The sequence below is a fragment of the Treponema sp. R80B11-R83G3 genome (assembly GCF_054786115.1).
Map to the genome: position 1 here is coordinate 1 of NZ_BDHF01000007.1, position 46,856 is coordinate 46,856.

The 46,856-nt window shown below is 43.0% G+C and carries 38 protein-coding genes, 2 tRNA genes and 1 pseudogene; 15 read left to right on the top strand and 26 right to left on the bottom strand.

Going from position 1 to position 46,856, the window contains the following annotated elements:
• The 3 genes and pseudogenes from ACYVRH_RS01875 to ACYVRH_RS01885 all read left to right on the top strand — a co-directional run.
• Positions 1-287: pseudogene (locus ACYVRH_RS01875) on the top strand (hypothetical protein); the annotation flags it as partial.
• A 279-nt stretch (positions 288-566) separates the two neighbouring features.
• Positions 567-1,427: an Rpn family recombination-promoting nuclease/putative transposase gene (locus ACYVRH_RS01880; protein WP_461255233.1), complete on the top strand. Its 861-nt coding sequence runs from the start codon at positions 567-569 to the stop codon at positions 1,425-1,427.
• A 363-nt stretch (positions 1,428-1,790) separates the two neighbouring features.
• Positions 1,791-2,375: a hypothetical protein gene (locus tag ACYVRH_RS01885; protein ID WP_461255234.1), complete on the top strand. Its 585-nt coding sequence runs from the start codon at positions 1,791-1,793 to the stop codon at positions 2,373-2,375.
• 326 nt (positions 2,376-2,701) lie between these two features.
• On the opposite strand, the gene ACYVRH_RS01890 is transcribed toward ACYVRH_RS01885, so the two are convergent.
• Complete coding sequence (locus ACYVRH_RS01890) at positions 2,702-3,154, bottom strand: hypothetical protein (protein WP_461255235.1); 453 nt, start codon at positions 3,152-3,154, stop codon at positions 2,702-2,704.
• A gap of 266 nt (positions 3,155-3,420) precedes the next feature.
• Positions 3,421-3,753 (bottom strand): hypothetical protein, encoded by a 333-nt coding sequence (locus ACYVRH_RS01895; RefSeq protein WP_461255236.1) that lies wholly within the window; start codon positions 3,751-3,753, stop codon positions 3,421-3,423.
• Between the two features lie 494 nt (positions 3,754-4,247).
• On the opposite strand from ACYVRH_RS01895, the gene ACYVRH_RS01900 reads away from it, so the two are divergent.
• The 3 genes from ACYVRH_RS01900 (at position 4,248) to ACYVRH_RS01910 (ending at position 7,431) form a co-directional block, all read left to right on the top strand.
• A complete protein-coding gene (locus ACYVRH_RS01900; protein WP_461255237.1) occupies positions 4,248-5,156 on the top strand; it encodes an Rpn family recombination-promoting nuclease/putative transposase in 909 nt (302 codons plus the stop codon).
• A gap of 242 nt (positions 5,157-5,398) precedes the next feature.
• Complete coding sequence (locus tag ACYVRH_RS01905) at positions 5,399-6,316, top strand: RpnC/YadD family protein (RefSeq protein WP_461255238.1); 918 nt, start codon at positions 5,399-5,401, stop codon at positions 6,314-6,316.
• Positions 6,317-6,561: 245 nt separating this feature from the next.
• Positions 6,562-7,431: a hypothetical protein gene (locus ACYVRH_RS01910; RefSeq protein WP_461255239.1), complete on the top strand. Its 870-nt coding sequence runs from the start codon at positions 6,562-6,564 to the stop codon at positions 7,429-7,431.
• Between the two features lie 34 nt (positions 7,432-7,465).
• On the opposite strand, the gene purF is transcribed toward ACYVRH_RS01910, so the two are convergent.
• The 9 genes from purF to ACYVRH_RS01955 all read right to left on the bottom strand — a co-directional run bounded on the left by purF (position 7,466) and on the right by ACYVRH_RS01955 (position 20,312).
• Positions 7,466-8,875 (bottom strand): amidophosphoribosyltransferase, encoded by a 1,410-nt coding sequence (gene purF / locus ACYVRH_RS01915; RefSeq protein ID WP_461255240.1) that lies wholly within the window; start codon positions 8,873-8,875, stop codon positions 7,466-7,468.
• On the bottom strand, positions 8,862-9,434 hold the full coding sequence (locus ACYVRH_RS01920) for an ANTAR domain-containing response regulator (RefSeq protein ID WP_461255241.1): 573 nt from the start codon (positions 9,432-9,434) through the stop codon (positions 8,862-8,864). The genes purF and ACYVRH_RS01920 overlap by 14 nt, the downstream gene beginning before the upstream one ends.
• 43 nt (positions 9,435-9,477) lie before the next feature.
• Entirely contained in the window at positions 9,478-11,286 is a 1,809-nt protein-coding gene (gene glmS / locus ACYVRH_RS01925; protein ID WP_461255269.1) for a glutamine--fructose-6-phosphate transaminase (isomerizing), read from the bottom strand.
• Positions 11,287-11,456: 170 nt separating this feature from the next.
• Positions 11,457-12,596, bottom strand: coding sequence for a SpoIIE family protein phosphatase (locus ACYVRH_RS01930; protein WP_461255242.1), 1,140 nt, complete (start codon positions 12,594-12,596; stop codon positions 11,457-11,459).
• Complete coding sequence (locus tag ACYVRH_RS01935) at positions 12,593-14,305, bottom strand: [Fe-Fe] hydrogenase large subunit C-terminal domain-containing protein (protein ID WP_461255243.1); 1,713 nt, start codon at positions 14,303-14,305, stop codon at positions 12,593-12,595. The genes ACYVRH_RS01930 and ACYVRH_RS01935 overlap by 4 nt, the downstream gene beginning before the upstream one ends.
• A gap of 9 nt (positions 14,306-14,314) precedes the next feature.
• Positions 14,315-16,300: a [FeFe] hydrogenase, group A gene (locus ACYVRH_RS01940; RefSeq protein WP_461255244.1), complete on the bottom strand. Its 1,986-nt coding sequence runs from the start codon at positions 16,298-16,300 to the stop codon at positions 14,315-14,317.
• 7 nt (positions 16,301-16,307) lie between these two features.
• Positions 16,308-18,197 carry an NADH-ubiquinone oxidoreductase-F iron-sulfur binding region domain-containing protein gene (locus ACYVRH_RS01945; protein WP_461255245.1) on the bottom strand — a complete coding sequence of 630 codons (1,890 nt, stop codon included), beginning with the start codon at positions 18,195-18,197 and terminating at the stop codon, positions 16,308-16,310.
• Positions 18,190-18,684, bottom strand: coding sequence for an NADH-quinone oxidoreductase subunit NuoE family protein (locus ACYVRH_RS01950; RefSeq protein ID WP_461255246.1), 495 nt, complete (start codon positions 18,682-18,684; stop codon positions 18,190-18,192). Before ACYVRH_RS01950 ends, ACYVRH_RS01945 begins: the two co-directional genes overlap by 8 nt.
• 248 nt (positions 18,685-18,932) lie before the next feature.
• Complete coding sequence (locus tag ACYVRH_RS01955; protein ID WP_461255247.1) at positions 18,933-20,312, bottom strand: TrpB-like pyridoxal phosphate-dependent enzyme; 1,380 nt, start codon at positions 20,310-20,312, stop codon at positions 18,933-18,935.
• 112 nt (positions 20,313-20,424) lie between these two features.
• Here ACYVRH_RS01955 and ACYVRH_RS01960 point away from each other — a divergent pair.
• Positions 20,425-20,507 (top strand) — tRNA-Leu (locus ACYVRH_RS01960).
• A 393-nt stretch (positions 20,508-20,900) separates the two neighbouring features.
• On the opposite strand, the gene ACYVRH_RS01965 is transcribed toward ACYVRH_RS01960, so the two are convergent.
• Both ACYVRH_RS01965 and ACYVRH_RS01970 read right to left on the bottom strand, forming a co-directional pair.
• Positions 20,901-22,115 carry a HipA domain-containing protein gene (locus ACYVRH_RS01965; protein ID WP_461255248.1) on the bottom strand — a complete coding sequence of 405 codons (1,215 nt, stop codon included), beginning with the start codon at positions 22,113-22,115 and terminating at the stop codon, positions 20,901-20,903.
• Complete coding sequence (locus ACYVRH_RS01970; RefSeq protein ID WP_461255249.1) at positions 22,112-22,336, bottom strand: helix-turn-helix domain-containing protein; 225 nt, start codon at positions 22,334-22,336, stop codon at positions 22,112-22,114. The genes ACYVRH_RS01965 and ACYVRH_RS01970 overlap by 4 nt, the downstream gene beginning before the upstream one ends.
• Before the next feature lie 504 nt (positions 22,337-22,840).
• Between ACYVRH_RS01970 and ACYVRH_RS01975 the strand changes: the two genes are divergently transcribed.
• Complete coding sequence (locus ACYVRH_RS01975; protein ID WP_461255250.1) at positions 22,841-23,539, top strand: M48 family metallopeptidase; 699 nt, start codon at positions 22,841-22,843, stop codon at positions 23,537-23,539.
• 66 nt (positions 23,540-23,605) lie between these two features.
• Here the strand turns inward: ACYVRH_RS01975 and ACYVRH_RS01980 are convergent, their stop codons facing one another.
• From ACYVRH_RS01980 to ACYVRH_RS01990, 3 genes are all read right to left on the bottom strand, one after another.
• Entirely contained in the window at positions 23,606-24,157 is a 552-nt protein-coding gene (locus tag ACYVRH_RS01980; protein ID WP_461255251.1) for a DUF2271 domain-containing protein, read from the bottom strand.
• 289 nt (positions 24,158-24,446) lie between these two features.
• Entirely contained in the window at positions 24,447-25,307 is an 861-nt protein-coding gene (locus ACYVRH_RS01985; RefSeq protein WP_461255252.1) for a flagellin N-terminal helical domain-containing protein, read from the bottom strand.
• Positions 25,308-25,349: 42 nt separating this feature from the next.
• On the bottom strand, positions 25,350-25,472 hold the full coding sequence (locus ACYVRH_RS01990; protein ID WP_461255253.1) for a hypothetical protein: 123 nt from the start codon (positions 25,470-25,472) through the stop codon (positions 25,350-25,352).
• A gap of 265 nt (positions 25,473-25,737) precedes the next feature.
• Between ACYVRH_RS01990 and argA the strand changes: the two genes are divergently transcribed.
• Positions 25,738-27,006, top strand: coding sequence for an amino-acid N-acetyltransferase (gene argA, locus ACYVRH_RS01995; RefSeq protein WP_461255254.1), 1,269 nt, complete (start codon positions 25,738-25,740; stop codon positions 27,004-27,006).
• Positions 27,007-27,115: 109 nt separating this feature from the next.
• On the opposite strand, the gene ACYVRH_RS02000 is transcribed toward argA, so the two are convergent.
• Positions 27,116-27,715 (bottom strand): hypothetical protein, encoded by a 600-nt coding sequence (locus ACYVRH_RS02000; RefSeq protein WP_461255255.1) that lies wholly within the window; start codon positions 27,713-27,715, stop codon positions 27,116-27,118.
• Positions 27,716-27,956: 241 nt separating this feature from the next.
• On the opposite strand from ACYVRH_RS02000, the gene ACYVRH_RS02005 reads away from it, so the two are divergent.
• Positions 27,957-28,646 (top strand): metallophosphoesterase, encoded by a 690-nt coding sequence (locus ACYVRH_RS02005; RefSeq protein ID WP_461255256.1) that lies wholly within the window; start codon positions 27,957-27,959, stop codon positions 28,644-28,646.
• Between the two features lie 598 nt (positions 28,647-29,244).
• On the opposite strand, the gene ACYVRH_RS02010 is transcribed toward ACYVRH_RS02005, so the two are convergent.
• Positions 29,245-31,236, bottom strand: coding sequence for a leucine-rich repeat domain-containing protein (locus ACYVRH_RS02010; RefSeq protein WP_461255257.1), 1,992 nt, complete (start codon positions 31,234-31,236; stop codon positions 29,245-29,247).
• A gap of 166 nt (positions 31,237-31,402) precedes the next feature.
• Between ACYVRH_RS02010 and ACYVRH_RS02015 the strand changes: the two genes are divergently transcribed.
• Entirely contained in the window at positions 31,403-31,744 is a 342-nt protein-coding gene (locus ACYVRH_RS02015; protein WP_461255258.1) for a helix-turn-helix domain-containing protein, read from the top strand.
• A 712-nt stretch (positions 31,745-32,456) separates the two neighbouring features.
• Here ACYVRH_RS02015 and ACYVRH_RS02020 read toward each other — a convergent pair.
• The 4 genes from ACYVRH_RS02020 to ACYVRH_RS02035 form a co-directional block, all read right to left on the bottom strand.
• Positions 32,457-32,530, bottom strand: a tRNA-Ala gene (locus tag ACYVRH_RS02020).
• A gap of 37 nt (positions 32,531-32,567) precedes the next feature.
• Complete coding sequence (gene mtaB, locus ACYVRH_RS02025; RefSeq protein WP_461255259.1) at positions 32,568-33,941, bottom strand: tRNA (N(6)-L-threonylcarbamoyladenosine(37)-C(2))-methylthiotransferase MtaB; 1,374 nt, start codon at positions 33,939-33,941, stop codon at positions 32,568-32,570.
• Positions 33,942-33,954: 13 nt separating this feature from the next.
• Complete coding sequence (locus ACYVRH_RS02030; RefSeq protein WP_461255260.1) at positions 33,955-34,587, bottom strand: tetratricopeptide repeat protein; 633 nt, start codon at positions 34,585-34,587, stop codon at positions 33,955-33,957.
• On the bottom strand, positions 34,584-34,946 hold the full coding sequence (locus ACYVRH_RS02035) for a bactofilin family protein (protein ID WP_461255261.1): 363 nt from the start codon (positions 34,944-34,946) through the stop codon (positions 34,584-34,586). The genes ACYVRH_RS02030 and ACYVRH_RS02035 overlap by 4 nt, the downstream gene beginning before the upstream one ends.
• 98 nt (positions 34,947-35,044) lie before the next feature.
• Between ACYVRH_RS02035 and pta the strand changes: the two genes are divergently transcribed.
• Both pta and ACYVRH_RS02045 read left to right on the top strand, forming a co-directional pair.
• Positions 35,045-36,043, top strand: a complete 999-nt coding sequence (gene pta, locus ACYVRH_RS02040) for a phosphate acetyltransferase (RefSeq protein ID WP_461255262.1) — start codon at positions 35,045-35,047, stop codon at positions 36,041-36,043.
• Between the two features lie 98 nt (positions 36,044-36,141).
• Positions 36,142-37,056: a hypothetical protein gene (locus ACYVRH_RS02045; RefSeq protein ID WP_461255263.1), complete on the top strand. Its 915-nt coding sequence runs from the start codon at positions 36,142-36,144 to the stop codon at positions 37,054-37,056.
• Positions 37,057-37,185: 129 nt separating this feature from the next.
• Here the strand turns inward: ACYVRH_RS02045 and ACYVRH_RS02050 are convergent, their stop codons facing one another.
• The 3 genes from ACYVRH_RS02050 to cfpA all read right to left on the bottom strand — a co-directional run bounded on the left by ACYVRH_RS02050 (position 37,186) and on the right by cfpA (position 43,002).
• Entirely contained in the window at positions 37,186-39,882 is a 2,697-nt protein-coding gene (locus ACYVRH_RS02050; RefSeq protein WP_461255270.1) for a putative PEP-binding protein, read from the bottom strand.
• A gap of 6 nt (positions 39,883-39,888) precedes the next feature.
• On the bottom strand, positions 39,889-40,908 hold the full coding sequence (locus tag ACYVRH_RS02055; RefSeq protein ID WP_461255264.1) for a hypothetical protein: 1,020 nt from the start codon (positions 40,906-40,908) through the stop codon (positions 39,889-39,891).
• A 90-nt stretch (positions 40,909-40,998) separates the two neighbouring features.
• Positions 40,999-43,002 (bottom strand): cytoplasmic filament protein CfpA, encoded by a 2,004-nt coding sequence (gene cfpA, locus ACYVRH_RS02060; protein WP_461255265.1) that lies wholly within the window; start codon positions 43,000-43,002, stop codon positions 40,999-41,001.
• A 142-nt stretch (positions 43,003-43,144) separates the two neighbouring features.
• Here cfpA and ACYVRH_RS02065 point away from each other — a divergent pair, with 142 nt between their 5' ends.
• Together ACYVRH_RS02065 and ACYVRH_RS02070 are read left to right on the top strand one after the other, a co-directional pair.
• Entirely contained in the window at positions 43,145-43,738 is a 594-nt protein-coding gene (locus ACYVRH_RS02065; protein WP_461255266.1) for a hypothetical protein, read from the top strand.
• Between the two features lie 48 nt (positions 43,739-43,786).
• A complete protein-coding gene (locus tag ACYVRH_RS02070; protein ID WP_461255267.1) occupies positions 43,787-45,259 on the top strand; it encodes a pallilysin-related adhesin in 1,473 nt (490 codons plus the stop codon).
• On the opposite strand, the gene gdhA is transcribed toward ACYVRH_RS02070, so the two are convergent.
• The gene (gene gdhA, locus ACYVRH_RS02075; protein WP_461255268.1) at positions 45,256-46,593 is read right to left on the bottom strand and encodes an NADP-specific glutamate dehydrogenase; all 1,338 of its coding nucleotides are present in this window, start codon (positions 46,591-46,593) and stop codon (positions 45,256-45,258) included. The genes ACYVRH_RS02070 and gdhA overlap by 4 nt on opposite strands.
• Between the last annotated feature and the right edge of the window lie 263 nt (positions 46,594-46,856).

Here is a 46,856-nt window from a genome sequence, read left to right on the forward strand (position 1 = left end):
ACGATGAAAAAAGGGCTAAAATAATTGATATAACCAACCGAGAGGAGGGCATAGCGATGGCAGTAAAAACCATGACAGGCTTCACGCAGAACGAGATAGAATACATACGCAAGATGGGTGAGTTAAAGGCTGAACTAGACTATCAAAACGGAATGGTATGCGCCAAACGTGAAGGCCAGAACAATGCAAATCTCGAAAGCGCCAAAAAAATGAAGGCTGATAATATGTCTGTGTCGCTGATCAGTAAGTATACTGGGCTCTCTGAGGAAATTATCGGGCAGATTTAATTAGTAGTGAGCAATTAACAATGAGCAATGAGCAGTGAGCAATTAGAAATTAGCAATGTTGTTGTTCGTTATCTGCGCGTGAAGTTTACGCATAGCCCTCGGACAAAAACCCCACTCCCTACTCCCTACTCCCTACTCCCCACTCCCAGTGTGAAAATTTTTTCGAAAAATTTCTAAAAACAGTCAAGCAAAATGCAGAGTCCGCACCCATATAGGGTATGTAGTTTTTAAAAACCGTCTTGCGGCGGTCAGCTACAAATCTTTTTATGGAGGACATTTATGGAAAATGCCAACGAAAAACACAAGGACACCGTTTTTACTTTTCTTTTCAGCAATCCTGCCCTATTGAGGGAACTGTATTCCGCTATAAAGGGAGTCACCCTTCCGCCGGACGTGCCTATCGACATTAACACGCTTCAAGACGTACTTTTTAGGAGGCAGAGAAACGACATTTCGTTTTTAATCGACAACCGGCTCATTGTTCTGATTGAACACCAGTCAACTATCAACGATAATATGCCGCTAAGGTGCCTGATGTACGTTGAAAAACTGTATGAAGTAATAACAGACACCGAAGACAAGTTTAAAAGGAGGCTCGAAAAAATCCCAAAACCGGAGTTTATCGTTCTGTACAACGGCGCAGACCCGTATCCAGATTACAAAGAGTTAAAGCTTTCAGACGCTTTTATGAAAACTGACACAATAAAGATTGATTCGCCTCTGGAGCTTGTAGTACAGGTTTACAACATCAACAAAGGGCGCAATCAGGGGATATTGGGCAAAAGCAGGACTCTTGAAAATTACAGTCAATTTATAGACAAGATACGCGAGTATCAGAAGGAGTATCAATGGAAGTATCCCGATAAGAAAAAATTACTTGATAAAGCGTTCAGATCTGCTATAAACTATTGTATAAAGAACAATATTTTAAAGGATTTTTTAAGAAAGCACGGTTCGGAGGTATTAAATATGTTGTACAGTGAATATGACCCGGAAGTAGAAATGAGAGTTGTCAGAGAAGAAACTCGAGATGAAGCCGAAGAGTATTTCATTGAATTGCTAGATCAAGATTTGACTAAAGAGGAAATTAAAAAGCGGCTTCAAGAGAAAAAAAGAATTCTTAATGAAGCGCTATTCTGAGATTAGCAATTAACAATTAGCAATGAGCAATGAGCAATTATCAATGTTGTTGTTCGTTATCTATGCGTGACTAAGAGAGGGAGTGGGGAGCAATTAGCAGTTAGCAGTTAGCAGTGAGCAATTAGCAATTAGCAGTGAGCAATGTTGTTGTTCGTTATTTGCGCGTGGGCTTCACGATAAGATTGCGGACAAAAATCCCCGCTCCCCCTTTGTGATCTTCTCTTCCTTAGTGTTCTTAGTGAGAAATTTTTTCGAAAAATTTTTAAAAACAGTCAAGCAAAACGGCAAGTCCAACTCATATATAGGTATGTAATTTTTAAACCTTTTTATGAAGGTTTTGAAAAAACTATCTGGTTTAGAGTAATGGAAGAAAAAGAACGGCAGGTTAAAAATAAGCATCTCAAAAAGTGGAATAAAATACCTTCAATTCAAACACGAGAAGAATTCCAAAATTTTATTAATCAATCTCTTGAGAATAGAGAGGGAATAAACAGAAAAGTAAAAATAGGAGAAATAACAGAAGATGCAAAATTACGCATTGATAAAATATATGGAAAAAGCATGTCAAGTATTGGCATTGATAACAACGGAATAATTCATGCTCACCAAAGAAAACATAATCTTGAACATGATGATTTACTTTATGCTGTAGATATTATTAATACAACATCGGATATATCACTATCAAATTCAAAACATCAAGATTGTGATGTTTTAGTATTTAAAAAAGATATTGATGGAAATATTAAAATTCTTACAGAGGTTCATAAATCTAAAGATTATTTAATGATTTTTGACGCTATGAGAAAAAACAAGGCACAGAGGCGCCCCGATGCTACAAAAATGTTCCCCGGAGCTAACGTCCAAGACGCTCCTCTTCTAGCCTTTTTAGATAATATACCACAAAATACCACCAATGTCAATGGCAAAAAATTAAAAAGTAAATGATGAATTGTTTTTTCGGTCAAACAAAATGAGAGAGCTAACGATTACGCTTTACACGTAGTTAAAGCTAACGCTAATCCCTCTTGTTCGTGTGGATTTTAATACGCAAGAATTTCACACGAAGAACACGAAGGTACAAAGATCACGAAGAGAGGGAGTGGGGAGTAATTAGCAGTTAGCAGTGAGAAATGAGCAATTAGCAGTGAGCAATGAGCAATTAGCAGTGAGCAATGTTGTTGTTCGTTATCTATGCGTGACCTTCACGATAAGATTGCGGACAAAAAAAATCTCCATGCGCTGGATTACAGGCATGGAGAATGAATACCTCATTAATCGTTGCTTATTTGTATGAATTGATTAAACGTAAAATTTGATATTGGATCTTGAATATTAAATTTAATAGATTGAGTAGTGCCTCCTGAATAAGCAAAATTGACATCATCAGTATCATCATTTGGTGTATTCATATTAAATATTAGTATAATAAAAGAACTACCTGTACCAGTGTATGGCTCACCATCTTTTATAGCTGATATCAATGGTATATTAACAGTTGTGGAAACATTTACCTCACTATAGGCTTTAAGGTTTGCTTTTCCTTTTTTGGAAACATCAGCAATACCTACTACGACCTTACCGGCATAAGTTGTTGGAATACCAGAAATCACAAGAGATTTTGGTATGCCGTCACTACCTTCATCTTCTAATGCACAAGCAGTCATTGAAAGTGCTATCATCGCTACTATGGCGATAATGGTTAGTAATTTGTATGTGTTTTTCATTTGAAAAACTCCTTTTGTGATGCCACCTCCTTCTTTTGGCGGTCAATCACTTAGATTGACTATCCATACGGACAGCCTATGAAAAGCCGAAAATATCGGCGTTTTCTTACTTTTAAAAACTTACTAAAAACCGGGTTAACACGGAATTGAGAATAATCTCACAGCTTCAGGCGCACCTCCTTTTCGTTGTACCATTAACTGCATATTCCGTATTAACCCGTATTTTCCCTAATTAAAAACCCAATTCTGTTATTCCTAACAGGTTTTTATTCAATTTTTACCTTTTGAGTTTGCCCAAATATCACGGTAACTGGTGCAGAAAAAAGTGGGGACGGAAATAAAGCGACAACCGTATAAAGTCCGTCTTCATCAAAATCAAATGTTTTTGTTTGTCCTTTAGTCATTGGTGTTCCTTTACCTGCTAGAAGATCAGTAGTTGCTTTTGCAATATCTACTCCTTTGACAATGATAACATAGTTACTAGCACCAAGAGGACCATCAGCATTGTTGGTTACCTCAATAGAGCCGCCTTTTTCGCATGAGATAAATAGGAATGTCATCGCCACGATTACCACAAATAATTTTATAAAGTTCTTCATAATAAGCCTCCAAAGCTATTATATTTTCCGCCCATACGGGCAAGATTTTAAATGCCGAAAAACGGCGTTTTTTAAGAAAAGGAAAATTTGTTCCCTTCTTAAACATCAATATAACACAATAAAAATATATTTTCAATAAATGACCAACAAAAAAATGTAGTATTTCTTATTCAAAATTGACAAAAAAGACTTTAATGTCAAATAAAGAAAGAAAAACTCACATAGCGAAAGAAACAATTAGCAATTAGCAATTAGCAATGAGCAATTAGCAGTGAGCAATTAACAATTAGAAATTAGCAATGTTGTTGTTCGTTATCTGCGCGTGAAGTTTACGCATAGCCCTCGGACAAAAACCCCACTCCCTACTCCCCACTCCCAGTGTGAAAATTTTCCAAAAAATTTTTAAAAACAGTCAAGCAAAACCGCGAGTCCGCGCCATATATAGGGAACCTTCTTTTTGAAGGTTCGGGAAAAAACTATTTATGGAGTTGATTATGGAAGCAAACAATCAAAATCCCGCTCAGTACGAGTGGGGCCCTTTCCCTTTCAGGGACGGGGAGCGTATCTTGGACATCCGCTATGACCAGGTGTTCAAAGCCGTATTCACTAAAGACACGTCAGCGTCAAGAGGAGCGCTATCAGCACTGATTTCTGCGCTTATCGGGCGCGTTGTCAAGGTGGAGACAATTATCGCCAATGAGCCGCCTGTTGACGATTTGCGGCAGCGGTATCTGCGCTTCGATGTCGCTTGCAGAACGGAGAAAAGCGAGCCTGTCAACGTCGAAATGTCGTTTAATCCTAATGCGGATGAACTTGTTCGACTTGAGTACTATGAGGCAAAGTTATTTATCGGACAAGACATTCACGGGGAAGAAAAAAATTATAGCGATTTAAAAGAGACGTATCAAATTGCTATTCTGGCAAAACATCAATTTTTTCCGGACGAAGAACTAATACACAATTTTCTTTACTATGATCCTAAAATCAGCGTCCCGCTTGGCGGAAAAACAAGAATAATCACTGTCGAACTGATAAAGACTAAACCGATAGCCGACAAACCCATTGAAGATATGACAACTGCGGAATTATGGGCGGTGTATTTTCAATATTTGACAGACGAGGGGAAACGAGCTAAAATTATTGATATAATTAATCGAGAGGAAGGTATAGCTATGGCGACAGAAACGTTATCGAAAATAACGCAAGATGAGATAGAATACGCTCGTATGACTACACTGTTAAAAAGCGAACTTGACTATCAAAGTGGAATGGTATGCGCCAAACGTGAAGGCCGCAAGGAAGCAAATCTCGAAAATGCACAAAAAATGAAAACAATGGGCTTTTTAACGGAACAAATACAAGCTGTTACTGGGCTCTCTGAGGAAATTATCGCGCAGATTTAATTAACAATGAGCAATTAGCAATGAACAATTAGCAGTGAGCAGTGTTGTTGTTCGTTATCTGTGCGTGAAGTTTACGCATAGCCCTCGGACAAAAACCCCACTCCCTACTCCCCACTCCCAGTGTGGAAATTTTCCAAAAAATTTTTAAAAACAGTCAAGCAAAACCGCGAGTCCACGCCATATATAGGTGCCTGATCACTTGCAAGTGGTCAGGCGGGAAAAAACCACTATGGAGGACATTTATGGAAAATGCCAACGAAAAACACAAGGACACTGTTTTTACTTTCCTTTTCAGCAACCCTGCCCTATTGAGGGAACTGTATTCCGCGATAAAGGGAGTCACCCTTCCGCCGGACGTGCCCATCGACATTAACACGCTTTCAGACGTACTTTTTAGGAGGCAGAGAAACGACATTTCGTTTTTAATCGACAACCGTCTTATCGTATTGATTGAACACCAGTCAACCATCAACGAAAACATGCCGCTCAGGTGCCTGATGTACGTTGAAAAATTGTATGAAGTGATAACAAATCCCGAAGACAAGTTCAAAAGGCGGCTCGAAAAAATCCCAAAACCGGAGTTTATCGTTCTGTACAACGGCGCAGACCCGTATCCCGACTACAAAGAGCTAAAGCTTTCAGACGCTTTTATGAAAACTGACAAGATGAAAATTGATTCGCCGTTGGAACTTGTTGTGCAGGTTTACAATATCAACAAGGGGCGCAATCAGGATATATTGGGCAAGAGCAGAACGCTTGACAATTACAGCCGGTTCATAGACAAAATACGGGAGTATCAGAAGGAGTATCAGCGGATGTATCCAGAAAAGGATGACAAAAAAAAATTACTTGATAAATCGTTCAGATCTGCTATAAACTATTGTATAAAGAACAACATTCTAAAGGATTTTTTGAAGAGGCATGGTTCGGAGGTATTGAATATGTTGTACGGTGAATATGACCCTGAAGTGGAAATGAGAGTTGTCAGAGAAGAAGCGCTTGAAGAAGGCGAAGAAATTGGCATAGAAAAAGGCATGGAAAAAGGCATGGAAAAAGAAAAATTAATTATCGCAAAAAATTTGCTTTCAAAAGGTTCAACGCTTGAATTTGTGCATGAAATCACAGGACTCTCCACAGAGAAAATAAAAGAAATATTATGAGCAGTGAGCAATTAGCAGTGAGCAGTGAACAATGAACAATGAACAATGAGCAATGAGCAATGAGCAATGAGCAGTGTTGTTGTTCGTTATCTGCGCGTGAAGCTCAAGCATAGTTCCCTACTCCCCACTCCCAGTGTGAAAATTTTTCGAAAAATTTTTTAAAAACAGTCAAGCAAAATGGCACTCTCGCACCCATATAGGGTATATCAACTTTTGATATAAAACCTTGTTTTCGGGAGTAAACTATGCCAACGGTAAAAAAGAAAATGAACATGGAAGAAAACATGGATTCAGAATCAGTACGCATCTCATGGCACCCCGCTTTTGTGGAGGCCTTGCAAATGGAGCTTCAGGAGTATCAGGACGTTCTGGAATTTCATCCCGAATACCAGCTCACTTCCGAACCTTTGCGGATAGACTGTGTTGTCATAAAAAAAACGAAAGAGGCGGTTATTAAAAAGAACATCGCCGTCATATTCAAGGAGTGGAATCTTATGGAATACAAAAGCCCGGAGGATTATGTGTCTGTAGCCGATTTCTACAAGGTCTACGGTTATGCCTGCCTTTACGCTTCGTTTAACAAAGTGCCCATAACCAGTTTGACGGTTTCTTTTGTAGAAAGCCGTTACCCTAAAAAACTGTTGAAGCATTTAAAATATGAGCGTGGTTATAATGTTGCGAAAACTAGTTTCGGGATATATACTGTAAGCGGGAACATATTGCCTATACAGGTAATTGACAGCAGTAAACTTTCTGCTGAAGAAAACCTGTGGCTAAAAAGTCTGAGCGACAAACTGGGGTATGAGGAGTTTTCGCGGGTAAGCGATGAAATAGAACGGCAAGGAAAAGCGGCGCGGTTAGGCGCGTATTTTTATGTAATATCCGGAGCAAATAAAAAGGCGATGAAGGAGGTAATAAAAAAAATGAAAAATACGTTTCATCAGGTGCTTGAAGAAACGGGCTTGAAAAGCTCATTGGAAGAACGAAAATCGTTTAGTATTGCGCAAAACATGGTTAAACTGGGGCTTCCTATTGAAATAGTTATATCGGCTACCCAGCTTGATCCTGAAAAGGTAAAAACATTGTATCAGGAAAAAGTGGTTAGTGGAAACTAATGGGAAAACACGCCGTGTGAACTCTTTCGGCTGACTACTCAAACACATTCTTTTTCGCGCGTTTCTCATTCCCATTCCCGGAAAAACAAGCAGTGCAAAAATCAAGAGCGCAGCCTCCGCAGGCTTTTTTTAAACCGTCAATATTGATGTATCCCAAACTGTCCGCGCCGATTTTATGGCAGATTTCGTCCAAACTCATTTTATTTGCAATCAGGTTTTCTTCGCTGTCTATGTCCGTTCCGTAGTGGCAGGAATATTTGAAAGGGGGCGAAGAAATCCTCATGTGCACTTCCTTCGCTCCCGCGTTTTTAAGGCTCTTTACAATTTTTTCGCTAGTTGTGCCGCGCACAATGGAATCATCAACAAGGACGATTCTTTTTCCTCGGATACCCGCCGAAAGCGGATTAAGTTTTAGCCTGACCGCGCTGTCGCGCTGCGTCTGAGTGGGGTAAATAAAACTCCGGCCAATGTATCTGTTTTTTACAAAACCCGTAATCAGCGGAATATCGCTTGCGGCGCTGTAGCCGTAAGCCGCATCAAGGCCGGAGTCGGGAACGCCGCAAACAACGTCGGCTTGTACGGGATACTCCTTCGCCAGTTCAAATCCCATGTTGTACCGCGCGTTATAAACGCTTAATCCGTCAATCACGGAATCAGGGCGCGCGAAATACACATACTCAAAAATGCAAAGCCCGTGATTATTTTCTTTTTCTTCAAGTTTTACGCCATGATGCGTTATCTTCCCATTTTCAATTATTACGACTTCTCCGGGCAGAACATCGCGGACAAATTCAAAACCGCATGCGTCAAGAGCGCAGGTCTCGGAAGCGACAACGCAGCCAATTTTGCTTTCACCAATGCAAAGGGGACGGAAGCCGTTTGTATCGCGGACTGCTATCAGCTTGTTTTTGCTTGTCGCTATGACGAGCGAAAACGCCCCCTTTAGAAGCCCTGCGGCTTTGGTGACTCCTTCAAATGAGCTTTTATTTTCTGTAATATAATATGCGATTAACGAAGAGACAACTTCACTGTCGCTGGTCGCGCCAAAATGGACGCCTAGGCTTGCCAGTTCTTTGCGCATTTCAGAAGCGTTTGTAATATTTCCGTTATGGGCGGTCGCGATTCTGCCCGTCAGATATTCCGTAACAAAAGGCCCTACGTTTTCCTTTGTATTGTGTCCTGTTGTCGAATAACGCGTATGGCCGACTGCCACGCCGCCCTTTGGCAATTTTTTCAGTTCTTCGCCGGAAAATACTTCGTTGACCAAACCTATGTCTTTATGACATAGGATACTTCGATTGTTGGAGACGGCAATGCCGGCTCCCTCTTGCCCCCGGTGTTGAAGCGCAAGCAAGCCGTTGTAAGTAATGCCCGCCGCTTCATCGTCTGTTAAACTGGCTCCAAAGACTGCGCACTCCTCATTCAGTTTCCTAAAAATTTTCATACCTTTTTAAAATCCCCTCCGCTACGCTCCTTCTTGATGATCGCATATCCATCGCCTGTTTTTCAATATACCTGTGAGACTCCTGCTCGCTCATTTTCATATATGAAATTAAAATGAATTTTGCGCGGTCAATAACGCGTATATCCTCAATCTTTTGCTTCAACTGCGCGTTTTCCGCCTGCATCTTCTTTATCCTGCCCTGAACCGATTTTACAATCGACAACGCCGACCAAAAAACCGCCTTGTCAACAGGTTTTGAAATTGTTAAAACTCCGTCTTCCTCACAGGCGGCGGAGACGGAATTGAAGGATTCGTTTTTTACAATGAGGACAACCTGCGATACGCCTTTAGAGGCTACAGAGCGCGAAAAACCTTCGCCTGATTCATCAGGAAGCGGAGAATTGACAATCACCAAATCAAAGTTCTGTTTTTGCAAAAGCTTGCGGGCGCTTTCAACTGACTTTTGGCAGATAATTTGACGGCAGGAAGCCGCGCTTAACATCACAGTAAAAAAGCCGGTGTCTTTTTCTATGTCTGAAACTATTAATGCGCTATCCATACATTAATAATATAGAATTAACGATTTTTGTAGAATACCACCCTTATTCAACGGTAACGCTTTTTGCGAGGTTTCTCGGCTTGTCAATATCCAGTCCCTTATTCGCGGCGACATAATAGGCGAAAAGCTGCAAAACAATAACCGACAAAGACGGGGAAAATAAATCCTGACTTTCCGGCAGAGCGATATGAAAGATTTTTTCGGCAGATTCAACTGCAGGGCAGTTGCCGATGAGCAGTACCTTCGCGCCCCGGCTGATAACCTGTTCCACATTGCTCATAATTTTTCCGTAGAGCGAGGCGCAGTTTGAGATAGCGACAACAAGCGTATCTTCCTCAATTAAGGAAATAGTTCCGTGCTTCAATTCGCCGCCGGCGTAAGCCTCGGAGTGAATGTAGGAAATTTCTTTCAGCTTGAGAGAACCTTCCAGCGTAATCGCGTAATCAATATTTCTGCCGATAAAAAAGATGCTCTTACAGCCAACGCAGCCGGCGGCGTATTTTTGAATCGCATCGATCTGCTTAAGTATGTTCTCAACCTTTTCCGGCAGGGCTGAAATTTGCGATAACAGTTCCCGCTCCTTTTCCTCCGGTATTTTTCCCAGTTTCACGGCGAACCATACGGCTAAAAAATACAACAGCACAAGCTGGGCGGAAAAAGCTTTTGTCGTCGCCACGGCAATTTCCGGCCCTGCAGAAGTGAACAGGCAAATGTCCGCTTCCTTCGCGATTGTACTGCCCACCACATTGACTATTGAAAGCGTAAAAGCGCCTTTGTTTTTTGCCTCGCGCAGCGCCGCGATTGTATCTGCGGTTTCGCCTGACTGGCTTATTAAAATGACAAGAGTTTTTTCGTTAATTACCGCGTCCCTGTACCTGAACTCGCTTGCAAGCTCAACTTCAATCGACTGAAATCTGCACAGCCGCTCGAACACGTATTTTGCGGTAACTCCCGTGTTGTACGCCGAACCGCAGGCGGTTATCACGATCTTTGTAAAGCGCGATACGTCAAGAGCGTCAATTACGCTCTTATAGTTATTTAACGCCGATTTTATCGTTTCGCGCAAAACTTTAGGCTGTTCCATAATTTCTTTGAGCATGAAATGCGGATAGCCGCCTTTTTCCGCGCTGTCAAGATTCCACGTTATCGTCTCCAAAGTTTTTTCAAGCGGTTCTTTGTCGATGTTAAAAAATTTGACGCTGTCTTTCCGAAGAACGGCAATTTCTTTATCGTTAAGATAGTAGATCTTGTTCGTATGTTTCAACACGGCTGGCACGTCAGAGGCGATAAAATTACCGTGTTCGGACACGCCGATAATAAGCGGGTTGTCTTTTTTTATGGCGATAAGAACGTCAGGCTCGTCAACGCAAATAACCCCCAGCGCGTAAGAGCCTTCCACCGCGTTTGCGGTATGAATCACAGTATCCAGCAAATCTCCGTTGTAATAATGCTCCGCAAACTGCGCGATTACTTCGCTGTCCGTTTGCGATGCAAAATTTACCCCCCAATGCTCAAGGCGTTCTTTTAAAAGCTTGTAATTTTCTATTATGCCATTATGTACAACGGCAATTTTATTTTTACTCCCCAAGTGCGGGTGGGAGTTTATGTCAGACGGCTCCCCGTGAGTAGCCCACCGCGTGTGGCCGATCCCCAAGTGCCCCGTAAGCGGACGCTCCGCCAGCCTCGCTTCCAACGCCGTAAGGCGCCCCTTTTGTTTTATCACGTCGAAGCCGTTTTGCCCGTAAACAGCGATACCGGATGAGTCGTATCCCCGGTATTCAAGTTTTTTAAGCCCCTCAACAATAACGGGAACAGCGTCTTCTTTCCCTACATAACCAATAATTCCGCAGATAGTCTTACCCTCCTGATATGCCAAACACTTGGTTTAATTTATAAAAATTTGAACTGATTGTCAAGGGAAAAAAGAAATTCTACCACGAACCACACGAACACCACGAACTTTTTGTCCCATATCTTGTCGTTGTTCGTGTTGGTTCGTGGTAAAAAAAATAAAAGAAAAATTTAATAGTACTGTTCTATCACTAGTTTGCCCATTTTTTTCAGGCTTGCGGCAATATTCTGGATTATGTGCTTGCGGAGGTGGACGCCTGTCTGCTTAAAGATCAGATCTTCGTGCGCGGAGTTTGCGGCATTTCCTACCATTAAATAAATAACGTCCGCTGCGTGCAGCATTAGGCAGATGCGTTCAGCCGCGGTGCTGGTGGACAGCCGTTCCACCGGCTCATCAAGAATATTATAGGCTTGATTCAACGTGATTGCGCCTTCTGTTACTAAATCAATTCCTTCAATGCGGTAATCCGGAAGCTGCCCGTAAGTTTTACTCATAGTAGTTTCTACTTTTAAGCCTAACTCCTCCGAAATAATATCCGTAGTCGTGGAACCGCTGAGTATCTTCTTGCCCGGCATATCCATAAACTTTAACGCGTAATTATGATTCATCGACCGGTTGGAAGGCGGCCCTGTCAGCAGAGTTAACTCATTCGCTTCTCTGCAGTTGAGCAGTACAAGGGTAGTGTCATCCTCGTGGTTTCCGCCCGATACGGTTTTGCACATCTCAACAATGCGTTTTGAAAGATTGGCAATACTATCATAAGGCTTATAGTTTAAGTTGATGTAAGATGAAACTCCGTCCGAGCCGATGCCCATTCCATGCCCGTGTCCTAGGCCGGCCTGGCTTACTCCGTCTGAAAACATTAAAATGGAATCTCCAATATTAAGGACGCCTGAAGACTCTCCAATCACTTCAAAGCCGGCAGTGTAAAAACGCGGGGTAAGAACTTTCGCGTGGTTGTTTTGCATTAAAATAGGGTTTGGCGACTCATAAGAATAAATGGTAAATTGGCCGTCGGGTGAAATTAAAACTGCCGAGAAGGCGGAAAACGGGATGTCTTCTTTACGGGCGCGATGCATGGACGCGGCGACCGTTTCACTTGTCATGCGGATGGACATTCCCCTACGAATCAGTTCCAGAATACGGTTGGCGCAGGTGATAGCCGAGATATTGGCGTAAATCCCCGAACCAACTCCGTCGCATACCACATAAACCGTACCAATCGCCGTCCGCTCATAAAGGCAGAAATCTCCGCAGACTTCATGTTTTTTTTTATTTTTTTGATAAAGAAAATCATCAAAGAATTTCATGCCGTTTCACCGCTGTCTTCTTCATACAGCCCGATCAGACGCTTTGCTATTTCTTCGCTTTGCGCGGTGCTTTTGCCAAGATAATGCGCCATCTCCTGCGCGAACCGCACTTGATGATCCAGAAACTCCCTCGCGTGCATTAAGGTTTGCGATTTTATCGTATCCAACTGCCCGGAATCAAATTTGAGTTTTGATATATCGGAATAAATTCCGACATACTGCTTTTCTTCCCTCAGCGCATAGAGAATTTCATGATACTTGATCCCGTATTTTACCTGTATTGATTCATATTTATCCACAGCGCCGGAATGTAAGCTTTCAAAACCGCTCGCGTTTACAAGATAAGATATGCGTCTTCCTAAAATGCCGTTGTTGCACGTAAACATCCTTTGAAAAGCGGGATTCATCTTAACTATGCACAACTCGCTGTCTAAAACCACGCAACCGTTTGGCGTTGTGTCAATAATTCTGTCTGTGCGCTGTTGGGCAAGACGGCGCATGTAAGGAATGCACATCTCAGGCTCCGCCATGCCACGCACTACCGCGATTGCGTTTTCAGTACAACTGTTATAACCGCACGCGCCGCAGTTGAGTTGCAGTTCGGGAGTTATTTTTCCAGTGAGTTCAAATATTTTATGGATTTGATTTTCCGTTACCTCTTGCTGTTTTTGTTCGTCCAAAACAAAATTTGTCTGATGAGAAATCTTTTGCTCAGGGAACGCCTTGTTATTTAAAGCCGCCGCCTGCGCGTAACGAATTACGCTTTCCCGCCTTGTAAACAGATTATGAGCGTAAGCCTCGGACTCTTCGTTTCCAAAACATGGCCCCCCGACACAGCCGCCTTTGCAAAACAGCGGCTCAATCAGTTTGCCGTCAAAATCTGAATTGTTGGAAAACAACTCTAAAATATCATCAGCCCCGCTTATGTGTAATACGTCCGTCTGCGTCCCGTCATTTTGAATGTTGCCGGTTTTCAACATCCCGCCCTGAATGGGGAACAGCCTCGCGTCTCCTGTCTCATAAAATTGATCAAAACTGCTTTCAGGACAGTTTTCCAGTTGAATGTTTTCAGATAAAAGCCACTGTGAAAGTTCATTAAAAGTTAAAACAACGTCCACCGCGTCAACATTTTCCGGCCTTAAAATCTCCTGTTTTTTTGCAGCGCAGGGACCGATAAAAATTACGGCGCAACCTTCGTGCTTATCTTTAATCATTCTGCCGTGGGCTATCATTGGGGAAACTACCGGTATTAAAGCGTCCAAATATTCAAAGTGGTACTTTTCAATAAAATTGACAACGGCAGGGCAGGCGGTGCAAATGCTTCCCTTCTGCGGCTTTGCGAAAGATTGAACCGTAATGTATTTTGCGCCCTCGGCAGTTTCACTGACAAATTTAAAACCCAATTGGCGTAACGCGGAAGGAAGGCGTCTGCTGAGAGGGCCGGGAAACATGGCTGCAAAAGACGGCGCAATGCTGGCGGCTGCGATTCTGCCGCCTGCAAGCAACGTCTTTGCCTCCTCTAAATCAGAGCGCACGGTCTTGGCGTGTTGGGGACATTCCCGCACGCAAGTGCCGCATTTGATGCACAGATCATCCTCAACGTGCGCCTGTCCGCTGCTGATACTGATGGCTTTTACCGGACATTCACGCACGCAGCGGTAACAATCCTGACAGTTTGCCGTAATGGTAAAAATTGTCTGCTGTTGCATAACAGCCTCTTACCTTTTCAGTACTGTCTGTATCTCAGCCTTTGCGTTATCAAAAGTGCATTTTTCCAGCATTTTTCCATTCACGCTCAAAACGGGTCCCTTCTTGCAGTGCTTCCCGCAGAAAGTAGCCTTAAACTCGATTAAGTCTTCAAGTTTGTTATCCCTGATGTAATTCATTATGTCTTTATAAAGATCCTGCGCGCCGCGAAGGAAACAACTGGTACCAAAGCAGATTTCCAAAGTAAGCTCTTTATTGCCGGAAGACTCTCCAAGCATAATATCTTCTTGAGTGATTCTCTTACGGTTTTCAAACGTTGTATGCAAAAGCTCATGCGCTTTTTCGTGATTCAGGCTTTCCGCGTAAATTTGCTGCAAGTACGGGTTCTCGGATGAAACATGGAATTGCATCATTTTATCGTTATCAAAAAGCCCCTTTGAGCGTTTTATAACAGCTAACCTATCCGATGTTATCGGCTGGCCGCCGCCGTTGACGCATCCGCCTGAGCAAGCCATGACTTCGATTAAATCGTAATTGACTTCCCCTTTACGGATTCTGTCGATCAGGTTTCTCGCGTTCGCAAGGCCGCTGACAACCGCCAACTGCAGTTTCTGGCCTCCGACAATAATCTCGGAAGTTTTAATTCCGTTTTCGCCGCGTAATTGTTTGAATTCTTTAGCTGAGCCTTTTTCCAGTACTTCACCTGCAAACCTAAGCACCGCTTCGCTTACGCCTCCTGAGGAGCCGAAAATAACAGCGCCGCCCGTTGAATAGCCAAACGGCATGTCAAAAGAGCCAAGTTCCATTTGGTCAAATTCAACGCCATTTTCCTTCATCATCAGCGCAAGTTCATTGCTGGTAATGACAAAATCAATATTCGGGTTTCCGTTTGTTTTAAACTCGTCGCGGCTGGCTTCAAATTTTTTCGCCGTACAGGGCATTACCGACACCACCACCAGATTTTCGCGGGTAATGTTTAATTCCTTACACAGATATTCTTTGCACAGTGAGCCGAACATCTGCATCGGGGAGCGGCAGGTTGATAAATTGTTTAAAAAGTCGGGATAGTACTGCTCTGCAAATTTAACCCACGCCGGACAGCACGAAGTGAACATCGGCAAATTTTCTCCGCTCTTTCTGCGTTCCAAAAATTCTTTTCCTTCCTCAGTTACGGTAAAGTCCGCGCCGAAACAAGTGTCATAAACCCGATCAAAACCCATTCTGCGAAGGGCTGTGATGATCCGCCCGATATGGAGCGTGCCGGGGTCTTTGCCAAAGTATTCGCCAAGAGCCACGCGCACGGCGGGAGCAATTTGCACCACTACCGTTTTGCTCTTGTCGTAAAGGGCGTCCCAAACGCCGTTGATTTGATATTTGGGAGTAAGAGCGCCGACCGGACAGACCTTTACGCATTGGCCGCAACCCACGCACTCAATCTCGCCGATTCCCTTATTGAAACAGGTTCCAACGTGCGCCTTCGCCCCTCTGTACGAAAAACCTAACGCGCCTACAGATTGAATTTCTTCGCACACCCTCACGCAGTCGCCGCAGAGTATGCACTTGCTTGGATCGCGCAATATTGCAAGCGATGAAAAATCTTTCGGCTCATCGCGCCCCATCTTTTTAAAACGCACATTGGATATGTCCAATTGTTTCGCAATTGCCTGAAGGCGGCAATCCCCGCTCTTTGGGCAGGTAGTGCAGTTCTGATCGTGGCTTGCAAGCAAAAGTTCGATAATCACTTTGCGAATATTTCTGATTTGATTCGTGTTGGTGTGTATTACCATACCATCTTCCGCTTTGGTGGAGCAGGCGGGAAGAATACCCTTCCCTTCGACTTCCACCATGCACATACGGCACGCGCCGTAGACGCTGATTTCCGAATGATAACAGAACGTGGGCAGTTCAATCCCCGCCTTCCGGCAGAGTTCCAATAAATTGCGTTCCCCTTCAATTGGAACCGCAGCTTGGTCAATTATTACAGTTTGATTTTTCATAACACACCTATCCTTTTACAATGGCAGAGAATTTACAATTCTGTATACATGCGCCGCACTTGATACATTTTTTAGTATCGATAGTATGCGGTTTCTTTAATTCGCCGCTAATCGCCTCAACCGGGCATTTTTTCGAGCAAAGAGTACAACCTTTGCATTTATCGGGGTGAATTTTATAGTCAGCAAGAGCTTCACAGTTTCCGGTCGGACATTTTTTGTCAAATACGTGGGCGTTATACTCGTCCCTGAAATATTTTAAAGTAGACAACACCGGGTTGGGAGCCGTTTTGCCGAGAGCGCACAAAGAGCCGACTCTAACAACCTGCGAAAGATCTTCTAGCAGGGCTAAGGTATCCGCAGTTGCCCTGCCTTCGATAATTTCATCGAGAAGCACCAGCATCTGACGGGTTCCTTCTCTGCATACCACGCATTTTCCGCAGGATTCGTTTTGCGTAAACTGCATAAAATACCTTGCGATTTTTACCATGCAGGTACCTTTATTCATTACGACAAGGCCACCCGAGCCAACCATCGCTCCGACTTTTGCCAAGTTGTCATAATCCAGAGGCATGTCCAGATGTTCCTGTGTGAGACAGCCGCCCGATGGTCCGCCAATCTGCACCGCTTTAAAATCACAGCCGCAAAGAGAGCCGTCGTCGTTTGTAACGCCGCCGCCGATGTCGCCGATAATTTCCCGCAGCGTCGCGCCAAACGGCACTTCGATTAATCCGGTATTAGCGACATGGCCTGTAAGCGCGAAAGTTTTTGTTCCCTTCGATGTCGCCATACCCAGCTTGGCGTATTCATCTGCTCCCATGCCGAGGATAAGCGGAACCGTCGCTAAAGTTTCAACGTTATTGACGGCGGTAGGCTTTCCGAACAAACCTTTCTCAGCGGGGAAAGGCGGCTTTAATGTAGGCATACCGCGTTTGCCCTCGATAGAGGCAATCAACGCGGATTCTTCGCCGCAGACAAACGCGCCCGCGCCTTCTTTTATTTCGATATTAAAATTTCTGCCCGTGCCGAAAATATTATCGCCTAATATGCCGGCTTCCTGCGCTTGAGCAATTGCCGCCCTAAGCCGCTTTACCGCAAGGGGATACTCCATACGCACATAAATGTATCCGTGTGTGGCATTTATCGCCTTTGACGCGATCATCATTCCTTCCAGTACCGCGTGAGGATTTCCTTCCATTACGCAGCGGTCCATGAACGCGCCAGGGTCGCCTTCGTCGCCGTTGCAGATAACGTACTTCACTTCGTTTTCATGGATACGGGTTAAATCCCATTTGCGCCCTGTGGGGAAGCCCGCGCCGCCGCGCCCTCTAAGGCCGGAAGCGAGCATTAAATCGCAGAGTTCCTTGTCTTTCATTTCCTGCAACGCTTTACGCGCCATGAAATAACCGCCGTGATAGACGTATTCGTTTAAATTTTTAACGTCGATATTACCGCACAGCGCTAGCGTCAACCGATGCTGCTTCTGGTAAAAAGGGATTTTATCCATGTCTTTTACCGGCGCGCCGTGGTCGGGGCTGGTGTAGAGTAGGCGCTCGACATACTCGCCGCCTACAAGTGTTTTTTCTACGATTTCTTCTACGTCGTTGGGAGAAACCTTGGTATAAAGAATGCCTTTCGGTTTTATTGTTACAAGCGGCCCCATCTGGCAAAAGCCCTGACAGCCGCTTTCCGCGATTGAATAATCGCCCTGTTCACATTCCAACGCGACTGCAACTTTTAACCCGCGCTTTGACAATTCTTCGCGGAAACGGTCGTAAATTTTTAAGGAGCCGCCCGCCACGCAGCCGGTTCCAGCGCAAATAATAATGCGCGGTTTTTGACATGCCGCCGATTGCTCAAACTGCTCCTTCCTTTGTTCTAATGTCAATTTTTCAGGCATTTGCGGATTCCTCCTTTCGAATTTTATCAATAAGAGCTTTTGTTTTTTCAGGGTTCATCGATCCGTACACATCTTCGTTGATTACAACTACAGGCGCGATGCCGCATGCCCCAAGGCAGTTTACCGTCTCCAGCGTAAACAGCAAGTCGTCCGATGTTTTTTTCTTCTCGTTGAGTTTAAGCTCTTTTTCCAGCATGTTAATGATGGCTAACGATTTTTTAACGTGACAGGCCGTCCCGTCGCACACCTTGATAACATATTTGCCTTTTGGATCAAGGGTGAAATGTGAATAAAAAGTCGCAACACCAAAGACAATTCCCGGCGAGACTTCCAGAGCCGTCGCGACATAGGTCATTATGTCCTCCGGCAGATAGGAATACGCTTCCTGAATCTCCTGTAAAATGGCGATCAGGTTGCTTGAATTGCGTTGGTGACGATCCAATATGTCACAAACCATTTCAAATTTTTTTCCGAATTCATTTTTCATACAGAATCAACTCCTTTTCCCATGAATTCTTTCCATCCATACCGCAGGCTTTTATGCTTGTGGGAATGTTCCATGTAAACTAAGTTTACTAATAAATTAGTTACACTTTATTTAACATAACATTGTAGTAAATATACAAAAATTTGTCAATACATTCGAGTAGGCTTACCTTAATTTATTTCCGCCACCACAAAATCCCTATAACCCTGTGGCGCAAGGTTATAGGGGTACTGGATGTTCTTCGTAAGTTATGCGTTTTGCGGTATTTGCGGAATGGACGCGAATCCGCGCTCAAGTTCCGCATCGGTTGGAATATGGTCCTCCATTGTTTTATTGTTGTACGCGGTGTAAGCCGTCATATCGAAGAAACCTGTTCCGCTTAAACCAAAAACGATGACCTTTTTTTCGCCTGTTTTTTTGCACTCAAGAGCTTCGTCAATAGCGGCTTTAATCGCATGGGAAGATTCCGGCGCGGGAAGTATGCCCTCCACCTTCATAAAACGGACAGCCGCGTCAAAAACATCGGTCTGAACCGCAGAGCGGGCTTCCAAAACACCGTCTTTGTAAAGCTTTGATAATGCGGCGTTCATGCCGTGGTAGCGAAGACCGCCCGCGTGGTTTGCCGACGGGATAAAGCCGTTGCCCAAAGTCATCATTCTGATGAGCGGGGTTGTCTTTGCCGTATCGCCAAAATCATAGGCAAAACGACCGCGCGTAAAAGACGGACATGAAGCCGGTTCAACGGCGATAAAACGCGTCTTGGATTTGCCAGCAAGTTTTTCGCCCACGAATGGAGAAATAAGTCCCCCCAAATTTGATCCGCCTCCGGCGCATCCGATGATTATATCGGGTTTGACTTTGTACTTGTCAAGCGCGATTTTTACTTCCTGTCCAATTATTGATTGATGGAGCAAGACATGATTTAATACGCTTCCAAGCACATAACGGCACTTATCGGTTTTTACGGCGGTTTCTATTGCTTCGGAAATGGCGCAGCCAAGAGAGCCGCCCGTCTTAGGATCGGCTTCCAATATTTTACGCCCCGACTCTGTGGTATTGGACGGCGAAGGAATCAAGTTTGCGCCATAGGATTCCATCAACGCTTTACGGTAAGGTTTCTGCTCTGAACTGACTTTCACCATGTACACTGTCAATTTTAAACCGTAGAAAGCGCAAGCCATCGCCATTGCGGTTCCCCATTGTCCCGCGCCGGTTTCCGTAGTGAGGGATGTAAGCCCTTCTTTTTTCGCGTAATAAGCCTGAGGTCCCGCCGAGTTTAATTTATGGGAACCGGAAGTGTTTGTTCCCTCAAACTTGTAATAAATTTCCGCAGGTGTTTCCAGCGCTTTCTCAAGGTAATAAGCGCGGACGAGCGGAGACGGCCTATATGCCCGGTAAAAATCCTGAATATCTTCAGGGATGGGGATAAGACGCGTAGTATCGTCCATTTCCTGATCGATTACGCCCTTACAAAAAACAGGTCCCAAATCTGCGGGAGTTACCGGTTTAAGGGTTCCCGGATGCAGCATCGGGTCGGGCTTTGACTTCATGTCCGCCCTAAGGTTGTACCAATGTTTTGGCATTTCATCTTCTGCAAGATAGATTCTTGTAGGTATTTTCTTTTTCATTATACGACTCCTAAAATTTTTATTCTAATATATTACCATATTATCCAATAAATTTCAAGAACCATTGACATCTTCTTATCTAATTAGTAAATTATAAATTGCAATCAACTTGGCCGGCGTGGTGGAATGGCAGACACTGAGGACTTAAAATCCTCTCCCAGCAATGGGGTATGAGTTCGAGTCTCATCGCCGGCAAATAGCGGATTTTTTACTTTACAATAATGTTGAGGACTTATAATCCTCGGCTAACAACAGCACGGCGTAGCCGTGTAGATCAAAAATGCCGCACGCCGTAGCACCAAGAAAGCCGCATATTAGAAAAAAGCAAGGGCACCTTTAGGTGACCGACAGTGCGGCCCAGCAATGGGGTATGAGTTCGAGTCTCATCGCCGGCACAACGTAAATCTTTATGTATTAAAGAATTACTATAGGGCTACCCTAAGGCGAAAAAACCCTTGGGGCGTATCCCCGGACAGTTTTGTTTTTTAGCCAGCGTTTAAAAATGATACGCCAATTGGGAAGCAGTAGCTTATTCCAAGGAAAATTATATATGTGGTGGTATTTTACTAAGAAAAAGGTAGCTGGAATTTATCCAAATAAGATGGGAAAGCGCTTCTTAATAATCGAAGTTATTTTTTTATAGATTGGCATATCGGGGGTGGGCATATTTTTACGAAGTTTTTCAGCGGCAGGGACAATATCTGCGAATATATCTTTTATGGTTTTCATCATATTTGTAGCATTTTGTTCCAGATTTTCAAATAAAGCGATAAAATCTTTTTGTTTTAGAGAACTATATTTCCCCTTGCCGTTTATAAGCATAGCCATTTCATGGTCTATGACGCTTTCGGGGTAAACCTCGGTTGAAAGTAAATCATAAAATGGGGCAAGTTTAACTCCTGAACCGGTGTGAAGCAAAGACAAATTTTTCGCATGGGCGTCAGTATTGCCTATTAAATAATTGAAAATAATCCATTCCATAAAACGGATGATGTCAGAAAGGCGATTTTCAGAAAATTCATTAATGATCCTGTAACAATCCTTTATTTTCGCTCCGCCGCCCGTCTGATATTTCTTGCCGGAAACAATACCAAGCGCCTGACAAAAATCTTCCTGATGTATACGCTGAACCGTTCTGTTGTTAATGTATCTGTCATATCTTGTTATTTCAAGATACGGACGGCCTTCGGCTTCCAACAGTTCAATTTCAGAAACGTTAGATAAAATAACCTTTGCGAGTTTCATGCAAAAAAGTTCGTTTTGCAATAAATCAGGAAATCTTTTATTTGTAATCTTTATTATATGGGTTGTAGGAGCTACATCGCTTGAACGATAATATTTTTTGTCAAGTTTATATACCGCAAATTTTGACTGTGCCCCAGCAAGTGAAAGCCGTGGCGGATTTTCGATGCTTGTAAGCAATGGATCCTGCGGCAGTTTATCTATTATTTGCGCTATTTTTCGGGAAGATATTTCACTCGTTTTTTCTCCGCTATTATCAGGCGTTGTTTCATAAAAAGCCACCGCTCCTGCGCAGTCTCCGCCGAATCTGCCAAGAATGGAAAAAACATTATTGCCCGAAGCATGTTCTTTTGTAAGTATTTCAAAAGCCTCGCCCTCAGGAGTTAAGTTCTCAAAAAACGGATAAGTTAAGGCGTGGGGATAACTTTCCTCCCTTACAGGTAAGCGAACGGATAAAGGAGAGGCGTTATTATCATATTGAAATGTTAGCTGTAATAAATCATCTTCGGATAATACGCCAACTTTTTCTCCGCAAAGATACACGTTAAGCTTTCTGCTCATTTGCCGTCCTCATTAATATTGAGCACTTCTATTTTTATGCCAAGAATATCAGCGACTCGTAAGGCTTTGTTAAGCTGTATCGTAGGCTTGCCCTTTTCAAGGTCGCCAATAAAACGCACCCCGGTATTTGCGGTCGCCGCCAATTGTATCTGAGTGGCTCCCTGCCGTTTACGGTATGCCCGAACAGCCGCCCCGAAAGATTTGGAATCTTTTATTTTCATAATTTTCCCTATATTACCTATCGGTAAGAATAACGTATTTTTTACGAAAAATCAAGTAAATCTTACTTATCGGTAATAAAATATGGGATTTGCGAGGAATTTGCTTAGAATGTTACCGAACGGGAATATTAATTATAATAGAACTTCCTCGCATCTCTCCAACTCTACTTTGTGGGTTTGTGATGTGTACGGGTGAGGAATTTATAAAAACACTTGAAAAATTTTCCTTTTTAGCATATAATAATAATGTTAGGACCCCCGCACCTCTCCAAATCTGCTTTGTGGGTTTGTGATGTGTAACAGTGGGGGGACGTTTTTTTATGACATTGATAAAACCACCTACTACATATAAGCAACAAATAGAAAAGCTTCGCTTAAGAGGCTGTATAATTGAGGATGAAGCTCATGCCATTGATATTTTGACAAAAGTTAATTATTACCGTTTAACTGCTTATTTTTTACCATTTAAAAAGAAGGATAATTCTTATCTTGAGGAATATTATAATGTTACTTGTTATCTCCGGCATACCTGTTGACATATCAAAAAAAAGCATAAAAAATATGCACCTCTATGTTAAGCCGCCAAATGGGGATGTAACAGTATCCGCTCCTCTCTCCATGAGCAATGAAGAAATTGAGTTGTTTGTGCATACAAAAATCAGTTGGATAAAAAAACAAATAAAAAAGTTTAATACTCAACTTCGCCAATCCAAACGCGAGTATGTTTCAGGTGAAACGCTGTATGTTTGGGGGAAGCAGTACTATTTACAAATTGAAAGTGGCGGCAGAAATTCGCTTGAGTTGTCCGGCGATAAGGCAATCTTCACTGTCCGAAAAAACAGCGATACCGCACAACGTGAGAAATTTATTCGGGAGTGGTACCGCAAGCAGTTGAAAGGTGAAATAGAGCGGCTTCTTCCAAAGTGGGAAAAAATTACAGGGTTAAAATGCAATAGTTGGCAAATAAAATATATGACTAGCCGTTGGGGATCTTGTAAACCTATAGCAAGAAAAATATCTCTGAATCTGCAACTTGCCAAGAAAACGCCTGAGTGTCTTGAATACATTATCCTGCATGAACTTGTTCACATTTTAGAAAAACACCACAACGAACGATTCTATTCGTTTATTAAAAAATATATGCCAAAGTGGAAAGAAATTAAGTCCTCATTAAATAGGCAAACGCTTGACTATTTGGAATGAAATAAAAACAGCGTTAAATAATTGTTCTTTACGCCATTGTCGCGCCATCGGCACGACAATTCCCTCTTACCGCAGCACCCGCACCTTTACATCTTTAATCATCACTCGCTCCGCTGTAGCGTCGCCTTTGTATTCAACGCTTACTTCCGCTGACTTGGCTTCTTTGCCAAGAGCGATAGGCGCGCGATAGTAAACTTGATTTTCCCAGCGCAATGTTCCTTCAAGAACCAGAACATAGTTGCCAGAGAGAAGAGCCGTACCCTTGCTGTCGGTGCCGTCCCATGTGCAGGTCAGCATCCCTGTCTGCGGCGTCGCGCCGCTTACCGCGTCAATCTGGGCTTTTGTCAACTTTGATGGGTCGGCTTTTTTTACCCACATGGGGATTGTAGCGGGTCTTTTGCTATAGCCGCCATTAGCCGTCCATTTTGTAACATAAAGCGTCTTTATGTACTTGCCTTCAGTATCTTCAATCCACGCCGCAAACTGATTGCTAGCGGCCCCGCTCTGACGCGTAAATGTAAAAGTCAACTCAACTGCCGCCGCAGACGGCGCTTGCTGCGCCGCCGCGCATGCTAAAACTAAAGTAGTCAATATAACAACAAATAAAAACCTTTTCATAGTACCCCCTGTTTAATTAATTGTAACATAAAAAATAAAAACTTGCCATAAAATTTAGGGAATGGGGAGTGGGGTTATTGTTCGAAAGCTATGCGTGGACTTTACGACAAGATAACTGACAAAAACCCCTTCTTCCCTCTTTGTGTTCTTTGTCTCTTCGTGATCTTAGTGTGAGCTCTTTTCGCTATCCATTAAAAAAAAGAAGCCTGACCACATTTAAGTGGTCAGGCGCCTTTCCGAGAGACGCCGTCCAACCGCTAAAATTACTCTTAGCGGCTGGAGGTATTGCTTACTGCAGAAGAGAAAGAACCGATTGACCTCTTTGATTTGCCTGCGCCAGCATGGCGGTGCCTGCCTGTGTAAGAATCATGTTCTTGGTATAAGTTACCGTCTCATTCGCCATGTTTGTGTCACGTATACGAGACTCAGAAGCTTGCATATTTTCAGCTCCAATGTCCAAGCCGCGTACTGCGTGCTCAAGGCGGTTCTGGTAGGCGCCAAGATCAGCCCTTTGTTTGCTGATGATCTGTAACGCATGATCGAGAGTTCCAATGGCACGATTGGCACTGTCCGGGCTGGACAGTGAAATAAAAGTATCGTCACCAACGTTGCGGATACCAAGACCCTTAGTTGTCATTGTGCCGATAAACACCTGTTCACGCTGATCCATGTTAGCTCCAATATGAAGCCACATAGACGCTGTAACCACATTTTCGCCGATAGGTCTGCCGAAACGTCCCGTTAATACGTTCATCCCGTTGAACTGCGCGTGTGACGCGATTCTGTCAACTTCGTCAACAAGGGCTGAAACTTCAACCTGGATGTACATTCTGTCTTCGTCGGTATAAATACCGTTCGCAGCCTGTACTGCCAGTTCACGCAGACGTTGGAGAATGTCCTGGGATTCTTGCAGGTAACCTTCCGTTGTTTGAATGAATGAAATACCATTCTGGGCGTTAGTTGACGCCTGATTCAAACCGCGGATTTGTGACCTCATTTTTTCTGAAACTGCAAGTCCAGAAGCGTCATCACCGGCGCGATTGATGCGAAGTCCAGTCGACAATTTTTCCATATTCTTATCCAGGAACACCTGGGTAACTTTGAGGGACCTGTCGGCTAACATTGCACTTAAGTTGTGATTGATTATCATATACTCACTCCTTTGGCTTTTCCGGCGCCCCGTCATCGACGGTTATGCGCCGCGGCTTCCATGCCGTACAATAAACCGCTTTGCGGCTTTTGTTCGAGTTTCACCAACGGAAAAACTCATTCTAAGTTTGCGAATATTCGCCAGATGCGAATATTCATGTGCCATTTGCGTTTTCCTAAGGAATTACTTCCCGAAAAACTAGAACCCTCGACCCACCGTTCCCGGAAGGGTGAGGTTACCCGAATAAATAAAGGAGGTCCAACGGACACATTATTCAGCCGGGAAAGGAATGTCTTAAAGACTTTGAACCAAAATCCTTAGAGACTTTTCCCACTTCATTCTTAATATCGGAATTCAAAAAAATAGCTTTAGTGTTAAAAATCAAAATAAAACTCTAGAAAGATATTTTAATTCATACTAAAATAACTTCATGGATGATATTTCCGGCTCTCAGGTAGATTTGATACGCGAAGTTTTTCACTATCAAAACAGGTTCGAAGGTTCTACTATGGTCTTTAAAATTGATTTCCCCGTAACGGAAGACCCCGGTTTTCCGGGCCTTGTGAAAGACCTTGCACTGCTGGCAAAAACAGGCTTCAAGGTAATCATTGTTCCCGGAGTCAGGGAAAACATCGACGCGGTTTTCAAACAGCATGATATCGATTCATCCTACGCTGCGACTCAAGACAGTCCTGTCCGTGTTACAACCTCGGAAGGAATTTCCTATGTTGAAATGGCGGCGTTTCACATAGCAAGCCGCTTTATGACATCCCTGTCCGGCAGCAGGGTAGACGCGGTAATCGGCAACTTTGTAAGGGCGAGGGGACTGGGCGTAATTAACGGCATAGATGCCGAGTACACCGGCACGGTCGATAAAATCTACACGGATTCGCTTAAAAGGGTACTGGAATTGGGTATGGTTCCAATCCTTCCCTGCGTCGGCTGGAGTCCTTCAGGAAAGCCCTACAATGTGCCAAGTGACGAAATCGCCCTTGCCGTTTCAAAAGCACTGGGAGCTATAAAATTGTTCATTATTACGGCTACCCAAGGGTTGAACATTACAAGACTTACCCCAAAAGAAACAGAAAATTTGATAAATACAGGCTCAACCTTCATGCGGGAGCTAAAATTGGCTCTAAAAGCCAGTCAGGAAGGCGTTCACAGGGTGCATATTATTGATGGAAGGGAAGAAGGAGCAGTTTTAAAGGAAATTTACTCAAATCTCGGCGTAGGAACGATGATATATACCGATGAATACGACTCCATCCGCCCATTACACTCCAAAGATATGCCAGACATTTTACGTTTAATGGAACCTTTTATGCAAAAAGGCATCCTTATCAGGCGGAATCCTGAGCAAATACAGGAAAAAAAGACCGATTATTCCGTTTTAGAGATTGACGGCTCGATTCGCGCCTGCGGAGCGCTTCACGAGTGGGGCGAAAAACAGGGAGAAATTGCCGCCGTAGCGACAGACCCAAACTACGCCGATCTCGGTCTTGGCAGAAAAATTGTCGGCTTCCTTATAGAAAAAGCCAAAAAAACCGGTCTGCGGCGCGTTTTTGTGCTAACAACTCAGTCACAAGACTGGTTTGAATCGTTGGGTTTTAAAGAGTCTTCCGTAGACAATCTGCCCGAGAAAAAGCGCCAAATTTACGATCAAACTCGTAGGAGCAAAGTTTTCGCGCTTGATCTGTAAAGATTTAATCATATATAAAGAAGAATTTACCACGAACCACACGAACAGGGAGCGAACCTTGAGAGCAATTAGCAATGTTGTTGTTCGTTATCTTTGCGTGGTCTCACGACTAGTATTTTTTAAATCCAAATCCGATGCAAGGACTTATGCTCCATGCTGAAAGACTGCCGTTTCTTTTTTCATTTGAGCTTTCCAGCGTTTCCGATGAATAAAAATCATAGGAAAGTTGTAAACGCCCAAAAACATATATATTTGGAAAAATAAAATATTTACCGGTGATATTTGTACCAAGACCTAACTGGTATGAGTATACGCTTCCTTCTCCATCATATATACCCCCAATAAGACACCCGTGTATTCCCGCGCCTAAAGAAAGAAGTGTTTTTTCATTATTATAAATAATAAATGCCGGTCCTAATAAAATATCCGCTCCTACAGCGAATTTATACCAATCATGTGTTTCTGAATTCCCCTGTACGGTAATTTTAACTTCTTGTGGAAAGAAAACATCAGCATAAAAACCAAGACCGATGTTTTCTAAAAAATATGTTGTATATGCAAAATTCAAGCCTATAGAAGATACTGCGTTCTCTACATCACCGGTGATTTTTTCATCAGTATATGTATGCGGATTTTGTCTGGTAAAATCACGAGCTTTAGTATGTATCATACCATGATAACTTATACCTATTTCAGTATTATCATCCAATACCCCTTTTGCAAAACATAGCGAAACCGATAAAAACAACAAAAGCCCGAAAATAATCTTTTTCATAAAATACTCCATGTTTTAGGCATATCCTAAATCCGTAATATATACAAATTTTACTCCTTGTTATCTGCGGTGTCAAGAAAAAAATTTCCGGCTAAACAGACGGTAAAATCCATTATAATCAATATTGTTAATTCTTAATTTTTCATGTAAATTATAATCAGGTATTTGGAAAAACATGAAAATTGCGATAGTAACTGATATTCACGGCTCTACTAATTGGCGAATGGTCATGAAAAGGGTTGATGAATTCGACAAGATTATCTTTTTGGGGGATTATTTTGACGCATGGACCAACAAATGGCCTGGGCAAATGAATAACGCGTGTAATATAATTACATTTAAAAAACGTTTTCCAAAAAAAGTTGACCTGTGCTGGGCTAATCATGATACAAGTTATTATCTCGGTGAAAGATGTTCAGGGTATCAATTAGGATATGCGGTAGATATAATAGAATTTTTTAATAAGCATAAAGAACAATTTGAAGTAGTTTATATTTATGACGAATGGATTTTTTCTCATGCCGGAGTGTCCGAAGAATGGATGTCTTGCGCGGGAATAAAAACGGTAGAAGAAATAAATACGCTCTTTAAAGAAAGTCCAAATTATTTTAGATGGGTTGGACCGGACAACTTTGGAGATAATCCAAATGAAGGTCCTCTATGGATTAGGCCAAAATCATTAATGAATAACGCGGTTAAAAATTATAATCAGGCAGTCGGACATACGGAATTGTACGATGGTCCAAAAGTAATCTGTAAAAACAAATTAAAATTTGTATTCACAGACACTGGAAAGCATGACCATTTAACTATAGTCGATACTGAAACCAATGAAGTAACCTTTAAAAACATTGCTATACTTTAAATCCTCTTTTTCAGGGGTTCGAATCCCCCTCACCAGTCTTTGGAGATAAAGGGGAACAATAAAAAGCACGCCGTCAAGGCGTGTGGATGAATAATTCCAAACGTTCCGGCGCAATAAAAATTAATAAGATGAACAAAGTGAGAGAACTGTCCAAAAAGAAAATTTCTACCACGAACCACAAGAACTTTTAGTACTATGGAAAAGCGGTAACAGATACAATGGGTAACCACTATACGATGTATGCCCAAAGAATTTATTGAGTACAGGCGGGCAGGCTGCGCACGCTGTAAAAACTTCGTAAGAGTCCGCCTACGAGCCTTTCGGCGACTGAACAGCGGTAGGTAGAAAGCTTTATCTAGGGTACGTCGCCGAACTTTTATTCTCTGAATTTTCTTTGTTTTGTTCCAAAGTCTCTCCGGCGGGGAACGCCCGAAAGATGTTTTTACATCGCACGCAGCCTGCCCGCCTGTACTCAAGGATTTTATTGGGCATACATCTTCTAGCGCTAATAAGCAATGAACAATTGGTACTTTGCGTGTCCACTGCAAGGCAAGGTGCGCTATGAAAAAGTTGTAACAGGTACTCTGCGTTATCCTTTTTATTCCGCATACAGGATTAATTCTGCTACAGGATTAAATAGATTAAATGGAATGGTCGTTGTGGCTACAGTAAGATTATATTTAATAAGAGTAGTGGAACCATCTTCTGTATAAGCATAGATAACGTCATCATTAAAATCATCTTGAGTATTGTTAACATCTAAATAAAATATAATATAATAACTACCTGTACCGGTAAATGGACGCATTGTTGTTACAGATATCAATGGGATTGTAACAGTTGTGCTGGTGATATTTACTTGACCAACAGCAACCATATCAATCCTATTATTAGAGTTATCCACAATATCTACTGTTATTTGCTTTCCGTTTAATGTGACTCCTCCTACAGTTGCAGGAATACCGGTGATAATCATAGTCTTTGGTACGTCGTCATCATCGTAATCATCGGGCATTTTTGTCCACATATTGTCATATTCCGATCTCATATACGTTCCTGCTTTTCCTCTTCTTGAGTAGGTAGTCTTTAAGTTGTCGCCGCCCAATCCATCCCATCCTTCAGGAAAGGCACTGTCTCCAAAATTAGCGTCTGTTATGTTGCTCCCTGTTGCAAAGGTTACGCTGGTAAGGCTTGTGCAATCGGCAAAAGCGCGCTCTCCAATGCTTGTAACGCTATTGGGTATAGTTACGCTGACAAGATTTGTGCAATCCCTGAAAGCGTCGTCAATTATGCTAGTAACGCTGTTTGGTATGGTTACGCCGGTAAGATTATTGCTAGAAGTAAAAGCGTTTTCCCCAATAACGGTGACGCTGTTTGGTATAGTAAAAGCGCCTGTTCTGCCTCCTGGATATTTAACTAAAGTTGTTTTATTTTTATTATACAATACGCCGTCAACAGAACTATATGCGGTATTTTGAGCAGCAACGTTTATTGCGGTAAGGCTGCTACAACCATCAAAAGCCCCCAATCCAATACTTGTAACGCTGTTTGGGATGGTTACGCTAGTAAGGCTGGTGCAATCGTAAAAAACCCAATTCCCGATGCTTTTAACGTTGTTGGGGATGGTTACGCTAGTAAGGCTAGAGCAATATTGAAAAGCCCCATCCCTAATACCGATAACGCTGTTTGGGATGGTTATACTGGCAAGTCTGGTACAACGGTTAAAAGCGCCCTTTCCAATGGTTTTGATGCCGCTTACTAAAGTTACGCTGGTAAGGCTGGTGCAATCGTGAAAAACCCAATCCCCAAAGCTGGTAACGCCGTTGCCTATGGTTACACTGGTAAGGCTTGTGCAGCTCATAAAAGCCCCATACCCAATGCCGGTAACGCTGCTGGGTATGGTTATGCTTGTAAGGCTTGTGCAGTTTTCAAAAGCCCAATCCCCAATGCTTTTAACGCTGTCCGGTATGGTTATGCCGGTAAGGCTTGTGCAATCGTAAAAAGCACTTCTCCCAATGCTTTTAACGCTGTTGGGTATAGTTACACTGGCAAGGCTGTCGCAAGGGTAAAAAGCATAACCCCCAATACCGGTAACCGGTTTTCCGTTTATCTGTGTCGGTATGGTTACAGCAACTCCGGTTCCATTATAACCGGTAATGACTGCCACGTCTCCGATTACATAAGAAAAATCGCCGGAAGTACCGATGCTGCTGTATTTTGTATATGTATATGTAAAGATACGTGAATTATCATTATACGTAAAAGTAAGCTTAACGCCGCTTATTGAATAAGCCACCCACTCGGTATATTTTTTTTCAACCCAATCATAATCATCATAATTCCAATAATGAGTATATTGCATTATTATCAGGCTGTCGCTGACAGTATAAATTCCCTTCCGCACATTTGGTATTTCAAAACTACCATCATTATTGAATATAATTATTTCATTACCGTACATACCACCGTACCAAATTCCGTCAAGAGTAGCTGTCTTTTCTATTCTTGTTGTTGTTGTTCCGTTATCGCAGGATAGTGCGATACATCCGATGATTGCTATTAAAATGATTGTCACCCACTTGTTTTTCATACTAATACTCCTTTTTCTTGAGGACAAAATAATTTTTCTGCCCAGAATCGAAATTTATTCATATTTCACTACAGAAACAATGAATAAATTCATACTACAAAACAATATAACATTAATATATTCATATTGTAAAGAGGAAAATATGGATAATTTCATATTATGAGTTATGGGATTCAAGGAAAATCTCAAGGAACAGCTAAGTTTTTCCGGTATGTATGTTAAAGAACTAGCGGCCTTATCAGGTGTCAAAAAGCAAACCCTTGACACTTACTTAAATGTACATAACTGTATGCCCTCGGCAGATGCCGCCGTAGCAATAGCGCAGGCGCTTGGCGTATCAGTGGAATATCTTGTTACCGGCAAAGATGCCAGGCAAAAAATAACCCAATATCCCCCTGAAGCCAAAATGGTAGCAGATATAATTGCGCAAATGGAAAAGAAAAACCGTAAAATGGCAGTCGCCATAATAAAGTCCATGAAAAAACAGGAAGATGAAGAAAAAAAATGACCCTGCAAGAAGCCTATCAAACATTGCTTGAATGTTCTTTCTTCCATATTTTACCCTATAATCCCTTTATGTGTATAATCTTCTCCACCCCACAACAAACATATAAAAACCCATCCCACCTCAGGGGTTCGAATCCCCCCACCAGTCTTTGGAGATAAGGGGGAACAATAAAACGCACGCCGCTTAAGGCGTGTGGATGAAAAATTCTACACGTTCCGGCGCCGAACAGCTCTCCCACGATGAACGAAATGAGGCGAGATTTATCTCGCCGTCTGCGCCGCGGTCAGAGGGAGGTATGTTACAGTTTTTAGAAAAGTAATTAATCGCCATTAAAATCCTTCACTTTCAAACGCACGCCGCTTAAGGCGTGTGGATGAAAAATTCTACACGTTCCGGCGCAATAAAAATTAATAAGATGAACAAATTGAGGCGGGATTTATCTCTCCGGGCGCTACTGCCTCACCTAAAGGTTCGGCGCATTTATACAATTTGGGGATTTTATTAAGCGCCACGCTATGCCGCATTATTCATCCACACGGCTTCGCCGTGCATCTTTGAGCGCCATCCGCGCCGCGGGCAAAACTGAAGCTCTCTCCAACCCACAATAAACATATAAAAACTCTTCCCTCTTCAGGGGTTCGAATCCCCACTCACTCCAGTCAATGTAAAATTTTTCATAACATTAATTTATAAGGGTATTTAATAATATAATTGGAGATAAGGGGATTCGAACCCCTGACTTCTAGCTTGCAAAGCTAGCGCTCTAACCAACTGAGCTATATCCCCAATGCTGTACCAATTATTCCTAATTTTTTACACATTGTCAATAAACAGGGATTATCTCTGCAACTGCGTCATACTCCTCTGCTTTATCCGTATCATGCCTTTCCAGCAATTTACACCGTAAAACTTCTCCGGGTGGAGGGGGCTTTTCTCCATTATAAACAATCAATATTTTCAGGTAGTTCTCTGAAACTCCTCTACACGATTTTCCGCCGCCTTTTTCTACAAGCACGTCAACTTCGCGGCCAAACCAGCGATGGGCATAGTTTGCCCTGCCCTGCTCCGCCAAGGCTGTAAAAAGACCGAGTCGCCTTGTTACTTCAGTTTCATGTACTGTTCCGGGAAATGAAAAGGCGGCGGTTCCCGGTCTTTTTGAATAAGGAAATACGTGTATCCATGCAAAATCCAGTTTCTTGCACAATTCATAAGTTTCTTTAAACTCTCTCTCTGTTTCTCCGGGGAATCCTGTGATAATGTCGCAGGCAAGGAACGGATCGCCCTTGGCGCGGCGTAAAAGAGAAACGGCGTCTTCAACGGTTTTTCCGCCGTAAGAACGTCCCATTTTTTCTAGAATTTTTTTACTGCACGATTGAATCGATAAATGAAAATGAGGGCGTATGCGTTTATTCGCTAAAACGCCGGCAAGCTCTTCATCAATACTGTCAGGCGCGAGACTGGATAAACGCAGGGCGATTTTTTCAGTGCCATTTAAAAGATACTCTAAAAGCCGCGCAAGATTTAAATTCGCGCAATTTTCAATTTCATTTTTATCGCGGTACTGGCTGATATTTACGCCAGTCAGCACAGCTTCAGCGTGGTTTTTATCCAGTATCCGCAAGCGCGATAAAACCTCGTCCGCGTCAAGACTGACACTCGCGCCGCGCGCAAGGCGAATTCTGCAGTAGGTGCAGTTATTGTTACATCCGTCCTGTATTTTCAAAAAACTTCTTGTATGGCTGGAAAAGCTTTGAGGATTAAATTGAAATATCCTGTCCCGCGCATCCGACTGCGGACTTTCAGAAAATTTTTCCAACATACCGCCTATTTGTTCATTTTCATTGTAATAAGACGGCAGATCAATGATACTGTCCTTTTTAATTACAAACAGCCTTTTCTTTTTACCGTTGTCCAGCTTTAATAGATCTTCCCTGTTCAACTGCGCGTAACATCCTGTAACAAGAACGCTGCTTTCAGGATAATCGCGCAACGCTTTTCTTATAACACGCCTTGCTTTTTGATCGGCTTTCGAGGTTACAGTACAGGTATTAATAATAACAATAGATGGTTCTTCTGCCGCCCGTCCGCCGTCAAATTTCAACAGATCAAACCCCGCCCTAAGAAAAGCGTCAGTAATTGCCTCGCTTTCCAGTTGATTGAGTTTACAGCCTAATGTTTGTATTAAAAATGACAGCATTAAAAGCGGCGCTTTACTGGGTGTTCATAACTTGCCTGATTCGTTCAATCCCGCGTTGAGCGTCAGTTAATTGTGAATTAAGGGAAAGAGCGCGTTCATAAGCCTCTATCGCGCTGTTAAAATCCTTGGCGTTTTCGCGAGTGTACGCAAGCCTAACCCACCACGCCGCATTATTTGGCACCCAGTGAACCGCAGTTGAAAGGGCGATATCGGCATGACGGAATTTCCCCTGACGGATGTATATTTCTCCCATCAAATAATAAACCTGATCAATGCGCTGTCCTTCAGGAGCGGCGCTCGCATATTCTTGCAAATACTGCAACGCTTCATCATTTCTGCCCTGATAATAACTGATTTCCCCCATAATCTGGGTAATTCTCACGTCAAAACGGTTTAAAGCTCTTGCGGCGCGGGCATAGCGCATGGCTTCTTCCAAACGGTTCAAGCGGATTAAAGCCCAGCAGATAACAACATGCGACTCAAGATTATTGGGGTTTTCGGCAAGTTCCTCACGGCAAATAAGGACCGCCCTTTCAAAATTTCCGGCGCGATATTCAGCTAACGCATCGGGATGGTTTTGAGCGTAAACGCCAAAGGTGAGGATAAAAAGAAAACCCGCCGTTATTAATTTAATTTTTATCTTCATAACAGATTTTTCCCAACCATTGTGCATCTGCCATTAAATACGCATCCTGTTTCCATAAAGATTTCAGGAGCCGTAACATTTCCCGACAACTTGCCGGATAATGTAACTTCCACTTTTTCAATAGCGGTAACATCGCCCTTTACCTGTCCGCGGATTAAAACGCGCAAGGCGTGAATATTGGCGTTTACTACGGCATTTTCATCTATAACCAGCAAGCCGGAAGCGTTAATTTCCCCTGAAACCCTCCCCCTTATAAGAAAAGGTTTTTCAAAACGTAATGTCCCAGTAAAATCAATATCTGGAGACAGAATTGTGTCAAAATCCGCATCTTCCAGAAAATCATTGTATACTTCAGTCACCTACGCCCCCATGTAAATAAAAATTATAACAAATTATTATGGCTTGCGCAAGTTATGAAAAGGAGTTATCATAAATTTGTTATTTTTAAGGAGGAAACATGGATTTTGTATCAATTATGAAAACAAAGGCCGCCTCAGCGCCTAAAAGGCTTGTATTACCTGAAGGCAGCGAAGAGCGGACAATCAGAGCGGCAAGAATTCTGCTGGACGAGAAAATAGCCGCAAGCATTACACTGTTGGGAAATATCGCGGATATACGGGCTTCCGCGATGAAAGAAGGCGTTGATCTTGAAGGCATAGCCCTTCTTCACCCGGGAGTTGACGGTTCAGTTTTAAGCAAATACGCCAATGAATATTATGAACTGCGAAAACACAAAGGCATGACGCCTGAACAGGCAAAAACTGACATTACAGCCCCCCTGCGCTGGGGCGCGATGATGGTTCACATGGGAGACGCTGACGCGATGGTCGCTGGCGCCATAAATACTACAGGCGACTTACTGCGCGCGGGGCTTGCCATTATCGGGACGGCGCCCGGCATTAAAAACGCTTCATCTTGTTTTGTAATGACCGGAATGGATCCGCAATACGGAAAGGAAGGATCGCTGATTTTCTCCGACTGCGCGGTAATACCCGACCCGCTTGCCGAACAGCTTGCCGATATTACGGAATGTGCGGCTCAATCATGCCGTGAGTTCCTAAATACCGAACCGGTAGCTGCCCTTTTATCCTTTTCATCAAAAGGTTCTGCAAAGCATGACAATGTTACAAAGGTGCAAAACGCGGTAGGAATCCTTGAAAAACGAAATCCCAAGTTTATCTTTGACGGTGAATTACAGGCTGATGCCGCTTTAGTTCCTGGGGTACTGGATAAAAAAGCACCCGGAAGCCCCGTAAGAGGCAAAGTTAACGTACTGATTTTCCCCGATTTAGGCTCAGGTAATATAGGCTATAAACTGGTTCAACGCCTTGGCAAAGCTCAAGCCTATGGGCCGTTCCTTCAAGGGTTTGCGAAACCAATAAGCGATCTTTCAAGAGGCGCTTCGGTTGATGATATTGTAACTACCTGTGCTGTAACATTATCGCGGGCAAAATAATTTGTCAAAATGTTTAAGTAAAAACAGTTGCTAAATTTATATGAATCGGATTATAATTATTTTATAATCTTTATTCCAAGAATATTTAGGAGGAATTAATGGCAACTATAAAAAAACCGGCAGCTAAAAAAGCTCCGGCTAAAAAAGCGGCGGTTAAAAAACCGGCGACAAAAGCTCCAGCCAAAAAAGCGGCGGCAAAAGCCCCGGCTAAAAAACCGGCGGTTAAAAAACCGGCGGCAAAAGCTCCGGCTAAAAAAGCGGCGGTTAAAAAACCGGCGGCAAAAGCTCCGGCTAAAAAAGCTCCGGTCAAAAAATCGGCGGCAAAAGCCCCGGCTAAAAAACCGGCAACTAAAGCAACTGTTGCTAAAGCAACTGTTGCTAAAGCAACAAGTACTAAAGCTGCTCCTGTTAAAAAAGCCGAGCCAACATCGACATTAAAACCAGTAGAAGTTAGCGATGTTCCGTTCCGTAATCTGTTCGACGCTTACCATCAAGGAAAACTTCCTTTTGCTCAAGGGTATATTGTTTCTTCATTCTTCAGTGAAACATCATACTATTCAATTTACGAAATTGTATCCTATGCCGGCGTAAAAGAAATCTTTATGACGGAAACAGGCTTGCAATTTGTAACAGGCGGGAAGAAGTTGTACATTCTGGTTGAACCTGACACATATCAGGTTAAGTTTCAGGAACCTGTTTCAAGGGCGGAAGGCGAGAAAATTCCAAAACGTTTCGACGAATTGGAAACAATTATCACAAAAAATCAATCAAAGATTTATATAGCAAAAGAGCCTAATGAAAGTTTTGGTTCATTTACCATTCTTAAACCGTCAGGGAGTAACTTTGCGATAGTGTTCTATCAAACGCCTGAATTGTATAAAAAACTTGCCGAATTCTTTGTAGAATCACTTAACAGGCAAAGAAAAATACCCGAACATGACGCAAAAGTGGTCGCGCAGAAAATTACGGAAATCTTGAAAAAATACATGAGTTTTGAAGGCGAGTATAGGTAAGAAATGCGGTTTTAAAACGAATCTGACCACTCCAGAGTGGTCAGATTTTTTTTATCTAAATTAATATTTTAAAATGTCTAAACGTTTGACCATCTACCATTCAACTCTGGAAGATGGTCAGATGGTCAGTTACTTTGCCTCAGCAGCTTTAGCTTTATCAATTTCCGCCTGTGCTACCGCTAATAATGCTATTGGCACCGAATATGGGGAACAGGATACATAGTTTAGGCCGGCATCCATGCAGAAGCGGACGTTCGCGGGATTGGCTCCATGCTCACCGCACAAACCGCAGACAAGATCCGGGCGGGTCAGCCGTCCGCGATCCGTCGCAAGGGCGATAAGTTCTTTAACTCTTGGATCCAATGTGCTGAACGGGTTGCCGTTGATAAGGTCAAACAAAGTGTAGTCAGGCATAAACGCGGTAAAATCGTCTCTGGATATGCCCAAAGTAGTCTGAGTCAGGTCGTTCGTGCCAAAGCTGAAAAAACGCCCATACTTTGCGATTTCTCCGGCTCCTAGGGCAGCGGCTGGAAGCTCAATCATGGTACCAATCTTGTATTCAACTTCTTTGGCTTTTAACTCTTTTCTGTGCGCTTCTTCAACGTCAACAATGCCTAAATAGTTGGAACCTTCGATCTTTTTGCCGTAAGCAATAAGTTTTAATTCAGCGGCATTCATTACAATTGGAACCATAATTTCAGGACGCGCGTCAATTTTTTCCGAGCGCAGTTTATACGCGGCTTCAAAAATAGCTTTTACCTGCATCGCGTAAATCTCCGGGTAAGAGACGGCAATACGGCATCCGCGATGTCCTAACATTGGGTTAAATTCATGAAGAGCGTCAACGCTGGCGACAATATCCGCTTTTGACGGTTTAGTTCCTTTAACTTTCGCCACATGGTCGATATAACCTTGTAATTCATCATTAGTATGGGGCATAAATTCATGAAGCGGTGAATCCAAAAGGCGTATTGTAACTTCCTTTCCTTCCATTACTTTCATGATGTTGTAGAAATCATCCCTTTGCATTACTTGCAGTTTATTAAGCGCTTTCTGACGTTCTTTGTCGTCATCGGAAAGAAGCATATCGCGGAAAACATTGATGCGTTCCGCTTTAAAGAACATATGTTCCGTGCGGCACAAGCCTACGCCAAACGCTCCGAAATCCAATGCAAGCTTGGCGTCCCTTTGAGTATCCGCGTTACAACGCACATGGAATTTTTTCAGGAAGCTCTTGGAAAGTTCGATAAAGTCCAACAGCCCCGACCCCTGAGGATCAGGCTCGATAAGTTCCGCCGCTCCAAGATACGCTTTTGACTCGCCGTAGAAAGGAACGTCGATGGTGATGTAACTTCCCTCTGAGAAAGCAAAATCGCCAAGAGTCGCTTTTGTTCCTTTGATCTTAAGCTCCGGAGACACGAGCGACACTTTCCCGTACTGGCGCGCAACTACGGACGCGTGGGCGGAATATCCGCCTTCAGCGGTTAAAACGCCCGCGCTTACTTCAATAGCTTTTACGTCTTCAGCGAAAGAAGATTCAAGACAGAGAATAAAACTGTCTTTGCTTCCTTGCTGTGTGGCAAGTTTTTTTGCTTCCAACAATGCGTCCGTGCTAAAATATACGCGTCCTATCGCGGCTCCCGGCGCTCCGGCAATACCGCCCTTCCACGACTTAAAATCTTTGACGCTGGCAGGATTAATTACAGGATGGAGAATTTCATTAAGCCTTATCGGATCAATCGCTTTTACCACATAAGCAGCGTCAACAATCTTACGCTTTTGAAGATCAAGCAACAGTTTAAGATCGGCTTGCGTGGATTTTTGATCCACAAGCCTCTGCTCTATCAGCCAGAGTTTCCCGTTTTCTACGGTAAAGCGAACTTGGCGAATTTCCTTGAATTTGTCTTCGAGAGTCCATGCGATTTTTTCAAGCTGTTTAAGGTGAGCCTGGTCTATTTTATTAATTTCGTACCCCGTAGCGCCAATTTCATTGAACTTGCCGGTAAAATAACTGCCCTGGAGTTTCTTCTCGCCCGTCACGACATTACGGCTGAAGAAATAACCTGAACAGGAATCCTTGCCGTAATTTCCGTATACCATAGGCTGAATGGCAATGGCAGTATCATTATTATTTTGTTCGTCCATTTTAAGCAATTTGGAAATTTCACTAATGGTTATCATTAACTGCGATTCCGCATCGTCAAAGAAACCTTTGGGGAAATATTTGGCATAATCGTCCATGTATTCCTCGGCGGTTTTTTTCTTTGGCAACGGAGTTTTATCCTCATCGTGCAGTTCATTGGAAGGCCCTTTAATGCCCAACAATCTTTTAATTAGTTTGTTTTTTTCGGCAATTTCTTCCTTCTCTTTGGTTTTGCCTTCAAGTTCTTTTATCTTCTCTTCGATGTTCATCATGCCGTTGATCATAAATAAAACTTCATTCGCGGCAAAATCCTTGCCTACCCACTTTGCAAAACCTTCAAGAACAGGCCTTGCAAGCCCGAAATTGTGCAATACCGGGTAAGTTGTAATTGCCATGTTTGAAGAAATAATTACTTTTAAGAGCATGGGGTTTTCAGCGTCGCCGTAGGTCTTGCCCACTAATTTAGCGCATTTTCCCAAAAGATCCGAAACGTCTTTTTTTATTGCCTTTGTATCAAGTTCCGAAGCAAGTTCGGTATCCAGAATAATTCCCGGCAGTATCGGAAAACCAAGTTCGGCAAATTCATTCGCCTGCCGTCCTCGGATACCTAATAATTCAGGCGCAACCTTACTGGGGATAACGTCTTTCTGGCTGAAAAAATGTATTCTTGAGTCCATATAAATTCCTTATTAAAATAGTTTAAGCACGGAATTAACCGGCCCATGCAGGAACGCTTCAAACATATGACTGGCTCCCTGCGCCAGATAACGTTGCAGCTTCGCTACATCTTGAATTTCACTTCCGGCTACGGCAAATTCAATGGCGCTGCCATGTTTTACCTTGCCCCATTTAAACAATGAGTTAATATCAAGTATTCTTTCACCTTCGTAATAAATGAAAACTTCCAGAGCGGGATGTTTGGCTTTATAACTTGCAATAATCCTCTTCCATGCTTCAACGTTTCCATTATGGAAAAGCTCATTCTGTACAACAACCGCATAGCGGGGAGTCATCTTCGCAGGTCCGCCGGATGATTGTACCTGCACTATACTGGCCGCTTTCTTTACGGGAGCATCTGCTCCTGCGGCTTTTTTAGGCGCGGCTTTTCCCTTAGCGGGAGTCTTTGCCTTTGCTTTCGCGGCAGGTTTGGCTTCATCTGCTTTCTTGGGTTTAGAAACTTTTTTAACGGTGAATTTACCCTTTGTAAGAGCCGCAGGAGCGGTGACCTTTGAACCTTCAAAAAGCTTTAATGCAAGTTCCGCCGCTTTCTGGCAATTTTCATCGGCTACTTTATCCTGTAAACCGGCATATACTACCAGCAACTCGCGTTTGCGAAGCTGTCCAAAACCCGCAAGTTCTTCCGCTACTTTGGGATTTGCTATTAATAGCCCCATTTCCGGGTGCATATAAGCCGCTACAAGGTCAACGCCGTTCCACTTTCCGAATTCTTTTGCCAGTACGGAAAGATCACTGACCGTTGATTCCAGATTGGTTGATGCGGATTTGTAACCAAGTTTATCAACCAATAACATTCTTAACAGCAGGCCTATTCTGCCGCTTGTTAATTCCTCATCATCCAATTCATAAATAATATCGCCAAGATTTGAATTGGCTTTTGCGGCAATTTCCATTGTTTTTTTAATATGTCTAACCGCGCTGTTAAAACCAGAACGGGTAGAAAGAATTTCAAGATTTGCGCTTTCTGCCATATATCCTCCTTATATAACAAATAATAAAAAACGCCCCCGAACAAGTCTTCGGGGGCGCTAAATAAACATACGTCCTACAGTACCCTTATTTTAGAGTTCTGCAATCCCGCCGCCACCGCCGCGTGAAGGTTTTTTCGCCTTTGCTTTTGAATCAACAACACCTTTACTGGCCGCCGGCTTTTTTGCTGGCGCTGCTTTAGGAGCCGCAATTGCCGCCGGTTTGGCTTTGGGAGCCGCTGCCGCAACAGCAGGTTCTTCTTCAACTGCGGAAGAGAAAGACTGATTGATGTCTTCACGAACTGTTGACCTTCTGCGGCTGAATGACGCAAACGCGGCATCCGCGAAGCCCTTCGATACGCCGTGAAGGAATTCGTTAAGTACGTTAGCCATTGCGTCCAGAGTGACTTTTTTCCTCTTGATAGAAGTAATATCAACGTCCAAAAGAAGTCCCGGAAGCAAATGGTACGGATTGATCATGTAATCCAATTTGAAATACTCTTTTTCAAGGAAGTCGAGCCTTTCTTCCATAACGCGCCTTTCGATGGGGTACAGGTAATCGTACATCTTTTTCATTCTGTTGCGCATTAATATAATGCGGCTGCGAATCCTGTCTTTTTCCCAAATGTAGGTGCGGTTGGATTTTTCAACTTCGGTTTCAGCCGCTTTGATAAAGGAAATCTCGTCCCATACCTTTGCGATATCTTCGTACAGGGGCTCGCCGGATTTTTCTTTAATTGTCTTGCGAATCCTGGGCTTATTCTTTTTGGCCAAATCATCAAAATCGTTAATATTAAATGCGTTCTTCTTGTCCTGATAGATAACTTCCAAAACATCCCACAGGTGCTGAATTTCAGTCTCGAAGCTCTTGATCATTACATCGTAGGCCTTGCGGTCTTCGATAAGCTGGGCATTGTCAAAATAGCGGAGCTTAATACTATAGCGCTCGTCGGGCAGATTGGCGAGATCAGTGTCTTCATATTCGCGGAGGACAACTTCACGTCCATTCTTGAGGTTTTCAATGTACTGATATCCCATTCTTGAAGTGTCAAGAATCGCGGTGAGCGAGTTAATCGCGGTGTTAAAGCCTCGGTTGCGGATATTTTCCAAATCAATGATCTTTTTAATGTTTTCGCGGATATTGAGAGCGTCATAAGCTTCAGGATCAATTTCGGCGCGAAGGTCGGCAATCTTTTCGAATACCCTCTTCGCCAAGATGTTATAACGCTTAGCTTTAGGATCATCAATTTCATCATCTGTTACTGTTTCAATTTTATTCAATTTGTTGAAGATGATTTCGCTGTCAGAAAGCTCTTCAAGTCCCTGATCGACTCTGTTGTCTTTAATTTGTTCAATAATCTTATCAATATTGTCGATGAGGTGTTTTGAGAGCAAGTCTTTGATAATGTATTCAACGGTAACTTGATAATGGAATATCGGGCTGATTAATTCTGAATCAAGAATGTTGACTGAAAGTTTTACGTCGGTTACCGTCTTGGGTTTAATCTGGTTATCTTTGAATGCGCACTTTACAATTGAGTACGCGTTCTCACCGCGGACGAAAGCGCCCGTGTCGGTCTTCTGGCGAAGGATGCTGTTGGTGTGCGTTTCAAGTTCGTTGACGCCTCTTTGAATATGACCTTGCAAGTGGCCATACATATTTACCATGGATTTTTCAATTTCACCGGTATTGAACTTGTCGGCTCCGCCAACGGCGTCAAGCAAATCGGCAATTTCTTTCGGCGTGTACCGTGTCAGAACTTTAGTTTCTTCCTTGTCAATAAAGTTTCTGACTTTCTTTACCATTTCATCTTCACTCGTTACCATGTAACGGTTGAACATATTCTGGTAGTTCTGATTAAAGTAATTGTACAGTTTCTCTTTAAGGCTGCCCATTATGTCAAGGCGTTCAAGAACGTCTTTAGGCAGTCTAGCCGTCAGGTGGTGGATAACTTTATTAGTTTCCTCCTCCAATAATAAATTAACTTCAGCCTGCTGATCACGATATTCCTGCGCTAATGAATTGCGTGAACCGACTGCACTTGGTTTCTCCGGATGAAATACATTCGGGGATTTGGGCAGATCAATTGCTCCCATATAAACTCTCCTTAATAAATTAGTTTTTTACACAACTTATATAGAGAATAACATATTTCCGTTCTGAATGTAAAGACATTTTTGACAAAAAATCAAAAATTAAAAACTAGCTATTTTCCTCTGAATATGCTAAAATTTCAACATGAAAAGAATAGCTTTATTTAAAGAATATTATAGATTCAGAATCGGCCTTAAAAATCTAAAAATCATACTATTTTGGGTTTTTACGGTATTTTCCGGTCTTTCTCCTGTATATGCCCAACGCGCTCCAATAGATATTTTTTTGATAATTGACGGCTCATCCTCGCTTACGGCGGTAAAAAATGAAGTTACAACATGGGTTTCAGGGCGTTTGGACCAGATACTGGCAGAAGGAGACAGGGTTACAGTCTGGAACGCAGGGGCGCAATCGAAAGTAATTTATTCGGGGAAAACAGAAGGCGCCCCCGGCAAGGAAGCGGTAAAGAAAAGCATTCGGGATATTGCTCCTTCCGGGAACAATCCCGATTTTTCCGGCGCTTTGCGCGATGCGGCATCCCGGCAAAGTTCAGGCTACAGTTACACTCTGTTAATCAGCGCCTCTCCTGCGGCGCTTTCTTCCATTCTTTCAACCCGGCAGGCCGGTCTATTGCGTTTTTCCCGAGTGGAGGAATTCACAAATTGGCGCGCTCTTGTCGTAGGCTTAAATATTGACGGGAAAGTAAAAAAATCGGCATCGGCGTTCTTTGCCCAATAATCGCATTGTAGAATCGCCGTAAAATATGTGATAATGTAATAAGTATAAATGAAAAAAACATTTGTTAGTTTTTCCATAGGAATTGCCGTATTGTCAGTGACGTTGATAATTTTTTTAGCAACCGGATCATGGAAACGGATTTTTAGATCGCAAGCTGACGAAAATGTCAGGACAAAAATAGTAATTCCAAAAGAAACATATATGTACTCATCCGCCGAACAATCCGAGCAAATGAATTGGGATGAAACCATCACTACTAAAATACCGCTGGAAAGCGGGGAAACGGTAATAGCTACGCTGAACAGGGAAAGCGAAGAAAATATACCGGAAGAACAATTTGTAGTTTATCGCACGTCCAAAGCTACCGACCCCGTGTTCATCACCTTTTTGGGTTATGATGAAAACACGCGCGGATACAGACGGATTTGGAACGCGCCTACCATAGCAAGCCGAAGCGAAACCATCACTCTTTTTAGCCAGGACTTAATAGGGGACAGAAACAACTGCATAATTGTAACCGGAATGAATCAAAAAAACGAACACACAATGACCGTATTCAGGCGCAGTCCGAATCAGGCTAGAGGACAGCCTTATAGGGAAATAGCGGAATTGCAAAGTACGGGTTCCGTTATAATTCAGCAAACGGCTCGCTCGTTGGCATACCAGCAGGGGTTAACAAAAGGACAGAGCTTTAACATTGCAACTTACGGGCATGACAGCGCGTCGTCCAATATACTGGATCAAATTGAAACTATTTACGCGTTTAACTCAGCCAATGAGAGATATGAGCAGATAAACGTATCCAGAATACCCGGTTCACAAATTGAACAGCGCCGTCTTAGGGAACTGTTAAGCGGCGCTCCCGGCGTTTTTGAAAAATTTATAAATGACCTGTGGTACTATATAAGTCCTCAAGGCACAATCGACACAAAACAGTACATCTATTTTGATCCCATAAAAAAAGAAATTATATTTTTCGGCGATGAAGCCCAACAGGTTTTTACTTGGCAAAGTTCCACCCCGTCAAGGTACGGTTTAAATATTAGAAGTCAAAATATATCAATAAGCACATTACTGCGCTTCATTGAAGTCGAACTTGAATCGATGGACAGTATTAGGCTTCGCGTTACCGAGGATGTGAGGCTTAGAATCACGGCCGGCACTTCATGGGATGGTTCCTACCGCAGGGCGGGATCCGCCAACTTTAAAGAAATATTAACCCAGTTAAAGCCGACAATTGACGCGGTTTATGACTCATCATGGGGCAGGGTTCAATTTAACAATACAGGCGAATATACGATTACTTCAGTTGGGAATGTGAAAAAAGGACGCTATATTTTCTATAAAATAAACAACAGCGATTTATTGGAATTACGCCCCGAAGGAGGGGATGAAAACCGTCTTGTTTATAAAGCCGAAGCTGTCGCCGGGGTTGTGATTCTTTCACGCGTCAGGGTAGGAATAAATGGGGTTCAAGACTTGCTTGAACCCCCTGTTACGCTTACTGCTCCTATTAATTAAATAACGCCTTGTTCCAGCATGGCTTTGGCTACTTTCCTGAAGCCGGCTATGTTTGCGCCTACAACAAAATTGCCGGGTTTGCCGTATTCTTTGGATGCTTCATCCAACTTGCGGAAAATGTTACCCATGATGGTTTTCAGTTTTGCGTCAACATCTTCAAAAGTCCATGAAAGGCGGGCGCTGTTCTGGCACATTTCAAGACCCGATGTCGCTACGCCGCCGGCATTTGAAGCTTTGCCCGGAAAGAACGCGATCTTATTGCTGATCAGATAGTCGGTGGCTTCAAGAGTTGTGGGCATATTCGCGCCTTCCGCGACAACTTTACATCCATTGGAGGCAAGCTTTTTTGCGTCATCAATGGTAAGTTCGTTCTGGGTAGCGCACGGAAGGGCGATGTCGCACTTAAGATCCCATACTTTGCCTTTTCCCGTCTCTTTATATTCTGCCGATTTGTGGGCTTCGGCGTACTTGGTAAGCCTTTCTCTGTTGTTAATTTTAATATCTTTTATAGTGTCGAGTTTAATCCCGTCTTTGTCATAGATAGAACCGTTGCTGTCCGTCATGCTGATAACTGTCGCTCCTAGGGCTTGAGCTTTTTCCGCCGCGAAAATAGCGACGTTACCACTTCCTGAAATCGCGACTTTCTTGCCCCTAAAGTCCTCTCCCTTTGTATTCAAATATTCATCAACTATATAAACAAGGCCGTAACCTGTGGCTTCGGTTCTTACAAGGCTTCCGCCCCAATCAAGTCCCTTTCCCGTTAAAACGCCTTCAAAGGCATTTCTTATTCTTTTGTACTGACCGTACATAAAACCGATTTCCCTGCCGCCTACGCCGATGTCTCCAGCGGGAACGTCAGTGTCCGGCCCGATGTGGCGGAACAACTCTGACATAAAAGACTGGCAGAAACGCATTACTTCGTTATCGCTCTTCCCCTTGGGATCAAAATCGGAGCCGCCTTTGCCGCCGCCCATTGGAAGGCCAGTTAGGGAGTTTTTAAATATCTGTTCAAAACCAAGAAATTTAATAATACTTAAAGTTACCGAAGGATGGAAACGTAAACCGCCCTTATACGGGCCGATTGCGGAACTGAATTGAACGCGGTAACCTCGATTTACCTGCACTTTACCGGCATCGTCAATCCAAGGAACCCTGAAACTAATAGCGCGTTCAGGCTCAATTAACCTTTCCAAAAGTCCGGCCTTTTCATAGGTGCTGTCTTGATCGACAATGATCCTAAGCGATTCTAAAACTTCTTTTGCTGCCTGTAAAAATTCAGGCTGCCCCGCATCCCTTTTTTCTATAATAGAGATAATTTTGTCTACGTAGCTCATATTTCCTCCATGAGTGTTTATTTAATCTCTTTATATCGTTTTTAAGAAATTATGTCAATTGCTTACACGATGTATGCCCAAGCATTTATTCAGTACAGTCAGGGCAGGGCTGCGGGTAGCAAAAACTCTGGGAGAGCCCGACTCCGAGCCTTTCCGGCGACTAAATAGCGGTGGGTAGAAAGCTTTATCTAGGGTACGTCGCCGGACTTTTATTCTCTGAATTTTCTTTGTTTTATTCCAAAGTCTCTACGTCGGGGAACCCA

Excerpts from the sequence above, each read along its gene's own strand:
- ACYVRH_RS02005 (WP_461255256.1), top strand. The coding sequence starts at position 27,957 with ATGAAAATTGCGATAGTAACTGATATTCACGGCTCTACTAATTGGCGA.
- ACYVRH_RS01905 (WP_461255238.1), top strand. The coding sequence starts at position 5,399 with ATGGAAAATGCCAACGAAAAACACAAGGACACTGTTTTTACTTTCCTT.
- ACYVRH_RS01955 (WP_461255247.1), bottom strand. The coding sequence starts at position 20,312 with ATGAAAAAGAAAATACCTACAAGAATCTATCTTGCAGAAGATGAAATG.
- gdhA (WP_461255268.1), bottom strand. The coding sequence starts at position 46,593 with ATGAGCTACGTAGACAAAATTATCTCTATTATAGAAAAAAGGGATGCG.
- ACYVRH_RS01890 (WP_461255235.1), bottom strand. The coding sequence starts at position 3,154 with ATGAAAAACACATACAAATTACTAACCATTATCGCCATAGTAGCGATG.
- argA (WP_461255254.1), top strand. The coding sequence starts at position 25,738 with ATGGATGATATTTCCGGCTCTCAGGTAGATTTGATACGCGAAGTTTTT.
- ACYVRH_RS01940 (WP_461255244.1), bottom strand. The coding sequence starts at position 16,300 with ATGAAAAATCAAACTGTAATAATTGACCAAGCTGCGGTTCCAATTGAA.
- purF (WP_461255240.1), bottom strand. The coding sequence starts at position 8,875 with ATGAAAATTTTTAGGAAACTGAATGAGGAGTGCGCAGTCTTTGGAGCC.
- ACYVRH_RS01930 (WP_461255242.1), bottom strand. The coding sequence starts at position 12,596 with ATGAAATTCTTTGATGATTTTCTTTATCAAAAAAATAAAAAAAAACAT.
- ACYVRH_RS01970 (WP_461255249.1), bottom strand. The coding sequence starts at position 22,336 with ATGAAAATAAAAGATTCCAAATCTTTCGGGGCGGCTGTTCGGGCATAC.
- ACYVRH_RS01880 (WP_461255233.1), top strand. The coding sequence starts at position 567 with ATGGAAAATGCCAACGAAAAACACAAGGACACCGTTTTTACTTTTCTT.
- ACYVRH_RS02010 (WP_461255257.1), bottom strand. The coding sequence starts at position 31,236 with ATGAAAAACAAGTGGGTGACAATCATTTTAATAGCAATCATCGGATGT.
- cfpA (WP_461255265.1), bottom strand. The coding sequence starts at position 43,002 with ATGGGAGCAATTGATCTGCCCAAATCCCCGAATGTATTTCATCCGGAG.
- ACYVRH_RS01985 (WP_461255252.1), bottom strand. The coding sequence starts at position 25,307 with ATGATAATCAATCACAACTTAAGTGCAATGTTAGCCGACAGGTCCCTC.
- ACYVRH_RS02070 (WP_461255267.1), top strand. The coding sequence starts at position 43,787 with ATGAAAAAAACATTTGTTAGTTTTTCCATAGGAATTGCCGTATTGTCA.
- ACYVRH_RS01990 (WP_461255253.1), bottom strand. The coding sequence starts at position 25,472 with ATGGCACATGAATATTCGCATCTGGCGAATATTCGCAAACTTAGAATG.
- ACYVRH_RS02065 (WP_461255266.1), top strand. The coding sequence starts at position 43,145 with ATGAAAAGAATAGCTTTATTTAAAGAATATTATAGATTCAGAATCGGC.
- ACYVRH_RS01910 (WP_461255239.1), top strand. The coding sequence starts at position 6,562 with ATGCCAACGGTAAAAAAGAAAATGAACATGGAAGAAAACATGGATTCA.
- ACYVRH_RS01895 (WP_461255236.1), bottom strand. The coding sequence starts at position 3,753 with ATGAAGAACTTTATAAAATTATTTGTGGTAATCGTGGCGATGACATTC.
- ACYVRH_RS01885 (WP_461255234.1), top strand. The coding sequence starts at position 1,791 with ATGGAAGAAAAAGAACGGCAGGTTAAAAATAAGCATCTCAAAAAGTGG.
- ACYVRH_RS02045 (WP_461255263.1), top strand. The coding sequence starts at position 36,142 with ATGGCAACTATAAAAAAACCGGCAGCTAAAAAAGCTCCGGCTAAAAAA.
- ACYVRH_RS01935 (WP_461255243.1), bottom strand. The coding sequence starts at position 14,305 with ATGCAACAGCAGACAATTTTTACCATTACGGCAAACTGTCAGGATTGT.
- ACYVRH_RS02030 (WP_461255260.1), bottom strand. The coding sequence starts at position 34,587 with ATGAAGATAAAAATTAAATTAATAACGGCGGGTTTTCTTTTTATCCTC.
- ACYVRH_RS01975 (WP_461255250.1), top strand. The coding sequence starts at position 22,841 with ATGTTACTTGTTATCTCCGGCATACCTGTTGACATATCAAAAAAAAGC.
- ACYVRH_RS01900 (WP_461255237.1), top strand. The coding sequence starts at position 4,248 with ATGGAAGCAAACAATCAAAATCCCGCTCAGTACGAGTGGGGCCCTTTC.
- ACYVRH_RS02015 (WP_461255258.1), top strand. The coding sequence starts at position 31,403 with ATGGGATTCAAGGAAAATCTCAAGGAACAGCTAAGTTTTTCCGGTATG.
- pta (WP_461255262.1), top strand. The coding sequence starts at position 35,045 with ATGGATTTTGTATCAATTATGAAAACAAAGGCCGCCTCAGCGCCTAAA.
- ACYVRH_RS02055 (WP_461255264.1), bottom strand. The coding sequence starts at position 40,908 with ATGGCAGAAAGCGCAAATCTTGAAATTCTTTCTACCCGTTCTGGTTTT.
- ACYVRH_RS01920 (WP_461255241.1), bottom strand. The coding sequence starts at position 9,434 with ATGGATAGCGCATTAATAGTTTCAGACATAGAAAAAGACACCGGCTTT.
- ACYVRH_RS01980 (WP_461255251.1), bottom strand. The coding sequence starts at position 24,157 with ATGAAAAGGTTTTTATTTGTTGTTATATTGACTACTTTAGTTTTAGCA.
- ACYVRH_RS01945 (WP_461255245.1), bottom strand. The coding sequence starts at position 18,197 with ATGCCTGAAAAATTGACATTAGAACAAAGGAAGGAGCAGTTTGAGCAA.
- ACYVRH_RS01950 (WP_461255246.1), bottom strand. The coding sequence starts at position 18,684 with ATGAAAAATGAATTCGGAAAAAAATTTGAAATGGTTTGTGACATATTG.
- ACYVRH_RS01965 (WP_461255248.1), bottom strand. The coding sequence starts at position 22,115 with ATGAGCAGAAAGCTTAACGTGTATCTTTGCGGAGAAAAAGTTGGCGTA.
- mtaB (WP_461255259.1), bottom strand. The coding sequence starts at position 33,941 with ATGCTGTCATTTTTAATACAAACATTAGGCTGTAAACTCAATCAACTG.